The following is a 56,468-nucleotide window of genomic DNA, read 5'->3' on the forward strand; positions in this document are numbered from 1 at the left end:
CCCGCAACGACCACCAGCGCGACCGCGACCGCATCGTGCACAGCAGCGCTTTTCGCCGCCTGGTCTATAAAACCCAGGTGTTCGTAAACCATGAGGGCGACCTGTTTCGCACGCGCCTGACGCACTCGCTGGAAGTGGCGCAGATGGGCCGCAGCATTGCCCGCCCCCTGGGACTGAATGAAGACTTGGTCGAAGCCATCTGCCTGGCACACGACCTGGGCCACACCCCGTTTGGCCACGCTGGACAAGATGCTTTGAACGAATGCATGCACGACTGGGGCGGTTTTGAGCACAACCTGCAAAGCCTGCGCGTGGTCGATCGGCTGGAAGAGCGCTACCCCGACTTTGACGGCCTGAACCTCACCTTTGAAACCCGCGAAGGCGTACTCAAACACTGCTCGGCCACCAACGCGCACTTGCTGGAGCAGCAAGAGCCTGGGGGCGTGGCCCAGCGTTTTCTTCTCAAGCAACAACCCTCGCTGGAGGCCCAATTGGCCAACCTGGCCGATGCCATCGCCTACAACGCCCACGATGTGGACGATGGCGTGCGCTCGGGCCTCATCACGCTGGAGCAGCTGCAAAGCATCCCGTTGTTTGCCGGGCATTACCAGCAGGTACTGCACGACCACCCCCATTTGCAGGCTGCGGACCAAAGCCGCCGTTTGCTCTACGAAAGCATTCGCCGCATGCTCTCGGCGCAGGTTTACGATGTCATCGCCACCACCCAGGCCAACATTGCCGCCGCAGGCGTGGCCAGCGTGCAGGATGTGCGCCAATCGGGCCAGCGGCTGGTGGCCTTCAGCCCTTCCATGCACTACAACAGCCAAGCGCTGAAAACGTTTTTGCTGCACCACCTGTACCGCCACCCCCAGGTCATGCAGACCATGACAGCGGCGCAGCAAGTGGTGCGCGAGCTGTTCGCCCACTACCTGGAACATCCCCAGACCATGAAGCCACGCTTTGCCCAGCGTGCCCAACAGGCCGCAGCCGCCCAAGACACCGCCGCCCGCGCCCGGGCCGTGGCCGACTTTGTCGCCGGCATGACCGACCGCTACGCCGCCAGCGAACACCAGCGCCTAACCGGGCAACGCCTGTTGGCCTGACAATACCGCCTTTGCACCCCCCTTTGCGTTGGAGAAGCCCCACCCATGAACACCCCCACCCCTGGCCCCGAAACACTGTCCTACCCGGAAGACATCGTCATCGCCGACACCGTGCGCTGGCTGGAAAAGGCGGTGATCGGCCTGAACCTGTGCCCCTTTGCCAAAGGTGTACACACCAAGGGGCAGATTCACTACGCCGTCAGCCAAGCCCAGGATGCCGAAGGGGTGGTGCTGGACTTGCACCGCGAGCTCGAAGCCCTGGCCGAATCCAACCCCGACAAGCGCGACACCACCTTGCTGATCCTGCCGCAGGCGTTTGAAGACTTCTTAGATTTCAACGACTTCCTCGCCGTTGCCGATGCCATGGTGGACGAGCTGGAGCTGGGCGGCATCCTGCAGGTGGCCTCTTTTCACCCGCGCTTTCAGTTTGAGGGCACCGAGGTGGACGACGTGACCAACTGCACCAACCGCGCCCCCTACCCCACGCTGCACCTGCTGCGTGAAGACAGCATCGACAAAGCCGTGGAAGCCTACCCTGAGGCCGAAATGATCTACGAGCGCAACATGCAAACCCTGGAAGACATGGGCCTGGAGGCCTGGCTTGATCTTGACCTGAGCCCGCGCTGCCCCATCACCGGCCGCACCCTGAACACTCCGCATGAAGAAAAATAAACCTGCCAAACCGGCCGCTCCCGCGCAACAGGATGTGGCCGCCCAGCTTGGCCTGCGGCCCGGTCAAAGCCTGGAACTGCTCAAGGCGCTGCACATCCTCACCCGCGAGGGCAAGCTCAACCAAGACTCGCGGCGCAAGCTCAAGCAGGTCTATCACCTGTACCAGTTCATTGCGCCCCTCTTGGAAGAACTCAGCGCCAACGACCACCCCGTCACCCTGGCCGACCACGGCGCGGGCAAGTCCTACCTGGGCTTCATCCTGTACGACCTGTTCTTCAAACCCCTGGGCCGGGGCAGCATCTACGGCATCGAAACCCGCGCCCCACTGGTGCAGGCCTCACAGCAACTGGCGGCCGACCTGGGCTTTGACCGGATGCAGTTTCTGAACATGTCCGTGGCCGACTCCACGCAGGCCGACTTCATGCCCGCGCAGTTCGACATCGTCACTGCCCTGCACGCCTGCGACACCGCCACGGACGATGCCATTGCCTTCGGCCTGGAAAAACACGCCCAGGCCCTGGTGCTGGTGCCCTGTTGCCAAGCCGAGCTGGCGGCTGCCATGCGCCAAAACAAAGCCCTGCACCTGGCGCGCACCCCGCTGGCCGAACTGTGGCGCCACCCCATCCACACGCGCGAAATTGGCAGCCACCTGACCAACGTGCTGCGCTGCCTGTACCTGGAAGCTTGCGGCTACCAAGTGACGGTGACCGAGCTGGTGGGCTGGGAGCACAGCATGAAAAACGAGCTCATCATCGCCCGCTACACCGGCCAGAAAAAACGCAGCAGCGCCCAGCGCCTGCGCGAGCTGTTGGAGCAATTTGGTCTGCAAGCAGCGTTGGCGCACCGCTATCCCTTGTCCGGGGTAGCAGCTCCATAAACCATGCCCGCATGGCCCGGCCTTAGCGGCCTTGGGGGCGCAGGCCAGTCGGTGCTAACTTATTGCCAGTGCTGCCCTCGGCCCCTGCCCAGCCCCCGATAATCGGCGCATGACTTCCACACCCGCGCACAGCGCCCAAGACTTCAGCGCTCTGGCGCTCAGCCCGGCCACTTTGGCCAATTTGCAGCAACTGGGCTATCTGCACATGACCCCCATCCAAGCCGCCAGCTTGCCCCTGGCCTTGCAGGGCCACGACCTGATTGCCCAAGCCAGCACCGGCAGCGGCAAGACGGCCGCCTTTGGCCTGGCACTGCTGGCGCGCCTGAACCCGCGCTGCTTTGGCGTGCAAGCGCTGGTGCTGTGCCCCACGCGCGAGCTGGCCGACCAAGTCAGCGCAGAGATTCGCCGCCTGGCACGCGTCAGCGACAACGTCAAAGTCGTCACCCTGTGCGGCGGCGTGCCGCTGCGCGGGCAGGCGCAAAGCCTCTCACACGGCGCGCACATCGTTGTCGGCACACCGGGGCGCGTGATGGACCACTTGGAGCGCTCGACCCTGGCGCTCGACCAGCTCAACACCTTGGTGCTGGACGAGGCCGACCGGATGCTGGACATGGGCTTTTTTAACGACATCGCCACCGTGGCGCGCCAGTGCCCGCCAAACCGCCAAACGCTGCTGTTCTCGGCCACCTACCCGGACGGCATCGCCAAGCTCAGCCAGCAGTTCATGCAGCACCCGCAGCAAATCACCGTCCAGGCCCAGCACAGCGCCGACAAGATTGAGCAGCGTTGGTACGAGATTCAAAACAGCGAGCGCCTGCACACCGTCGGCCTGCTGCTGGAGCACTTTCGCCCTGAGTCGTCGATTGCCTTTTGCAACACCAAACAGCAGTGCCGCGACCTGGTGGCTGTGCTGCAAGCGCGGGGCGTAAGCGCACTGGCGTTGTTTGGCGAGCTGGAGCAGCGCGAGCGCGACCAAGTGCTGGTGCAGTTTGCCAACCGCAGTTGCTCGGTGCTGGTGGCCACCGATGTGGCGGCGCGCGGGCTGGACATTGCCGACCTGGCCGCCGTCATCAACGTCGATGTCACGCCCGACCCAGAAGTGCACATCCACCGCATTGGCCGCACCGGCCGGGGCGACGCGCAAGGGCTGGCGCTCAACTTGGTCAGCCTGGACGAGATGGGCAGCGTCGGCAAAATTGAAGTGCTGCAAGGGCGCGAATCGCAGTGGAGCCAAGTCAGCGAGCTGACCCCCACCGGCCACGGCCCCCTGGTGCCGCCGATGGCGACCATTCAAATCATTGGCGGGCGCAAAGAGAAAATCCGCGCCGGCGACGTGCTGGGCGCGCTGACCGGCGACATGGGCTATGTGCGCGAGCAGGTCGGCAAAATCAACGTGAATGACTTCTCAACCTACGTCGCCGTCGAGCGTGCCATTGCGCCGCAAGTGGTGCAGCGCCTGAACGCCGGTCGCGTCAAAGGCAAAAGCGTCAAAGCCCGCTTGGTGACCGACGACCCCATAGATTAAAAAGGTGCGCTCCCTGGCGCACCAATAACAAAGGCCGCTTGCGCGGCCTTTGTCGTTTTGGCAGAGGACAGGCCCCGGCAGTACCAGAGCCTGACTGCAGCGGCAATTACATGCCCATGCCGCCCATGCCACCCATACCGCCCATGTCGGGCATGGCAGGGGCTGCGTCAGCCTTGGGGGCTTCAGCGACCATGCACTCGGTGGTCAGCAGCAGCGAAGCAACCGAAGCGGCGTTTTGCAGCGCGGTGCGGGTCACCTTGGTGGGGTCCAAAATGCCCATTTCCAGCATGTCGCCGTAGGTGTCGTTGGCCGCGTTGAAGCCGTAGTTGCCCTGGCCTTCCAGCACCTTGTTCACAACCACCGAAGGCTCGCCACCGGCGTTGGCCACGATTTCGCGCAGGGGCGCTTCAATGGCTTTGAGCACCAGCTGGATACCAGCGTCTTGCTCGGCATGGCCGGTCACCAGGCTGCCCACGGCTTGCTTGGCACGCAGCAGGGCCACACCGCCGCCAGCGACGATGCCTTCTTCCACAGCAGCGCGGGTGGCGTGCAGAGCATCTTCCACGCGGGCTTTCTTCTCTTTCATCTCGACCTCAGTGGCAGCGCCCACCTTGATCACGGCCACGCCGCCAGCCAGCTTGGCCACGCGCTCTTGCAGCTTCTCGCGGTCGTAGTCGCTGGTGGCTTCTTCGATCTGGATGCGGATTTGCTTGACGCGCGCTTCGATTTCTTCGGCCTTGCCAGCACCGTCGATGATGGTGGTGTTTTCTTTGCCGATTTCCACGCGGGCAGCTTGGCCCAGGTCTTCCAGGGTCACTTTTTCCAGCGACAGGCCCACTTCTTCAGCGATGACCTTGCCACCGGTCAGGATGGCGATGTCTTCCAGCATGGCTTTGCGACGGTCGCCAAAGCCCGGAGCCTTGACAGCCACCACTTTCAGGATGCCGCGGATGGTGTTCACCACCAGGGTGGCCAGGGCTTCGCCTTCCACGTCTTCGGCCACGATCAGCAGGGGGCGGCCGGCCTTGGCCACGGCTTCCAGCGTGGGCAGCAGGTCGCGGATGTTGCTGATTTTCTTGTCAAACAACAGCACGAAGGGGTTGTCCAGGATGGCGGACTGCTTCTCGGGGTTGTTGATGAAGTAGGGCGACAGGTAGCCACGGTCAAACTGCATGCCTTCCACGACATCCAGTTCGTTTTGCAGCGATTTGCCTTCTTCCACGGTGATCACGCCTTCTTTGCCCACTTTGTCCATGGCTTCGGCAATGATGGTGCCCACCGACTCGTCCGAGTTGGCCGAGATGGAGCCCACTTGGGCGATCTCTTTGCTGGTGGTGGTGGCTTTGGATTGCTTTTTCAGCTCTTCCACCAGGGCAATCACGGCCTTGTCGATGCCGCGCTTCAGGTCCATGGGGTTCAGGCCAGCGGCCACGTACTTGATGCCTTCGCGCACGATGGCCTGGGCCAGCACGGTGGCGGTGGTGGTGCCGTCACCGGCGATGTCGTTGGTCTTGGAAGCAACTTCCTTGACCAGCTGCGCACCCATGTTCTGCAGCTTGTCTTTCAGCTCAATTTCTTTGGCGACCGACACACCGTCTTTGGTCACGGTGGGGGCACCGAACGAGCGCTCCAGCACCACGTTGCGGCCTTTGGGGCCCAGGGTCACTTTCACAGCGTTGGCCAGAATGTTCACGCCTTCGACCATACGGGTGCGGGCATCAGTACCGAAAACTACGTCTTTTGCTGCCATGTTTGGCTCCTAAATATCAGTGAAATACCTTGTTGGCGCTTTATACATAAGCGCTAACAGCTATTAATTTATTCGAGTAATGAAAGCTTACTTCTCGACGACGGCAAACAGGTCGTCTTCTTTCATGACCAACAGCTCTTCGCCGTTCATCTTCACGGTTTGGCCGCTGTATTTGCCGAACAGCACGCGGTCGCCCACCTTCACGTTCAGGGGCGAGACCACGCCTTGGTCGTTCTTCTTGCCAGGGCCCACCGCCAGCACTTCACCTTGATCGGGCTTTTCGGCGGCGTTGTCGGGCAGGACGATGCCAGAAGCGGTCTTGGTTTCGTTTTCCAGGCGCTTGACGATCACGCGATCGTGCAGGGGACGCAGGTTCATAAGAGAACTCCTCAAATAATGCTTAACAGAACAAAAAAGTATCGACTCCGGGGTCGATGCTGCTGTACTTGGGGATGGTTTGTTAGCACTCAACCCCAACGAGTGCTAATGATAAGGGCGAAAAATAGGGTTTCAAGAGCCCTGCAGCGGCAAGATTGCAGAGATTGCCCCTGCGGGTGATGGAAACCATCCTTTACACCGACCCAGCGCAACGCGCCCAGAGCAAAGCGCTGCTGGCCCAAAACCGCCAAGCCATTGAAGCGGCCTTGGCCGTGCTGGATGCCAAAATTCATTCCACGGAAGGCAAGGCCCTGCTGGCCGAACTCCTTCGGCTGCGCGTGCCCTATGTGCAGGCTTATAACGAAACGGCCGAGCTGGCCGATGCCGGTGACCAGGCCGCAGCCCTGGAATTGCTGACCCGCCAAACCCTGCCCGCCCTGGATGCACTGCGCGAGCCCATGGCCCAGCTCAATACCTTCCAGAAAAAAATGGCGCACGACAGCGGCCAGCAGGCCCTGCAGGACATTGCCCGCGCCCGCTGGTGGATGCTGGGCATTGGCTTGACGGCGATTGTGTTGGGCGCAGCCTTGGGCGTGGCTATGACCCGCTCCATCATCGTGCCGCTGCGCCAAGCAGTGCAGACGGCGCAAACCGTGGCCCAAGGCGATTTAAGCCAGACCATCACGGTGCAGGGCAAGGATGAAACGGCCGAGTTGCTCACCGCCTTGGCCGCCATGCACACCAGCTTGCGCAACATCGTCAGTGAGGTGCAGCGCGGCAGCCAATCGATTGCCTCGGCCACAGCGCAAATTGCCATGGGCAATGCCGATTTGTCCTCGCGCACCGAAGAGCAGGCCGCCTCGCTGGAAGAAACAGCCGCCTCCATGCACCAACTGGCCACCACCACGCGGCAAAACTTTGAGCATGGCGAGCTGGCCCACCAAGTCTCGAACGAGGCCTCGGAGGTGGCCGTGCGCGGAGGCCAAGTGGTCACGCAAATGGTGCAGACCATGGAGGCAATCAATGCCTCCTCGCGCCAAATTGCCGACATCATTGGCGTGATTGACGGCATTGCCTTTCAAACCAATATCTTGGCCCTGAATGCTGCGGTTGAAGCTGCGCGTGCCGGTGAAGCGGGGCGCGGCTTTGCCGTGGTGGCCAGCGAGGTGCGCCACCTGGCCCAGCGCTCGGCCGAGGCGGCCAAAGAGATCAAGGGCTTGATTGCCACCTCTGTGGGCAATGTCTCGGAAGGCGTAAAGCACGTGGAAACAGCGGGCTCCACCATGGATGAAATTGTGGTGAGCGTGCGCCGCGTCGCCGACATCATGGGCGAGATCACCACCGCCAGCAAAGAGCAAACCGATGGCATTGAGCAGATCAACCAAGCCGTCGAGCAAATGGACCAGGTCACGCAATCGAACGCCGCCTTGGTCGAGGAAGCGGCCGCTGCTGCGCAAGCATTAGAGCAGCAGGCGCAAGAGCTGCAACGAACTGTGGGCTTTTTTCATCTAGAACGCAGTAATAGCAACCGCCAAGCGCTCTCATTAAACGCATAAAAAGCGCATAAGCTGCCGGTGCCCCAGAACGCCGCCCTGCGGCGTTTACTTTTTCACCGCCACCACGCGCAAGGCGGTGCTCTCCTTGACCTCTTCCATCACCACATAACTGTTGGATTGGGCGGGCACCGGCATTTGCGCCAAGATGGTGCCCAGCAAGCGGCGGTATTCGTTCATGCCGCCCAAGCGGGCCTTTATCAGGTAGTCAAAACGCCCGGCAATCAAATGGCACTCTTGCACCTCGGGGATGTGCGCCAGGGCATCGCGCACTTTTTTAAAAATCTGCTCGGATTTTTCGGTCAGGGTAATTTCCACAAACACCAGCAACGACCGCCCCAGCGCCTGCGGATTGATGCGCGCGTAATAGCCTGTAATCACCCCCAGCTGCTCCAGCCGTTTCACCCGTTGGGAACAGGGAGAAGTGGAAAGGCCGACAGTTTCTCCCAGCTCGGTCATCGTCAAGCGCCCTTGCTGCTGCAGCAAGTCCAGAATGCGAAGATCTATGGTGTCCAATTCATACATTGCCGGTATTCACTCCAAAACCCATCATAAACAGAAATTATTTCTGCAATAAACCCTAAAAACAGAAAAATATAACCGACGATTTGGCTACAGTTGCAGCCGTTTTAATGTTACTGGAGACCTCCAAAATGAAAGTTGTCGTACTCGGCGCAGGCGTAGTCGGCGTAACCACCGCGTATTACCTGGCCCGTGCGGGGGCTGAAGTCACGGTCATTGACCGCAATGCCGGCCCGGCGCTGGACACCAGCTTTGCCAACGCAGGGCAAATTTCTTACGGCTATTCCACGCCTTGGGGGGCCCCGGGCATTCCGACCAAGGCCATCAAATGGATGTTTGAACAGCACGCGCCGCTGGCCATTCGCCTCGATGGCAGCGCGTTTCAATTGAGCTGGATGAGTGCCATGCTCTACAACTGCTCGCCCGAGCGCTACGCCATCAACAAAGAGCGCATGCTGCGCGTCTCCAACTACAGCCGCCAGTGCCTGGCGCAGCTGCGGGCGGACACCGGCATCCAGTTCGAAGGGCGCAGCGCCGGCACGCTGCAGCTGTTTCGCTCGCAAAAGCAGGTGGAGCAAGCCCAGCGTGACATGGAGGTGCTCAAAGAATGCGGCATCGCCTACGAGCTGCTGGACAAAGCCGGGGTCTGCCGCGCCGAACCCGCCCTGGCGCAATCGCCCGCCCCCATCGCCGGTGGCCTGCGCCTGCCCGAAGATGAAACGGGCGACTGCTTTTTGTTCACCAACGCCTTGGCCAAGCTGGCCGAAGGCCTGGGGGTGCAGTTTCGCTGGAACACCGAAATCGACCAGCTGACGCAAGGCCCCGATGGCCGCATCAGCGGCGTGCGCATCCACAACGCAGACGGCAGCGCGGCCGAAACCCTGCAGGCCGATCGCTATGTGCTGGCCCTGGGCAGCTTCTCGCGCCCGCTGCTGCAATCGACCGGGCTGGATTTGCCGATTTACCCGGTCAAGGGCTATTCGCTGACGATTCCCATCGTGAACGAAGCCCTGGCCCCGGTCTCCACCGTGCTGGACGAGACGTACAAAATCGCCGTCACCCGCTTTGACCAGCGCATCCGCGTCGGTGGCATGGCCGAGCTGGGCGGCTTTGACCGCCAGCTGCGCCCCCAGCGCCGTGCCACGCTGGAGATGGTGGTCGGCCAACTCTTCCCCGGCGGCGACCTGCCCAAGGCCGAGTTCTGGACGGGCCTGCGCCCCATGACCCCGGACAGCACCCCCATCATCGGCAAAACCCCGATTGCCAACCTCTACCTCAACACCGGCCACGGCACCCTGGGCTGGACCATGTCCTGCGGCAGCGGCAAGCTGGTGGCCGACATCGTGCTGGAGCGCGCCGCCGACATCAGCACCGAGGGGCTCTCGGTCGAACGCTATATGCGTGCAGGCAAAGTCTGCACCCGCGCTGCATGAGCCGCCCGGCCTGGGTCGAGATCGACCTTGCCGCCCTGCAAGCGAACTACGCCGCCGCCAAAAAAGCCCATGGCGGGCGGGTGTTTGCCGTGCTCAAAGCCAACGCCTACGGCCACGGTGCCCTGGCCTGTGCCCAGGCGCTGGCCACAGCCAGCCCCCCTGCCGATGCCTTTGCCGTGGCCTTTGTCGAAGAAGCCCTGCCGCTGCGCGCCGCCGGCATCACCCAGCCCATCCTGGTGCTGGAAGGGGCTTTTGCGGCCGACGATGTCCAGCTGGCCGCCCAGCACCAGCTGTGGCTGGTGGCCCACCAAGCGCAGCAACTGCAGCTGATCGAGCAGCATGCCGGGGCCCCGCTGCACATTTGGCTCAAAGTGGATAGCGGTATGCACCGCGTAGGCTTTGCACCGCACGACATTGCCGCCGCCCATGCCCGTTTGGCGGCGCTGCCCCAGGTGGAAAAGGTGAGCTTTCTCACCCACCTGGCCCGGGCCGATGAGCTGGACACCCCCGCGCCCACCGAGGCGCAATTGCACGCTTTTCACACCGCCACCGCCAATCTGGCCGGCTGGCGCAGCATCAGCAACTCGGCCGCCATCCTGGCCTGGCCCCAAGCGCACCAGGACTGGGGGCGCGCAGGCATCATGCTGTACGGTGCCGCGCCGTGCGCCAGCAGCACCGCGCTGCAACCGGTCATGGCGCTGAAAAGCCGCATTTTTGCCCAGCGCTGGCTGGAAGTGGGCGACAGCCTGGGCTATGGCGCTGCCTTCACCGCCACCCAGCGCACCCGCGTGGGCCTGGTGGCCATGGGCTACGCCGACGGCTACCCGCGCACCACGCCCAATGGCACGCCCGTGGCCATTGACGGCCACCTCAGCCGCACCATTGGCCGCGTCTCCATGGACATGATGACGGTGGACTTGACCGATCTACCGGGCGTTGGCCTGGGCGCAGAAGTGCAGCTGTGGGGCCCACAGGTGGACATCAACACCATCGCGGCTGCGAACAACACCATCGCCTACGAGCTGATGTGCCACATCCAGCGCGTCCCCAGGGTGTACCGGTAAGCCCTCTGCCCCCATAAAAAAGCCCTGCCGTTGTTGATGGCAGGGCTTTTCATTGAGACCGAAACTGGCTTTTTGCAACTTTCGGCAACTTTTAGTGGCTTTTTGCGGGTTTTAAAAACTTTTCGCCGCTTACGGCAGCACCGGCAGCGGCCCACCGCCAAACTGTGCAAAACAGGTACGCAGAATGTGAAAGTGGTCTTCAAAGAACTGCGGCTCCAGCTGCCACAGCTCTTGAAGCGGCACCCAATCGGCCGCCGCTGCATCGTCGCCGCCATTGACTTCGGGCAGGGTGTCGCCCGGCAGGTGCAGCACGTAAACGTGGGTAATGGTGCGCCCGCGCAGGCTGCGCTCGGGGTGGTCAAAAACGCGCACGCCTTGCAAGGCCGCTTGCCAGTCCTCGGCGCTCAGGGCCAGGCCGGTTTCTTCCTGCAGCTCGCGCTGGGCCGAGGCCTGCAGGGTATCGCTCTGCTCTAAAAAACCACCGGGCAGGGCCAGCAAGCCTTTGCCAGGGCTGTGACCGCGCTGCACCAGCAGCACATGCTTGGCGCACACCACCAGGGTATCCACGGTGACAAACACCGGCGCAAACGGGGCCCCCGCCCAGGCTGCGCGGTAGGCGGCCAGGGCCTGGGCTTCTTCGCGCACCGCAGCGTAGGCGGGGGTCTCGCGCCAGGTGGTCAGCGCTTGCAACACCGGCTCGGGCAGGGCGGCGGCCAAGGCGGCCTGCACCTGCTCGGCCGGCTGTTCGTCCAAATTCCACAGCAGCTCACGCAGCGGCGTGGCATCCACCGCGCCCTGGCGGGGCAGTTCAATGGCTTTCCACTTCGGGAAGTGGCGCAAATACGCACTGCTGGCATCTTTTTCGTGGCTGATCAGGCCCATGCTGACCCCCATGGGCGGCACCAAGGCTTCCACCCAGCGCTGCACTTCGGCCACCCACTGGGGCAGATCGTAGTAATCGCGGATGGGCACAAACTGCACCCGGCCCTTCATGCGGGTGGGCAGGCAGTCGTCGATCATCTTGCGCCGCTCTTCCCACACCCACGGGTTCTTGGGGCTGCGGGCCTGGTGGGCGCTGCCCAGCACCACAATGACCTGCTGGGCCACTTGCAGCGCCTGCTCCAGCAAGGCCAGGTGCCCATTGTGAAACGGTTGAAAGCGGCCAATTAGCACCGCAGTGTGCACTTGATACATCGTCAAACCCTGAAAATAAGAATAGCTTTCTCCGCTGGTTAAATAACAATTTCACCGTTTTTTAACCATGAAATCCTTTATTAACAAGCGGAAAAAGCTATGAATGAAGAGGTTTTACAACCCCGCCGCTGCACGCAGCACTGGAGCCTTGTGGTCTGCGTTCACATTGCTGCGCACTATTTACAAACCAGCCGCTGCACGCAGCGCAGCCGCTTTGTCGGTGCGCTCCCAGGTGAATTCGGGCTCTTCGCGGCCGAAGTGGCCGTAGGCGGCGGTTTTGGCGTAAATGGGGCGCAGCAGGTCAAGCATCTGGATGATGCCTTTGGGGCGCAGGTCAAAGTGCTCGTGCACCAGCTTGGCGATCTGCTCATCCGGAATCACCCCCGTGCCTTCGGTATAGACGGTGATGTTCATGGGCCGCGCCACGCCAATGGCGTAGGCCACCTGCACCTGGCACTGGCGCGCCAAGCCGGCAGCCACCACGTTTTTCGCCACATAGCGGGCGGCGTAGGCGGCGCTGCGATCGACCTTGGTCGGGTCTTTACCGCTGAACGCGCCACCGCCGTGCGGGCAAGCGCCGCCGTAGGTATCGACGATGATCTTGCGCCCGGTCAAACCGCAGTCGCCCTGCGGGCCACCGACCACAAAACGGCCAGTGGGGTTGATCAGGTATTGGGTGTTTTGCAACCACTCTTTGGGCAGCACGGGCTTGATGATTTCTTCAATGATGGCTTCGGTGAACGAGACCTTCATCTTGGTGGCCGACTCCGACTGGTCCGGGCTGTGCTGGGTGGACAGCACCACGGTGTCGATGCTGTGCGGCTTGCCATCGACGTAGCGCATGGTCACTTGCGATTTGGCATCGGGGCGCAGAAAAGGCAGGCGGCCATCTTTGCGCAGCTGGGCCTGGCGCTCGACCAGGCGGTGCGCGTAGTAGATGGGCGCAGGCATCAGCGTGTCGGTCTCGTCGCAGGCGTAGCCAAACATCAGGCCCTGGTCGCCCGCGCCGGTGTTCAGGTGGTCGTCGCTGGCGTGGTCCACACCCTGGGCAATGTCGTTGCTTTGCTTGTCGTAGGCCACCAGCACAGCGCAGCCTTTGTGGTCGATGCCGTACTCGGTGTTGTCGTAGCCAATGCGCTGGATGGTGTCGCGCGCCACTTGGATGTAATCGACATGCGCGTTGGTGGTGATTTCACCGGCCAGCACCACCAACCCGGTGTTGGTCAGCGTCTCCGCGGCCACGCGCGAGACGGGGTCTTGGGCCAGGATGGCATCGAGGATGGCATCCGAGATTTGGTCTGCTACTTTGTCGGGATGGCCTTCGGAAACGGATTCCGAGGTGAAGAGAAAGTCGTTCGCCATTGAATAAACTCCTATGCTTGGGCAATCGCGTTGCCGAGGCTGGAAAGCTTGGCGAACGCTTTAGCAGTTTTATTTAACGTCGCTCTGCAAGTTGCTCTATTAACTCAGCGACGGCGGCCATTCTAATGCACACCCTGTTTCGCTTTTTTTCTGTATTGCCTTTGGGGCTGGCGCACGGCATCGGTGCGCTACTGGGCTGGTTGGCCTGGTTGCTCTCGCCCACCTACCGGCGCCGCTTTGCCGCCAACAGCGCCCAGGCGGGCTATGCCTTTGACGAGGTCAGCCCCGCCATTGGCCATGCCGGGCGCATGGTCACCGAGCTGCCGCGCCTGTGGCTCAAAGACACCCCGGTCAATCACACCCATGGTGCCGAGGTGGTCGAGGCCGCCTGGGCCCGTGGCAAAGGCATCGTGTTTTTAACCCCGCACCTGGGCTGCTTTGAGCTGTCGGTGCAAGGCGCGGCCGCGCGCTGGTCGGCGCAGCATGGGCCAATCACCATCCTTTACCGCCCGGCCAAGCAGCCCTGGCTGGCGCAGATGATGCTCAGCGCCCGCAACCGCAGCGGCATCGAGGCCGTGCCCACCACCCTCTCGGGCGTGCGCCAAATGATCAAGGCCCTGCGCAAAGGCCAGGCCGTGGGCCTGCTGCCCGACCAGGTGCCGCCCGACGGCCAAGGCCAGTGGGTGCCCTTCTTTGGCCAACCGGCCTACACCATGACCCTGGCCGCCCGCCTGGCCCTGCAAACCGGCGCCACGGTGGTGCTGGCGCGCTGCGAGCGCCTGTCCTGGGGCCGGGGCTTTGACCTGTATTTTGAAGACCTGCCCAGCCCCCTGCCCGCCGAGATGGACGCGGCCGTACTGCACCTGAACCAAGCCATGGAACACCTCATCCGCCAATGCCCGCAGCAATACCTGTGGGGCTATGGCCGCTACAAACAACCACGCCAAGCGGCCCCCGCCACACCGGGAGAGGGCGCATGAACACCAGCCGCCTGGGCCTGGCCCTGATGCACCTGTTGGCCAAACTGCCGCTGCCCGTGCTGCGCGGCATCGGCTGGGGGGTTGGCCGCCTGCTGTTTATTCTGGCCGCCCCCCGGCGCAAGATTGCGCTGCGCAATCTGGAGCTGTGCTTTCCCGAGGTGCCCGCTGCCCAGCGCCGCGCCTGGGCCAAAGAAACATTTGTGGTGTTTTGCCAAACCTTTATCGACCGCAGCTGGCTGTGGCTTGGCAGCGAAGCCCTGGTGCGCAGCCGCGTGCAACTGACCGGTGCCCTGCACGAGCTGGAGGGCGACACCGCCACCATCGTCTTTGCGCCGCACTTTTACAGCATGGACGCAGGCGGCCTGGCGCTGCCGCTGAACACGCCGCGCGAGTTCACCTCCATCTTCGCCACCAACCCCGATCCCGTGCTCGATGCCTGGTTCATGGCCGGTCGCCAGCGCTTTGGCAAGGTGCGCATGCTCAACCGCGCCGATGGTGTCAAACCCATCATCCAATGCCTGCGCAAAGGCGGCTTGCTGTACCTGCTGCCGGACATGGACTACGGCCCCAGCGATTCGGTTTTTGTGCCCTTTTTTGCCGTGCCCGATGCGGCCACCATCCCCTCGCTGTCGCGCTTTGCCCGCCTGGGCAAAGCCAAGGTCGTCGCCCTGTACAGCCGCATGACCCCCCAGGGCTATGTGGCCGAACTGACCCCCGCATGGGACAACTTCCCCACCGACGACCATGTGGCCGACACCGCCCGCATGAACCGCGAGCTGCAAGCCGCCATTCGCACCATGCCCGCGCAGTACTACTGGGTACACAAGCGCTTTAAAACCCGCCCTGCGGGGCAGGATTCTTTGTACAAGTGAGCTGTTAGCGCTTTGATTTATTGGTTTTTAGATTAAAAACAGCTTAAAAATCACTATCTATCAGCGCAAACAGCTATTCATTCTGATCTAACGGGGCTTCATCCAGCGCCGGCGGCTCTTGCTCATCGTCCGCCGCCTGCGCGTCCACGGCAGCGCCACCTTGCGGGTGGCACCACTGCCACAGCAGTTGCGCCACCTCGTCCACACCCTGCTTTTTCAGCGCCGAAAACAGGCGCACCTCACCACCGCCGGCATTGAGCCGCATGATGGACAGTGCCTTGGCCTGCTCAGCGCGCGTGAGCTTGTCGGCCTTGGTCAGCAGCACCAAAAACTTCAGCCCCTGCTCCACCCGGGGGCGCAGGGCATCGAGCAGCGCCTCGTCCAACTCGGTCAGGCCCAGGCGCGGATCGCACAGCAGCACCACCGCCGTCAGGCTCTCGCGCTCCATCAGGTAGTTCAGCATCACGCGCTGCCAGCGCTCTTTATCGCTGCGCGAAACGGCCGCGTAGCCATAGCCGGGCAGGTCGGCCAGCACCGCATCGGTCACCCCCTGCTTGCCCAAAGAAAACAGGTTGATGTGCTGTGTGCGCCCCGGTTTCTTCGAGGCAAAAGCCAGCTGTTTTTGCTGCGTCAGCGTATTGATCGAGGTCGATTTGCCCGCATTGGAGCGACCCACAAAGGCGATTTCTGGCACAGTGACTGGGGGCAATTGTTGTAATTGCGCAGCAGTGGTTAAAAACCGTGCTGTGTGCATCCAACCCATGGCTGTCTTGGGGGTTACCGGGTCAAATTCTTGACCAGCGGCAAAGGTGGGGGTGTTTGTTGTCATAGGGTATTAGGAATATCCAGGAGCCTCATTGTAGAATCCGGCCGTTTTTGCTGACATAACCAGACTATTTACTATGAAGCTGCTTGCCTCCCTGCTGACCGCTGCCGTTGTGGCAGCACCCGCTTTCTCCGCCGCCGCTGCAGACTTGGCCAAAGGCCAAGAAACCTACGGCGGCGTGTGCATCGCCTGCCACGGCGAAGCTGGTAAATCCGTGCTGCCGGAAAACCCGGTGCTGGCCCAGCAGCATCCCGAGTACCTGGTCAAGCAATTGAGCGAATACAAAAGCGGCAAACGCAACAACGCCATCATGCTGGGCATGGCCGCCATGCTCTCTGACGAGGACATGAAAAACGTCAGCGCCTACCTGGCCCAGCAAAAAGCCGATCCCGGCGCAGCCACCGACAAAGACTTGGTTGCCTTGGGCGAGAAAATCTACCGAGGCGGCATCCAGGATCGCAACATCGCCTCCTGCGCCGGCTGCCACAGCCCCAACGGGGCCGGCATTCCTGCGCAATATCCGCGCCTCTCGGGCCAACACGCCCAATACATCGTCACGCAGCTGAACCAATTCCGTGATGGCACCCGCGACAACAACCAGCAAATGACCGATGTCGCGGCCAAGCTCAACGACAAAGAAATCAAAGCCCTGGGCGAATACATCGCTGGCTTGAAATAAGCCATTGGCAAAGCCCCGCCCACCACGGGGAACTTCGTCAGCACAATAAACTCAACACGGGCGGCGCCTTAATTTTGCAAGGCCCCGCCCGTTTTCCGTACTGCCTGTCCATGCCTGACTCCCCCCTTCGCCAACGGTTGCGCAGCTTTTTTGAGCTGATATCGTCCATGCGCTTTGCCATCGCGCTGCTCACCGTGATTTGCATCGCCTCGGTGATTGGCACAGTGCTGCAGCAGCATCAACCGATCAACAACTACGTCAATCAATTCGGCCCTTTTTGGTCGCAACTGTTTTTGGCGCTGAAACTCAACGCCGTTTACAGCGCTTGGTGGTTTTTGATCATTCTGGCTTTCTTGGTCATCAGCACCAGCTTGTGCTTGACACGGCACACGCCCAAATACTTGGCGGACCTGCGCAACTTCAAGGAAGACATCCGCGAAAAAAGCCTGCAAGCCTTCAACCTCAAGGCGCAGGCTGATTTGCCAGAATCAAGCCAAGCGGCAGCCCAGCGCATTGGCCAAGGCTTGGTACAACTGGGCTGGCGCGTCAAAGTGCAAGAGCGCACCACGGCCAACGGCACTGGCTTCATGGTCGCCGCCAAAAAAGGTGCGGCCAACAAGCTGGGCTATATCGCCGCCCACACCGCCATTGTGCTGATTTGCCTGGGCGGCCTGCTCGATGGCGATTTAATCGTTCGTGCCCAAATGTGGCTGGGCGGCAAAACGCCTTTTAATGGCTCGGGCCGTATTTCTGAAGTCATCGACCAGCACCGCCTGTCGGTGACCAATCCCACCTTTCGGGGCAATCTGCCCGTGGCCGAAGGCACCCAGGCCGACACCGCCATCTTGAGCCAGTCCGACGGCGTGCTGCTGCAGCCCCTGCCCTTCTCGGTCGAGCTGAAAAAATTCATCGTTGAGTATTACGACACCGGCATGCCCAAGTTGTTTGCCAGCGAAGTCATCCTGCACGATTACGAAACCGGTGAAGCCATCCCCAAGCGCATCGAGGTCAATCACCCCGCCAGCCACCGAGGGATCGAGATTTACCAATCCAGCTTTGACGACGGTGGCTCGAAGATCAAACTCAGCGCGGTGCCCTTCAGTGCCACCACGAAGCCGTTTGAAATCCATGGCATCGTCGGCGAAAGCACCACGTTGGCCGATTTTGATGGCAGCCCGGTCACGCTGGAATTCACCCAGCTGCGCACCATCAACGTAGAAAACTTCAGCAACCGCGAAGGCGCAGCCGTCGATGTCCGCAAGGTGGACCTGCGCAGCATGCTCGATAGCCGCACTGGGGCCGGTCACAAAACCGGCACCGAGAAAAAGCTGCGCAATATCGGCCCCAGCATTGGCTACAAACTGCGCGACAGCGCCGGCCAGGCGCGCGAATACCAAAATTACATGCTGCCCACCGATATGGAAGAAGAAGGCAACTCTGTCTTTCTGTTGGGCGTGCGTGAGACCGAAGCCGAGCCATTTCGCTATCTGCGTGTACCCGCCGATCCCGAGGGCAAGATGGACACCTTCTTGCGCCTGCGCCTGGCCCTGCTGGACCCGGCCCAGCGTGAGGCCGCTGTGCGCAGCTATGCCAACAACGCGACCCCCACCGAACGCCCCGACCTGCGCGATGCCCTGGCCGAATCAGCCTTGCGCATTGCCATTTTGTACGCCGGCACCGGTAACCGCGAAAAACCCGACGGCGGCCTGCAGGCACTGGGTAAATACCTCGAAGACAGCGTCCCCGAGTCTGAGCGCGAACGCGCCAGCGAAGTGCTGCTGCGCATTTTGAACGGCATCCTGTTTGAGCTGACCCAGCAACTGCGCAGCCAGGCGCAACTTCCCCCGCTGCAAGTCACTCCGGAAACCCAGCGCTTTATGGCCCAAGCGGTGTTTGCCTTGAGCGATGCCCAGTACTACCCGGCCCCGGCCGCCTTTATGCTGGAGGACTTTGACCAAGTGCAAGCCAGCGTCTTCCAAGTGGCCCGCGCACCGGGAAAGAAGGTGGTGTACTTGGGCTGCTTCTTCCTAATCGTTGGCATTTTTGGCATGCTCTACGTGCGCGATCGGCGCTTGTGGGTCTGGCTGGCCCCTCAAGCCGAGGCCGCCCAAAACACCCATGCCACCATGGCCATGTCGTGTAACCGTAAGCTTATCGATATTGACCGCGAATTTGCGCAATTGAACCACCAGCTGCTCGGGGCTGCGGCCCCGACAACGGCTCCTACGGCCTCAGAGGTTTGAATGAACACCATCACTGCCACCCCCGCACCCCCCTCTAGCACCGCTCCTAAAACCATGGACCTCAATCCTGGTTTTATGGCCCGACGCAATGTTTGGGATTGGCTTTTTGCCCTGATTTTGCTGGCCGGCACAGTCTTCGCCTGGGTGCAATACGACAGTGCCATGGATGTGTACGAAAAAGGCATTTTGCTGCTGACCACCCCCAGCCTGATCGCCATGGGCTGGTTTTGGCGGCCGCTGCAAAAACTCATGCTCACTGTCGGCGGCCTGTCGCTGCTGGCCATTTGGCTTTACCACGGGCCCGATGGCGTGGCGCACCTAGACCGAGCCGAAGCCGTGTTTGGCCTGAAGTACTTTCTTTCCAGCCAATCGGCCATCTTGTGGATGGGCGTTTTGTGCTTTATCGCCACCGCGTTTTACTGGGTGGCCTTGTTTGCCAAAGGCGAACAAAACGCCTTTGGCCGCATTGCCAGCACCATGGTCTGGGTTGCGGTCACCCTGGCACTGGTCGGCACCATGGTGCGCTGGTACGAAAGCCACCTCATGGGCCCGGACATCGGCCACATTCCGGTGAGCAACCTGTACGAAGTTTTCGTCATGTTCATCTGGATGACGGCCCTGTTCTACCTGTACTACGAAGACCAGTACGCCACCCGCGCACTGGGTGGCTTTGTGATGCTGGTGGTCAGCGCTGCTGTGGGCTTTTTGCTCTGGTACACCGTGGCCCGTGAAGGCCAAGAGATCCAGCCCCTCATCCCCGCTTTGCAAAGCTGGTGGATGAAGCTGCACGTACCGGCCAACTTTATCGGCTATGGCACTTTTGCCATTGCCGCCATGGTCGCCTTTGCCTACTTGATCAAACAGCAGGCCACCGAGACCAAATGGTACAAACTGGCCCCCCTGTGGCTGCTGGGCGTGGCGCTGTGCTTTGAGCCGCTGGCCTTCCGCCAGTCACAAGCGGGCGGCAGCAGCTACTGGATTGTGTATGCCGGTATCTCGGCCTTGATCGTTGGCGGCATCTTGGCGCTGCGCAAGCCCATTGCCGAGCGCTTGCCCTCGTTTGAAATCCTCGACAACGTGATGTACAAATCCATCGCTGTGGGTTTTGCCTTCTTCACCATTGCCACCGTGTTGGGCGCACTGTGGGCTGCCGATGCCTGGGGCGGCTACTGGAGCTGGGACCCCAAGGAAACGTGGGCGCTGATCGTCTGGCTGAACTACGCCGCCTGGCTGCACATGCGCCTCATGAAAGGCTTGCGCGGCACGGTGTCGGCCTGGTGGGCGCTGGTGGGTCTGGCAGTCACCACCTTTGCCTTCCTGGGGGTGAACATGTTCCTCTCGGGCCTGCACAGCTACGGCGAACTGTAAGCACCTGTCTCCTCATAAGAAACACTGCCTCCCTGCAAAGGAGGCCGTGCTTTTTTTCTTGATAATCCGGGCTTTTCCGGCCCGCAAGGAGGGGGCACCCCGATGACAAAACTGATCAAACCCACCGTCACAGCTTCCTCGTTCAAGAAAACCATCCTGCTCATCGTCGGCGCCGTGGTGGCCACCCTGCTGGCGCTGGTACTGGCGGGCGAGCGCGTGGAGATTCCGCCCGCCCACGTCGGCAAGATCATGACCAAGGACGGCTACCAGGAGGCGCTGATTCCCACCTCCAAGTTCCGCCTCTCGCCGTGCTGGGCCTACTGCGACCGGCTGGTGATGCTGGACGTGGCGGACAAGGCCTACCAGGAAAACCTGAGCATCTTCATCCCCGAAGACAAGCTGAACCTGGACGTCTCCGTGCGGGCCACCCTGAGCATCAACCCCAAGAAAACCGCCGAGCTGTTCAACACCATCTCCCCGACGGACGGGCGCGGCAGCACCTCGATCATTGCCAACGAGCAGGTCTACCGCACCTATGCCAGCCAGATCATCCAGGCCGAGGTGCGCGAGTATTTGAGCCAGTACAGCATCAGCCAGATCGCCTCCAGCAACGAGAAAATCAATGCCGACCTGGGCCTGCGCCTGGGCAAGGCGATCGAGGCCCGCACGCCGTTCTCGGTGCGCCACGTCGGCATCACCAACCTGAAATACCCCGACATCATCACCAAGGCGCAGGAAGCCGCCGCCGAGCGCCGCGAAGCCATCCAGCAGGAAGAGGCGCAGACACAGGTATCCGCCGCCCGCCTGGAGCGCGAACTGCGCGAAGCCCGCCTGCAACGCGCCATTGAAAAAGAGAAGGCCGAAACCGAAGCCCTGGCCCAGGCCACCCTGGCCGCCTCGGTCGATTCCCGCGTGCTGGAGCTGCGCAAGCTGGAAAACCAACGCGCCTGGATCGAGAAGTGGGACGGCCAGCTGCCCACCACCGTCCTGGGCGACGCCGTGCCCATGGTGACACTGAAATGATCGCCGCGCTGAACCTGATCCCGCTGGCCCTGCTGGCGCTGGCCGCCTGGGCCGTGTGGAAGAAAAGCCGGGCGGGCCTGATCGGCGTCGTGCTGCTGGCCGCCGTCTATGCGGTGGTGCAGCCGTCCTACCTGCCCAAAGGGACGGTGGAACGCAGCCCCGTGCCCGCCTTCACCCCTTCGGATGCCCCCATCGAAGACCGCAACCGCAAGCCCACGCCCATCGAGGAGCGCGACCAGCGGATGCAGGAGGCCGTGCGCAAGGGGCTGGATTTCAAGCCATCCCCCTGAAACAGTTCGGGGCAAGCTGACGCATACTTCGCTTTTTTCACAGGAGATGGACGAACATGACCGATTTTGTTTTAAGCAGCCCCGACATCCCGGCCGGCGGCACCATCCCGCAGGAGTTTGAATTCAACAGCTTTGGCTGCACGGGCCGCAACGAATCGCCCGTGCTGCGCTGGCAGGGCGCACCGGCGGGCACGCAAAGCCTGGCGCTGACGGTGTACGACCCGGATGCGCCCAGCGGCAGCGGCTGGTGGCACTGGATGGTGGTCGACCTCCCACCCACGGCCACCGAACTGCAAGCCAACGCAGGCGCCGCAGGCAGCGCCACCCTGCCCACCGGTGCCCGCCAGATCCGCAACGACTACGGCAGCTTTGCCTGGGGCGGCGTCTGCCCGCCGCCGGGGGACAAGCCGCACCGCTACGTGTTCACCGTCCACGCCCTGTCCGTGCCCAAACTGGACGTTCCGGACGATGCGACCGCCGCCCTGGCCGGCTTCATGATCAACGCCAACGCCATTGCCACGGCAAGCTTTACCGCGCACTACGGGCGCTAAACAGCGCTGGCTCAAACACCACGGGCAGTTGCAGGCTGCCCGTTCCCGCACCCTTCATTCATAGAAAGAACGTATCCAATGCAGCCTTCCGAAACCATGCGCCAGGTCAGTTTTGCGCCCTTGCTCCGCGCCAGCGAGGGGCTGACCCAATGGCGGCCAATGGCCTTGGGATTTTTAACCTGGGTGGTCGTCGCGCTCCTGCTGGCCGTTGGTGGGTTTTTAAGCAGCAGCCTCGGTGGTGCGGCTGGCGTGGGGCTGATGGGGTTGTTCGGGCTCTTGGCCATGATTTTGATTGCCGCCGGCATGTCTGGCGCAGGCATTTTGCTCATGGACAAGGCCAAGAATATTGCGCCGCGCTCGATGATGGATGCCTTTTTAGCGGGTCTGTGGTGCATCCCAAAATTTTTGGGCTTTTACGTGGTGGTGGCGCTGGTGCTGGTGGCACTGGCCGTGGTCGGTGCCATCGGCTATTTTCTGGCCAAGATTCCTGGGATTGGCCCCCTGTTTTTCTTTGTCCTGCACCCGGTTTTGGTGATCGTGGCCGCAGCGGTGCTCACTTCTTTGTTGTGGGTCGGATTTCCGCTGTTCACCCCGGCGGTCTGGGAAGGACGCGGGTTTAAAGAATCCTTGTCCCTGGTCATCGCCGTGAGCCGCCAGCGCCTGGTGCCCACCGTACTGCTGTTTTTGGCGTTGTATGTCGTGGTCTCGGTGATCGGCATGGTGGTCTTTGGAGCCTTGCTGCCGGGTTATTTCTTTATGAGCGGGCTGGCCACCTCCATCCTTGGTGTCGGAATGACCGGCAATGGCTTGGCCGCCATCACCGCCCTCATGAACGGCTATGGCGGCGGCAGTAGCGGCCTGATGTACGCTGGCATTCTGGCCACAGCCCTGATTTTCGGCTTGGCCTTTACCTTGATGATGCAAGTGGCCCTGATGGGGGTGAACCTGGTCTATCTCTCGGCCACCGACGGGCTGGATACCGCCGATACCGAAAACGCTTTGAATGCCGGCCTGGACGAAATGAAACGCCGCGCCCGCGAAGCCCAAGAAAAAGCCCGCCTGGCCGCCGAACAAGCCCAGGAAAAAGCCCGCCAAATGGCCGAAGAGGCAAAAGAACGCGCCCGCCAACGCGCGGCCGAGCAGGCCGCTGCCCAGGCTGCCGCCGCAGAGCAAACCGCAGCCCAAGCCCAAGCGGCCGCAGTGTTGGCAGCAGAGCAAGCCGAGCAACAGGCTGCTGCTGACCGGTCAGCCACCGAAGCAGCCGCAGCACAAGCTGCCCCGCCAGATGCAGCCCCCCAAGAGCCACCCCTCCTGGCCAAGCCCGCGCCCAGCACCGACCTGCCACCCGCGTCGGCCGCCACAGCCACCTGCCCGCAGTGCCAGCACACCGTGGGCCATGACGATATGTTCTGCGGGGAATGCGGACACCGCCTCAAAAGCTGAACCACCCGCACGCGCACTGTAAAAAGGGTTGCTGCAGCAGCCCTTTTTTTATTCTTTCTCCCCAAGCTGCGCCACCAGGGCCGCATCACACCCCACCCCCGCCGCAATCCAGCGCCGCGCCAGCCATTGACGCAACTGCCCCAGCCTGCCCGTGGGGGCATCGCTGATGGCCCCACACAAGTAGCGCTGCTGCGCCTCACTCCAGCGCAATGCCACACAGGCACCGATGCGCTTGCGCGATAGCACCATGCCCAGCGGACACGGCTCCAGCAGGCAGCACAGCCCGCAGCCGTTGCAGGGTGCCCCCAGCGCCGGTTGGGGCGGTGCATCGGGGTGGATATGGGCCAAGGTGGTGTGGCGCATAAGGCGGGCGCAGCGCTTTTATGCGGTGGTCACCGGCCCGTGATTGATGGCCGTGAGCGCTTCATTCACCGCAAAAATACGGCTGCGGATGTCGCGCACCCCGGCCTGCGTCAAACGCTGGCTGTGCATGTTCAGATACGCTTGGGCCTGCTCCTGCGTGTCGAACAGGTACACGCCGCCGGCCTCTTGGGCCTGGGCGTTTTCCGTCCAGATTTTCCAGCGCATGCCGGGTTCTTGGTTGATGCTGTGCGCCAGCTCGGTGAAGGCCTGGGCCATGGCTGCGCCAAAGGGGCCGGGCATGGGGAAATCGACTTGCAAGAGGTAGGGCATGGAAAAACTCCTAGGGGGTGTTGCTTGGTGGTCGGACGCGGTGTTCATCCTGCGTTTAAGGGGGCAGTCCTAGGATGCCCCCATCGACAGACAGAGGCTGTCGTGGCACAGAGGCCGCTCAGGCCCACCCCCATCACTTTGCAGGAAAAAACCATGTCGAACCACCAAGAGCTCTACAAATTCACTTTCAACCCGTCGTACACCGGCGTGCTCCAGAAATACGAAGTGGAGGGGCGAAAACTGGAACGCGAAAACATCCAGGGCAGCCACTTTACGTTAGATATTGGCGCCAATGCGCAGGGCCAGCAAGGCGTCTTGACCGTGATCGAAACACGCCAATCCAAGGGCAAGTTCGAGTCCACGCTTTTCACCGATCTGGATGGCGATGGCCTGTTCACCGAGGCGGTGGAGTTGGAGGTCTTTAGCGCCAGCGTGGCCGCCCGGCATCTGGAAAAGCACCAGTTCAGTTGGGATGCCCAAGGCCAGATCAGCGCCGATTGGGAGCTGAAAAACGGCCAGTGGAAATGGGAGCACATCGATGCCAACGAAAGCTACACCCAGTTCACGCTGAACGGCACGCAGTACGTGCTCAAGACCGAGCAAGAGCACGATGGTCTGGAGTTTGAAGTCTTTCGCAACGACAACGCCGACCAGGTCTGGACGCGCGTGGCCGAGGGCGAATCCACCATAGGTATCGATTTGGTGGGGTTGCTGCCCTATCTGGAGGCCTCGAACGGCATCATCGGCTGACCACCAGCCCGCCCAGCACCAAGCAGGCCTGCAGCCCCTTGAGTGCAGGGCTTTTGCCCAGGGTGAGCGTGCCGCCATAGCTCTGGGCAATTTGCTGGGTGATGCACAACCCCAGCCCCGAGCCTTCCACGCTCTCATCAAAGCGCAGCCCACGCGCACCGGCGCTGTGCAGCTGCTGCTGGCTCAGGCCCGGGCCATCGTCTGCTATGCAAATGTGCAGCATGGGCTGCGCCGACCCTGGGGCATCGATCGATACGGTCACGCGCGCGACGGATGCAGCCCATTTGCCCGCGTTGTCCAGCAGGTTGCCCAGAGCCTCATCCAGATCGGCGCGCTCGCCGCGCCACAGCAGCACGGTGTCGGCGGGCGCGTTCCAGACCAGCTGCCAATCCAGCTCTGCCGCGTGGTGCAGCTGGCGCATCAGGGCCAGCAGCTGGCCGATGCAGTCCTGCACATCGACCCATTGCCCCGCCTGCGTCCACTCGGTCTGCAGTGCGTCGCTGTGCGTGCGTGCCTGGTAGCGGTCGATCAAGCGCGACATGGCGTGCGTTTGCTTGAGCACCGTGCTGGCGCAGACGGTGGGCTGCGCACTGGCTGCGGCCACCAGCACCGAGAGCGGTTTTTTCAGCGCATGGTTCAGATCGGCGGCATGGCTGCGCGCGCGCGCCACGATCTGGGTGTTGCGCTGCAGCAGCGCCAGCAGCTCTTGCTTGAGCGCCTCCAGATCGGCGCCCACGGGCAAGCGCTCCAGCTGCACCTGGGCGGGTAGGGTGCCTGCTGTGGGCTGGCGCAGCTGCGCCATCGCGGCCACCAGGCGCCGCAGTGGCTCCAGCCCGATGCGCACCTGCACCACCGTCAGGCACAGCAGCAGCCCCAGCAGCGCCCCGCCGGTGGCCAGCAGCACCCGATCGATGCTGCGCAGGTTGGCGTACAACGGATCGGCGGGGCCAAAAACCTGCAGCTGCCAATGGGTGGCTGCGGTGGTGGCCAGTGGCGCATGGCGGGCAGCGGTTCCGAGTTGCCCGCGAATCTGGGGTGCGAGCCGGGTCTGAAAGGTAAAGGTTTTGGCCAGCAGTGCTTCCTGTTGTGGCCCGGTGGCTGCATACAGCTGGGCACGGGCAGAGATCGGCAGGGGGTTGGGGCGCAGGTCGGGCTGGTCCCACAGCGAGCGCGAGCGGGCCACGACCACCCGATCGGCCCGCAGCACCTGCCAGTACCAGCCGGAGAAAATCGCGCTGAACTCGTCGCCGCTGCTGGGCAGGTCTTGCAGGGTGTCACCGTCCTGTACCTCCAGGCGGGCGGCAATGCGCAGCGCTTTGTCTTCCAGCATGTGCGCCATGCCCGCATACAGGCTGGCCTGCATTTCATGGCGCAGCCACCAGCCGCCCAATGCCAGCACCACCAGGGCGGGCAGCACCGTCAGCAGCACCAGCCGTTCGGCCAGCGACCAGTGGCGCGGGTGCCGGTCAAGGCCGGTCATCGGTGGTGGGCGCGCTGTGCAGCCGAAAGCCTTGCCCGCGCTCGGTGACCAGCAGTTGCGGCTGGCCCAGTTTGCGCCGAATGCGGCCAATCAGCACATCCAGCGTGTTTGAGTCCGGGTCCAGATCGCGCGCGTACACATGCTCGCTGATCTCGGTGCGCGTCAGCACCCGATTGGGGTGGTGCATCAGATAGGCCAAGATTTTGTGTTCTTGTGCCGTCAGCGTCAGCGGCTGGCCGTGCAGGCGAAAGCGTGCGGCGGTCACGTCGTACTCCAGTGGCCCGGCTTGCAGCACCGGGTTGGCGCAGCCTGCCAGACGGCGCAGCATGGCGCGCAGCCGCAAGACGACCTCATCCAGAATGAACGGCTTGGTCAGGTAATCGTCGGCCCCGGCTTGAAAGCCTGCCAGCTTGTCGCTCCAGCGATTGCGTGCCGTCAGGATCAGCACCGGCCACTGGTGGCCCGCCTCGCGCCACTCGCGCAGCACGCTCAGGCCATCGCGCACGGGCAGGCCCAGGTCGAGCACCGCCGCGTCGTAGCGCTCGGTCGTGCCGGCAAAGGCGGCGGCGGCGCCGTCGTGCTCTACGTCCACCGCAAACCCTGCGCCTTCCAGCGCTGCGCGCAGTTGCGCGGCCAGTGTGGTGTCGTCTTCAACCACCAGGATCCGCATGATTGCCTTCTTTCTTTCCTTGTGTGCTGCAGCCCAGCGGCTTCAATCTTCGAGCTTTTGCGACAGCAGCTCCAGCGTCACGGCGTCGATTTTCAGCTCCAGCGTGCTGCCGTTGCCCTGCAGCAACTCAATCTCGTAGTACGGGCGGTGGTGCTTGCCATGCTCCAGCTCAATCTCCAGCACCTGGCCCTGAAAGCGGGGCGCCAAACCGGGCAGGATGTGCTCAATGCGCTGAATGCCATCGCTGGCAATCGCATGGTGGGGCGACTGCGCCAGCAGCTGGCCCGTGGCCGCACCCATGACCAGCCGCGTGCTGGGGGTGTAGCTGGTGTTGACATGGATTTGGTACACGCCCTGCCCGGCGCTGTCGCGGTCAAATTTGACATCGCTGATGTACTGCCCCGCAGGCAGCTTGAGCTGTGCCAGATACGCGGCCAGCGCGGTCATGGACACTGCCTGGGCATGGTCCTCGCGGCGGTGCTCGATGGTGCGGCCACTGGCGGCATCCACCAACAGGCGCTGCTTGTGGCCCTGGGCATCCAGCAGTTTGATTTCATAGCGCAGTTCGTCGAACGGGCCGCGCTTGCTCGCAATGTCCAGCACCCGGCCACCGTGGCGCGCCGTCACCTGGCTCAGGATGGCCGACAGCGGCTGGTATTGCCCGCTGGCCACCCCGGTGCGTACGGCCTCTTGCTCCTGCGCCGCGCCATGGGCCAGGTCAGCGGCCAAAGGCAGCAGCACCAGCCAAGCTAGGCGAGAAAGACAGTGGGGGAGGGACATCCGGCCTATTGTCCGAGCCTTTCTTAAATGTTCAGTGAACCGGCACTTAATATTTGGTTTAGGCAGAGGGGCGAATACTTCGCGGACCGACTGCGCCATTGGGCCAGTCACAACGTCGCACTATGGAGTACCCAATGAAAAAATCTGCAATCACTTACGTTCTGGCCGCTTGTGGCCTAGCCGCTGCACTGCCCCAGGCGGCGTATGCCTTGAATGCCCAGCAGGTCGTGGAGAACATTGCCGCCAATGGTCTGCTGGCTCCCTATGACCTGGAAAAGACCGGCCATTATTGGCAAGCGCAAGCCACGACCCCGGATGGCAAAAAAGCATACGTGGTGGTGAACGATGTCGATGGTCAGTTCACCGCCGTGAGCAAGTCCGATCTGGGCACCCGCTACCCGGGTGCGGCGCAGGTGATGGCGCATCTGCGGGCTCTGGGCTATGCCCAAATCCAAGAAGTGGAGTTTGACGATGGCTTCTGGCACGTCGAGGTGCGTCCCAACCGTCAGGCCTACAAGCAAGAGTTGCTGCTGCATCCCGTGACTTTGGAGATCGTGCAGCCAACGCAGTCCACAACGGTGACGGCTGCGCACATCGTGGACGTGCTGCAGCGCGCAGGCTACACCCGCATTACCGATGTGTCTTTTGACGATGGGGTGTGGGAGGCCGAAGCCACCAACGCACAAAAACAGCGTGTGGATCTGAAGCTGGACCCTGACACGGCCACCATCATTTCCGAAAAGCTGGACGACTGATCGGCCCACTGCTGGGCACAGCCGTCCAAAGGGGGGTGCCCCCCTTTTTTGCTTTTCAGCGCCCCAGCACGCCCTGCAGCGCCACGCCCGTATGCGTGCCCGCCTGAACCAAATCCTCGGGCGTGCCCTGGGCGACGATGCGGCCGCCGCCAGCGCCGCCTTCGGGGCCGAGGTCGAGCACCCAGTCGGCCTCGGCAATCACGTCCAGGTCGTGTTCGATGACGATGACGCTGTGCCCGGCATCGACCAAGCGGTGCAGCACGCGGATGAGTTTGTCCACGTCAGCCATGTGCAGGCCCACGGTGGGCTCGTCCAGCACGTACAGGGTGTGCGGGGCTTTCTGGCCGCGCCGGCCAATGTCGTCGCGCACCTTGGTCAGTTCGGTGACCAACTTGATGCGCTGCGCTTCGCCGCCCGAGAGCGTGGGGCTGGGCTGGCCCAGCGTGAGGTAGCCCAGCCCAACGTCTTGCAACAGTTGCAGCGGGTGGGCGATGGCGGGCATGGCGGCAAAAAACTCCACGGCCTCGGCCACTTCCATTTGCAGCACCTGGCCAATGTTTTTACCGCGCCACGTCACCGCCAAGGTTTCGGGGTTGAAGCGGGCACCGTGGCAGGCATCGCAGGGCAGTTTCACATCGGGCAGAAAGCTCATGGCGATGGTGCGCAGGCCCTGGCCTTCGCACGCCGGGCAGCGGCCCGCGCCGGTGTTGAAGGAAAAGCGCCCGGCGGCGTAGCCGCGCGCCTGCGCTTCGAGGGTGCCGGCAAACAGTTTGCGGATGGTGTCCCAAAAGCCGATGTAGGTGGCCGGGCAGCTGCGCGGGGTTTTGCCGATGGGGGTTTGATCCACCTCCAGCACGCGGTCGATGCTTTCAAAGCCGCTCAAGCCCGTGCAGCCCACCAGCGCCGGGGCCTGGCCCGCATCCATGGCATCGCGCCCGGCCTTGGTTTGGCGCTGGCCAACCCAGGCGGCCACGTTGGTCAAGAGCACATCCCGCGCCAGGGTGGATTTGCCCGAGCCACTCACGCCGGTGATTGCCACCAGCCGCTGCAGCGGCACGCGGGCGGTGACGGTTTGCAGGTTGTGCAGCTGCGCATCATGCACGGTAAGCCAGCGCAGTACTGCGGGGGCTGCTTCTGTTTCAGGAGCTGTTTGCGCTGATTTTTTATTGTTTTCAGATTGTTTTGATGCTGAAACCTTTTTATTTCCAGCGGTAGAAGCTTTGTTTTCAGGATCACCCACACTGCGCCGGGCCTGCAGCGGGTGGCGCATGGCGTGCAGCAGGTAGCGGCCGGTTTGCGAATCGGCGGCGCTTTCAATATCGGCCACGCTGCCCTGGGCAATAAGCTGGCCGCCGCGCCGCCCGGCGCTGGGGCCAATGTCGATGATGTGCTCGGCACGGCGGATGGTGTCCTCGTCGTGCTCCACCACCACCAGGGTGTTGCCTTTGGTGCTGAGCTTGTGCAAAGCGCCCAGCAGGATGCGGTTGTCGCGCGCGTGCAGGCCGATGGTCGGTTCATCCAGCACATAGCACACGCCCTGCAAATTGCTGCCCAGCTGCGCGGCCAGGCGAATGCGCTGGGCTTCGCCGCCAGAGAGCGTCGGAGCGCCCCGGTCGAGGGTGAGGTAGCCCAAGCCCACCTCCTGCAAAAACTCCAGACGGCTGGCGATTTCGGGCAGCAGGTCGCGGGCGATGTCGCTTTCGCGTTGCGTCAAGCGCCCGGCCTGCGCCAAGTGCGCGGCCCACTGGCGCAGGTCGTCCACACTCAAATGGGCCAGATCGGTGATGCGCTGCCCGGCAAAACGCACGGCGCGGGCGGTGGCGTTCAGGCGCGTGCCGTGGCAGCTGGGGCAGGCCACTTCGGCCAGGTCTTCCACCTCTTGGCTGGCAAAGCCGATTTCGCGGCCCCGGTTGTCTTCGGCCAGTTGGCTGTCGTCGTACACCTTGCGCTGGTCTTTGTTGAGCTGCACGCCCGTGCCCACGCAGTCCGGGCACCAGCCGTGCTTGCTGTTGTAGCTGAACAGGCGCGGGTCCAGCTCGGCATAGCTGGTGGCGCACACCGGGCAGGCGCGTTGGGTGGAGAAGGCTTGCACGCTGCCCATGCCACTGCCGTCGCCACCCGCCCCCAGCGCGGCGGCCAGATCGTCGATGCCGTGCAGCACCTGCACCACGCCCTTGCCCAGCTCCAGCGCCTGGGCCAGGTGCTGGCGCAGCGTGGCCTCGTCAGCGGCACTGACCAAGACGCTGGCCACGGGCAGCTCAATGCTGTGCTCTTTAAACCGATCCAGCCGGGGGAATCCGGTGGTGGGCAGAAACGCCCCATCCACGCGCAAATGCGTGTAGCCGCGCGGGCGGGCCCAGTCGGCCAGTTCGGTGTAAACGCCCTTGCGGTGGCTGACCAGCGGGGCCAGCAGGCCAATCACCTGGCCGCTGAACTGGGTGATGAGCTGCGCGGCAATGCTGTCCAGGCTTTGCGGTTGCACCGGCGCATCGTCATGCACGCAATGCTGGGTGCCCAGCTTGACGTAGAGCAGGCGCAGAAAGTGCCAGACCTCGGTGGTGGTGCCCACGGTGGATTTGCGCCCTCCGCGCGACAGGCGCTGCTCAATGGCCACGGTGGGCGGGATGCCATACACGGCATCCACCTCGGGCCGCCCGGCGGGCTGGACGATGCTGCGGGCGTAGGCGTTGAGCGACTCTAGGTAACGGCGCTGGCCTTCGTTGAACACAATGTCAAACGCCAGGGTGGATTTGCCCGAGCCGCTCACGCCGGTAATCACGTTGAACTTGCCGTGCGGAATCTGCACGCTGAGGTTTTTCAGGTTGTGCTCTTTGGCGTTAATCACTTCGATAGCACGGGGCGCAACAGGGGCGTGCTTTTTTGCCGATTTGGTTTGAAATTTTGCCCCCGCCTCGGCCACGCTGTGCCCGTCCAGGCCCAGGGCCTGCTCATAGTCGCGCAGCGCCTGCGCGGTGTGCGAGCCGGTCATTTGCCGCAGCTCTTCGGGCGTGCCCTGGGCGACGATGTGGCCGCCGCCATCGCCGCCTTCCGGCCCCAGGTCAATCAGCCAATCGCTGGCGCGGATCACATCCAGGTTGTGCTCAATGACGATCAGGCTGTGCCCGGCCTCCAGCAGCTTCCTCAGCGCCCGCATCAGCTTGGCGATGTCTTCAAAGTGCAGGCCGGTGGTCGGCTCGTCAAACAAAAACAGCGTGCCTTTGCGCGCCAGGCTTTGGCGCGATTTGGCCTGGGTTTTGGCCGCTTCGGCCAGAAAACCGGCCAGTTTGAGGCGCTGCGCCTCGCCGCCGGACAGGGTGGGCACGCTTTGGCCCAGTTGCACATAGTCCAGCCCCACATCCACGATGGGCTGCAGGGCGCGAATCACTTCGGCATCTTGGGCGAACAGCTGCGCGGCCTCGGCTACGGTCAGCGCCAGCACGTCGGCCACATTCAGCAGCCGCCCGCCGCGCTCCAGGCGCACCTCCAGCACCTCGGGGCGGTAGCGCTGGCCGTTGCAATCGGGGCAGCGCAGGTACACGTCCGACAAGAACTGCATCTCCACATGCTCAAAGCCCGAGCCGCCGCAGGTCGGGCAGCGCCCATCGCCGGTGTTAAAGCTGAACTTGCCCGCCGTGTAGCCGCGCTGCTGCGACAGCGGGGCGCAGGCGAACAGCTCGCGCAGGCTGTCCCAGGCGCCGACGTAGCTCACGGGGTTGGAGCGCGCGGTTTTGCCAATGGGCGATTGATCCACCCACAGCACATCGGCCAGTTGCTCGGCGCCCAGCAGGCGGGTAAAGGCCCCGGCGCTTTCCGTGGGCTTGCCAAAGTGGCGCAGCAGCGCGGGCACCAGCACATCTTGAATCAGGCTGGATTTGCCGGAGCCAGAAACGCCCGTCACCGTCACCAGCCGCTGCAGGGGAAAGGCCACGTCAATGCCCTGCAGGTTGTGGGCGCTGGCCCCTTCCAAAATCAATTTGGGCGTGTTGGCCTGCACCGGGCGCTTAAAGCCAAAGCCCACCTGCTTGCGCCCGCCCAGGTAGGCCCCGGTCAAAGTATCGGCCTGGCGCAGTTGCGCGGGTGGGCCATCAAACACAATCTGCCCGCCGCGCACGCCGGGGCCGGGGCCCATGTCGATGATGCGGTCAGCCGCCAGCATCACGGCCGGGTCGTGCTCCACCACCACCAGGGTGTTGCCGGCGTTTTTTAGGCGCTGCATGGCCAAGTTGATACGCTGCATATCGCGCGGGTGCAGGCCAATGCTGGGCTCGTCCAGCACAAACAAGGTGTTCACCAAGCTGGTGCCCAGCGCGGTGGTCAGGTTGATGCGCTGCACCTCGCCGCCCGAAAGCGTGCGGCTTTGCCGATCGAGTGTTAGGTAGCCAATGCCCACATCGCACAGGTAGCGCAAGCGGGTTTCGATCTCTTCCAAAATCAAAGCTTGTGCCGCTTGTTCTGCTTGGTTTTCAGCAGGTTTAGTTGCTGGAATGTTTTCTGGTTCAGCGGGAACAGCTTCTTTTTTAAGAGCTTGAAAAAATGTTTGCAGCCGCACCAAGGGCAGCTGCATCACATCGTGCAGGCACAGGCCAGGCAGGGCTTCCAGCTGTGCGCGGCTCCAGGCCACACCGTGGGGCATGAAGCGCTGCGCGGGCGGTAGCACCGCATCGGCCTGCGCCTTGCTGCCCACGCGCCACAGCAGGCTTTCCAGCCCCAGGCGCGCGCCGCCGCAGCATGGGCAGGGCGTGTAGCTGCGGTATTTGGAGAGCAGCACGCGAATGTGCATCTTGTAGAACTTGCTCTCCAAATACGCAAAAAAGCGGCGGATGCCGTACCACGTCTGCTCCCACTTGCCGTTCCAGCGCGGCGAGCCGTCCAGCACCCAATCGCGCTGCGCGGGCGTGAGCTTGCCCCAGGCAATGTCGCGCGGAATGCCCTCGGCCTCGGCGTGGCGCAGCAAGTCGTCTTGGATTTCTTTCCACGCTGGGGTTTGGATGGCCTTGATGGCGCCGGTGCGCAGCGTGAGTTTGTCGTTGGGCACGACCAAATTCCAATCCACCCCAATCACCCGGCCAAAGCCCCGGCATTCCGGGCAGGCACCGGCAGCGGAGTTGAAGGAGAACAACGCCGGCAGCGGCGCTTGGTAGCTGATGGCGCTCTCGGGGCAATGCAGGCCCAGGGCAAATTTCCAGATTTCGGGTTCCGGGGCATCAGTCAGCGCATACACCTGCATCAGCCCCTGGCCGCGCAGCAGCGCCAGCTCAATCGCTTCCATGGCGCGGGCGCGTTCGACGTTGCCCATGCGAAAGCGGTCGGCCACCACGTCCAGCACTTTCACGCTGGTGGGTTTGGCGGCTTTTTTGCCTTTTTCGGGCGCAGGGGCGGGTTTTTCCAGCGTGCGATCGGCCTGAATCTTGGTAAAGCCGCTGGCCAGCAGCCACTGCTGCACCTCGTCGGCGCTGGTGCTGGCGGGCAGCTCCACGGCAAAGGTGACGACCAAGCGCGGGTCGCCCGCCGCCTGGGCGCGTGCTTGCAGTTGCTGGTAGATGCTCTCGGCCGTGTCGTGCTGCACCGGCTGCGCGGTCTGGCGGTCGAACAAGGCCCCCGCACGGGCGAACAACAGCTTCAGGTGATCGTTCAGCTCCGTCATCGTGCCCACGGTGGAGCGGGAATTGCGCACCGGGTTGGTCTGGTCGATGGCAATCGCTGGCGGCACGCCTTCGACCTTATCGACGGCGGGTTTGTCCATGCGATCAAGAAACTGGCGCGCGTAGGCGCTGAAGGTTTCGACATAGCGGCGCTGCCCCTCGGCATACAGCGTATCGAACACCAGGCTGGATTTGCCCGAGCCACTGGGGCCAGTGACCACGGTCAGCTCCCCGGTGCGGATGTCCACATCCAGATTCTTCAAATTGTGCTGGCGCGCGCCGTGGATGCGGATAAGACCGTGGGGGGAATCAGAGGACGAAGATGACGACATGGCAGGGGGCAAAAATCAGGGGGCTTTATTGTAGGAAGCCGCCCCTGGCCTTGCGCTGCACCCGCTTACCCGAACAGGTCGCTGTGTGTCCCCAGGCGTTTGAAGATGATGATCTCCAGCGCTTTGTCTTCGGGGTGGGGATCAATGCGGTAGATCAGCAGAAAGTCGCCACCCAGATGAATGTCGCGGTCGCCCGCGTCCCATTCATCGTCTGCGGTCAGGCCGTGGTCGCTCCACTGCTCGGCCAGCACCTGCTGAGCCGTGTGGGCAATCAACAGACCACCTACTTCGTTCACCAGCGTCATGTCATACCGTCCGGCAGCGGCCATGCGCTGGTAGTCTTTTTTAAAAGTCTTCGTGTAGGCAATGGTGCGCAGCTTGCGCCCTTTTTTGCCAGCCATCAGGCTTCGTCCTGGTGCGTTTCGTGCTCCATCGCTGCCAGCATGGCCTGTACGCTGGCATGGCTGGGGCCGCCCGTGCGGGCAATGTCGCGGGCTTCCAGGGTGGCTTGGCGATTGGTTTGCTTGCGCTGGCGCAGGGCCTGGGCTTGCGCCTCTGTCAGGCGCAGGTCAAACGGAATGCCGTTGTGCAGCACCACGCCTTGCAAAAACATGCGAACGGCGCTGTTCATATCCAGCCCCAGCGTAGCCAGAATATCGCTGGCAGCAAGAAATAGATTTTCATCTACCGTTGTACGAATAACGCTCATTTCTCACCTCAAAATGCCAATAATTGACCGATAAACAGCATTTTATGACATTCAATGCCGCAGCAGCCCCGGCAGCTCTGCCATATCGCGCAACACCCGCTGGGCACCGGCGGCCAGCAGCGCTTCGGGGGTGGTGTGGCCCCCCTCCCAAGGGCAATAGCCCCAGACGGTGGCCCCGGCGGCCAGGCCCGCTTGCAAGCCGGGCAAGGCATCTTCAATCACCAGGCAGTGGTGCGGGTCGCGTTGCAGGGATGCTGCGGCGGCCAAGTACACATCCGGAAAGGGTTTGGTGCGCGGCAGGTCGTGGCCGCTGAAGATGTGCGGATCGAACAGCGGCAGCAGGCCCACTTTGTCCAGCTGCATCAGCACCTTGGCCTTGTCCGCGCCGCTGGCCACGGCGATTTTGCCGCCCAGCAGGGCATGGCATTGCTGCACGGCGGCGACTGCGCCAGGGATGGCCTGCAGGTGGGCGTGCAGCCCTTGGTCGCGCAGGGCGTAGAAGGCGGCCATCCAGGCATCGGTGAGCGGCTGGCCGGTTTCGCGTTCGATGCGCTCGGTTTCGCTGCGCACGGTTTTGCCAATGAAGATTTGCAGGCACTCGGCCTCAGAAATAGCCCAGCCCGAGGCGTTGAGCATGGTGTGCAGGGCCCGATTGGTGATGTGTTCGCTATCGACGAGCACGCCGTCGCAATCGAACAAAATGGCTTCAAACAACATGTTGCTTTACCCGATCTGCTTTATCTGATGTGCTTTATCCATTCCATTCAGCCGCCAAACTCCGCCGCCAGGGCTTGCGCACGGGCCTGGGCTTGGCGCATGGCGGCCACAAAGTGCGCGGGCACCTGTTGCGCCTGCAGGTGGGTAATGGCCGCGTGGGTGGTGCCGCCCTGGCTGGTCACGCGCTGGCGCATGACCTCGGGCGCTTCCCCAGAGCGGGCCGCCAATTCGGCAGCGCCCTGAAAGGTGGCCACCGCCAGCTGGTGCGCTTGTGCGGGGGTGAGGCCCATGTCGGTGCCGGCCTGAATCATGGCCTCTAGGAATAAAAACACATACGCGGGGCCAGAGCCCGAAAGCGCCGTCACCGCATCCAGCTTGTCCTCGGTGTCCACCCAAAGCCATTGGCCCGTGGTGGCCACAATGCGCTCTGCCAGGGCGCGGCCCTCGGCAGCCACCGCTTCGCCGGCAAACAGGCCCGTCATGCCCCGCCCCACCAGCGCGGGCGTGTTGGGCATGGCGCGAATGATGCGCTCACTGCCCAGCCACGCGGCAATGCTGGCGGTGGTGATGCCGGCGGCCACACTCAGGTGCAACGCTGCCCCCGTGTGGGGCGCGGCCGCCAAGGCAGCCTCTTTAAACGTTTGCGGTTTAACGGCCCAGACGATGAGCGCCGCACGCGCCAGTTGGGGGCCGGGGGTGGCCGCTGCTTCGATGCCAAAGCGTTCGCGCAACGCCGCGCGGGCCTGGTCCCAGGGTTCGACCACTTCAATCCGGCTGGCTGGATGGCCCTGGCTGGTCAGCCCGCCAATGATGGCGCTGGCCATGTTGCCGCCACCGATAAAGGCGATAACGGGGTGCAATGGGGTAGGTGTTGGTGCAGGCATAAGGGAATGATGGTGGGGTTGTGTACAGAGGGGCAGAGGCACCGCGATTGTGCTGGTGCCCGGTGGCGGAGAAGCAATCAAGCAAGGCGCTGCGGGCGGGCGGCCGGCCTCAGGAAAGCGTCCCATCCACATAGCGCCAGCGCAGCAGGCCATCGACCATTTCGCGCACAAAACGGCTGCGCTCGTGCAGGCGCACAGCGCGGCCTTGTTGGCGGTAGCGGGCAACGAACTCTACGCTGGCGTGGTGCGCATCCATGGCAGTGAAAGATTTCACTTCCAGGCCCAGCCATTGGGTGGCCGGGCCAAATTCCAACGCCGCCGGACGGGTATCGGGGTGCCACGTGGCGAGCAGGTAGGCGGCATCTTCCCGCACAAAGGCGCTGTAGCGCGAGCGCATTAAATGCTCGGCATCTGGCGCTGCGGTGTCGGCGTAGTGGTCAATAAAACGGCCACAGCAGGCGGCGTAAGCGATGGGCTGGGTTTGGCGGCCTTGGGTGTGGGTGCGGCCACAAGGGCAAAAATCAGAAACAAGTGCAGAGCGAGACATCAGCCGATTGTCACGGACAGGCGGCGCAGCACGAAAAACTAGGACAAGTCCTAGGGATGAAAGCGCATGGGAAGTTTACGTAAACGTCAATAATGGCGAGATGCACAAAAATCACAAAGACTCTGCACCCCAACCGACCTATTCGATTGGCGATTTGGCCAAGGAATTTGACCTGACCACCCGCGCTATTCGGTTTTATGAAGACATGGGCCTGCTCGAACCCCAGCGCGAGGGCACCGGGGGCCGCACGCGCACCTACAGCGCCCGTGATCGCGCGCGGCTCAAGCTCACGCTGCGGGCCAAGCGCCTGGGCCTGTCGCTGACCGAGGCCAAAGAAATCATTGACTTGTACGAAAGCCCGCGCGACTCAGGGGCGCAGCTGCAAAAATTTTTGCAAGTCTTGGCCGAACACCGCCAGCAGCTGGAAGAGCGCATGCAAGACATTCAACTGACCCTGGATGAAGTACGCGCCCAAGAAAAAGAAGCGCAACAACTGCTGCGCAAGCTTGGCACACGGGAATCTACGTAATTGACGTTTACGTAAAGGTAAATAAAACTTAGCAAATCGAGGAGACACCATGGACCACTTCCCCCCTTTGGAGGCCGCTGCCACCGAGCGCATTCACGCCAGCTTTGCCAAGCAGGGTGCCATGACCACTTTAGGGGCACGGCTGACGCATCTGGCCCGAGGGCAGGTGCATCTGTGCTTCGACTGGGCCCCGGCGCTGACGCAGCAGCATGGTTTCATCCACGCCGGGATGATGGCCACGGTGCTGGACTCGGCCTGCGGCTATGCGGGCCTGTCGGTGATGCCGCTGGAGGCCGGCGTGCTGTCCATTGAATTCAAGATCAACCTGCTGGCTCCGGCCAAGGGGCAAAGCTTTCGCTGCGAAGGGGTGGTGCTCAAACCTGGGCGCACCATCGTCGTCACCGAAGGCCGCGCCTACGCCATCGATGGCGACCAAGAAAAACTGGTCGCCACCATGAACTGCACCCTGATGGCGCTCGAAAACCGCCCCGGCATTGCTGCGGTGTAAGCCAAAGCGCTGAAATTTTTAAAATTCTCAATATTTTTCAAGGAGATAATCATGACCAACCTGCCCGGCCTGAACTTCCAGCTTGGTGAAGACATTGATGCCCTGCGCGATGCCGTGCGCGACTTTGCCCAGGCCGAGATCGCCCCCCGCGCCGCCGAGGCCGACCACACCGACCAATTCCCCATGGACCTGTGGCAAAAGTTTGGTGACCTGGGCGTGCTGGGCATCACCGTGGGCGAGGAATACGGCGGTGCCAACATGGGCTACCTGGCGCACATGGTGGCGATGGAGGAAATCTCGCGTGCCAGCGCCTCGATCGGCCTGTCCTACGGGGCGCACTCCAACCTGTGCGTGAACCAAATCAACCGCAACGGCAACGCCGCGCAAAAAGCCAAATACCTGCCCAAGCTGATTTCCGGCGAGCACATCGGCGCGCTGGCCATGAGCGAGCCCGGCGCAGGCTCGGATGTCATCAGCATGAAGCTCAAAGCCGAGGACAAGGGCGGCTACTACCTGCTCAACGGCAACAAAATGTGGATCACCAACGGCCCCGATGCCGACACCCTGGTGGTCTATGCCAAAACCGAGCCCGAACTGGGCGCGCGCGGCGTGACCGCCTTTTTGATCGAAAAAGGCATGAAGGGCTTTTCCGTCGCGCAAAAGCTGGACAAGCTGGGCATGCGCGGCAGCCACACCGGCGAGCTGGTGTTCCAAAACGTAGAAGTGCCCGCTGAGAACGTTCTGGGCACCGTCAATGGCGGGGCCAAGGTGCTGATGAGCGGGCTGGACTACGAACGCGCCGTGCTCACCGGCGGCCCGCTGGGCATCATGCAGGCGGTGATGGACAACGTGGTGCCCTACATCCACGACCGCAAGCAGTTTGGCCAAAGCATTGGCGAGTTCCAGCTCATCCAGGGCAAGGTGGCCGACATGTACACCGTGCTGCAGGCGGGCCGCAGCTTTGCCTACACGGTGGCCAAAAACCTGGACATGCTGGGCCAGGAGCACGTGCGCCAGGTGCGCAAAGACTGCGCTAGCGTGATTTTGTGGACCGCCGAAAAAGCCACCTGGATGGCCGGCGAGGGCATCCAAATCCATGGCGGCAACGGTTATATCAACGAGTACCCCCTGGGCCGCCTGTGGCGCGATGCGAAACTCTACGAAATCGGCGCAGGCACCAGCGAGATCCGCCGCATGCTGATCGGCCGCGAGCTCTTCGCCGAAACTTGTTGATTTAAACCCCGAAACCCTCTTAAAGGAGCCCTATGCCCACGACGACCATCGACGACCTCTTAGCCAATAACCGCGAATGGGCCCAGCGCGTCGAATGCGAGCGTCCCGGCTTTTTCACCAAACTGACCGAGCAACAAAACCCCAAATACATGTGGATTGGTTGCTCGGACAGCCGGGTGCCCGCCAACCAGATCAGTGGACTGGAGCCGGGCGAGGTGTTTGTGCACCGCAACGTGGCCAACGTCGTCGTGCCCAGCGACTTGAACTGCCTCTCGACCATTCAATACGCCATTGACCAGCTCAAGGTCGAGCACTTGATGGTCGTGGGCCACTACGGCTGCGGCGGCGTGCTGGCGGCCCTGGAAGAATTGCGCGTGGGCCTGGCCGACAACTGGATTCGCCACGTCAAAGACGTGCGCGTCAAGCACTACCACCTGATCAAAAACACCGCCGTGCAGCACCGCCACGATGTGCTGTGCGAGCTGAACGTGATTGAGCAGGTGATGAACGTCGCGCAAAGCACCGTCATGCAAGATGCTTGGGCCCGTGGCCAAAAAGTCACCCTGCACGGCTGGTGCTACAGCCTGAAAAACGGCTTGATCACCAACCTGGAAATCACCCTGCCCGGCGTGGGCGGCCTGTACGACGTGCATGAACGGGCCGTGGAACTGGTCGCTACCCGCGAGCGCAGCTAACCCCCTGAATTTCCCCCCTCAACCAGCGCCCCGGCGCTGGTTTTTCTACACCCAGGAGAACACAACATGTCCCACCAGCAAGACCCCGTCGTCATCGTCAGCGCCGTGCGCACCCCCATGGGTGCCTTCCAGGGCGGTTTTTCCGACCTGGCCGCGCACGACCTGGGCGGCGCTGCGATCAAGGCCGCCGTCGAGCGCGCCGGCATCGCCCCGGAAAAAGTCGAAGAAGTGCTGTTTGGCAACTGCCTGATGGCCGGCCAGGGCCAAGCCCCCGCCCGCCAAGCCGGTTTCAAAGGCGGCCTGCCGCAAAGCACCGGTGCCGTCACCCTGTCGAAAATGTGCGGTGCGGGCATGGAGGCGACCATCCTGGCGCACGACCAGATCGTGGCCGGCAGCCGCGAGGTCATGGTTGCAGGCGGCATGGAGAGCATGACCAACGCCCCCTATTTGCTGAAAAAAGGCCGGGGCGGCTACCGCATGGGCCACGACAAGGTGTTTGACCACATGATGCTTGACGGTCTGGAAGACGCTTACGAAGCGGGCCGCAGCATGGGCACCTTTGGCGAAGACTGCGCCGCCAAATACCAATTCACCCGCGAGCAACAAGATGCCTTTGCCATCGCCAGCGTGACGCGGGCCCAGCAGGCGATTGAATCGGGCGCGTTCAAGGCCGAAATCACCCCTGTGACCTTCCAGACGCGCAAGGGCGAAGTGACCATCGACCAAGACGAAGGCCCTTTGAAAATCCGCACCGACAAAATCCCCACCCTGCGCCCCGCGTTCAAAAAGGACGGCACCATCACCGCCGCCGCCAGTTCCAGCATCAACGACGGTGCCGCCGCCCTGGTGCTGATGCGCCAGTCCACCGCGCAGCAACTGGGCTGCAAGCCGCTGGCCAAGATCGTCGCCCACGCCACCCACGCACAAGCGCCGGAATGGTTCAGCACCGCCCCCGTCGGTGCGACGGAAAAAGTGCTGAAAAAAGCCGGCTGGAAGGTCGAGGACGTCGACCTGTGGGAAATCAACGAAGCCTTCGCCGTCGTCCCCATGGCGCTGATGGCCGACCTGAACGTGCCGCACGAAAAGGTAAACGTCAATGGCGGTGCCTGCGCCCTGGGCCACCCGATTGGGGCCAGCGGTGCCCGCATCATCGTCACCCTGCTGCACGCCTTGCAGGCCCGGGGCCTGAAAAAAGGCCTGGCCACGCTGTGCATCGGCGGCGGCGAGGCCACGGCCATGGCAGTCGAGTTAATCTAAAAAAATAGCTGTTTCCGCTTTTAAATAAACAGTTTTACTGTGTTTTCACTTTGAAATGCTTTGTTTTCAAGCGGAAACAGCTCACCAAAATATTTGCCTAGCGGGCAGCCCATTTACCTTCAGGAGAGCCAGATGCTACTGACCCCAGACCAACACATGGTGCGCGATGCCATGCGCGAGTTTGTGCAGTCCGAAATCACCCCCCACGCCGCCCGCTGGGACAAAGAGCACCACTTCCCCAAAGATGTCCACCAGGGCCTGGCCGCGCTGGGCGCTTACGGCATCTGCGTGCCCGAGGAATACGGCGGCGCGGGGCTGGACTACCTCAGCTTGGCGCTGGTGCTGGAAGAAATCGCGGCCGGTGACGGCGGCACCAGCACCGCCATCAGCGTGACCAACTGCCCGGTGAACGCCATCCTCATGCGCTACGGCAATGCGGCGCAAAAGCAGCAATGGCTCACCCCCCTGGCGCGCGGCGAAATGCTGGGCGCGTTCTGCCTGACCGAGCCGCACGTGGGCTCGGACGCTTCGGCCCTGCGCACCACGGCGGTGAAAGAGGGCAAGGAGTATGTGCTCAACGGGGTGAAGCAATTCATCACCAGCGGCAAGAACGGCCAGGTGGCCATCGTCATTGCCGTCACGGATAAAACCGCAGGCAAAAAGGGCATGAGCGCCTTTATCGTGCCTACCAACAACCCCGGCTACCAGGTGGCGCGGCTGGAAGAAAAGCTGGGCCAGCACAGCAGCGATACCGCGCAAATCAATTTGGACGACTGCCGCATCCCGGCCGAGAACCTGATCGGTGCCGAGGGCGATGGCTACAAAATTGCCCTCTCGGCCCTGGAGGGTGGGCGCATCGGCATCGCCGCGCAAAGCGTGGGCATGGCCCGCGCGGCCTTTGAATGCGCCCTGCACTACAGCAAAGAGCGCGAGAGCTTTGGCCAGCCCATCTTCAACCACCAGGCCGTGGGCTTTCGCCTGGCCGACTGCGCCACGCAGCTTGAGGCGGCGCGCCAGCTGATTTGGCACGCGGCCAGCCTGCGCGATGCCGGCCTGCCCTGCCTGCAAGAAGCGGCCATGGCCAAGCTGTTTGCCAGCGAAATGGCCGAGCGCGTGTGCAGCGCCGCCATCCAAACGCTGGGCGGCTACGGCGTGGTGAATGACTTCCCAGTCGAGCGCATCTACCGCGATGTGCGCGTGTGCCAAATCTACGAAGGCACCAGCGACGTGCAAAAAATCATCATCCAGCGCGGCCTGGCGTAACGACACGCCCCGCGCAGCCGCAGGCGCTGCGTCCCCAGCAAAACGCCCCGCAACTTGCGGGGCGTTTTCCGTGGCATGTGCGCCAAGCGATGCTTAATTTTTAAATTCCGGCGTTTGCTTGCTCATGCCCGCCACCATGGCGGCCATCAGGTCGTCGCTTTGCAGCATGGCGGCGTTCCAGGTGGCCACATGGTTCAGGCCATCGGCCACGCTGTGGTCGCGGGCGTAGTTGAGCATTTCCTTGCTGCCGCGAATCGACAAGGGCGACTTGGCGGCAATCTGCCGGGCAATCTCCTGCACGCCCGCGTACAGCGCCGCGCGGCTGTCAAACACGCGATTGACCAGGCCGATCTGCTGCGCCTCGGCCGCGCCCAGGGTGCGGCCGGTGTAGGCCAGCTCGCGGGTGATGCCCTGGCCCACCAGCTTGGGCAGGCGCTGCAAGGTGCCCACATCGGCCACCATGCCCAGGTCAATTTCTTTGATGCAAAAGCTGGCCTCGCTGCTGGCGTAGCGCATGTCGGCGCACACCACCAGATCAACCCCGCCGCCAATGCAGGGGCCGTGGATGGCGGCCAGCACGGGTTTACGGCAGCGCTCCAGGCTGGTCAGGGTGTCTTGCAAGTCCAAAATCACGCGGCGCAGCTTTTCGCGCTGGCGGCCTTCGCAGTCGTCGGCAATCTGCGCGGGCATGGACATCATCATTTGCAGGTCAATGCCGGAGCAAAACAGCTTGCCCTCGGCCTGCAGCACGGCCACGCGCACCTCGGGCGTGCGGTCCACCCACTCAAAGGCCTGGCGAATTTCCTGCCACATGGCGGCGTTCATGGCGTTGGCCTTGTCGGCACGGTTCAGGGTGACGGTGGCAATGTGCTGCTCCAGCGTGACGCGCAGGGTGCTCAGCTCCAAGGCCGCATCTGCGGTATTGTTTTTGGCATCATTTTGGCCATTAGCGCTTTGTGCATCTGCGTTAGCAGCTACGGTTTTAGATTGATCGCAGGGGTCCAGGCGCAGCGCCAGCTCCGTGCCCTGCTGGATGGCGCGTTTGGCATCGAGCTCGGCGGCCTTGTCGGCCCCGCCAATCAGGTGCACGGTCACGCCCTGGGCCTGCAGCGCGACCTGCAGTTCACGGTTGGGGTCTTGGCCAGCGCAGACGATGACGTTGTCCACCGCCAGCAACCGGTCTTGGCCCTCCACCGTGATGTGCAGGCCCGCATCGTCAATCTTGCGGTACGTCACGCCGGCCAGCATCTGCACGCCCCGGTTTTTCAGCCCCGTGCGGTGAATCCAGCCCGTGGTTTTGCCCAGGCCCGCGCCCACCTTGCTGCTCTTGCGCTGCAGCAGGTAAATCTGGCGTGGCGCAGCGGGAATCTGCCCAGGCTGAACCCCGCCGCGCTTCGCGCCCGTGGTGTCCACGCCCCATTCGGCAAAAAATTGGGCTGGGTTGAGGCTGGTGCTCTCACCCTCGTGCAGCAGGTATTCGCTCACGTCAAAGCCAATGCCGCCTGCACCAATCACGGCCACGGTCTGGCCCACGGGCTTTTTGTCGCGCAGCACGTCCAGATAGCCCAGTACCTTGGGGTGGTCCATGCCCTCAATCTGCGGCAGGCGCGGGCGAATGCCGGTGGCCAGCACCACGTGCTTGAAGCCCGCCTGCACCAAATCGTCTGCCGCCACGTGCTGCCCCAATTTGACGGTCACGCCGCTGTGCTTAAGGCGCTCGCCAAAGTAGCGCAGGGTTTCGTAAAACTCTTCCTTGCCCGGAATTTGCTTGGCAATGTTGAATTGGCCGCCAATCTCGTGACCAGCGTCCAACAGCGTCACCTCCAGCCCACGCTGGGCCGCTTCGGTGGCAAAGGCCAGACCCGCTGGGCCAGCGCCAACCACGGCAATGCGCTCTTTTTGCGCGGCCGCTGGCAGGGGCTGCGGCACCAGAATGGTTTCATGGCAAGCGCGGGGGTTCACCAGACAGGAGGTGATCTTGCCCGCAAAGGTGTGGTCCAGGCAGGCCTGGTTGCAGCCAATGCAGGTGTTGATGTCCTGCGCGCGCCCGGCAGCCGCCTTGTTCACAAATTCCGGGTCGGCCAAGAAGGGCCGCGCCATGCTCACCATGTCGGCCTGGCCGCTGGCGAGGATGTTTTCTGCCACGTCAGGGGTGTTGATGCGGTTGGTGGCCACCAGTGGAATGCCGACCTTGCCCTTGAGCTGCTCGGTCACCCAGGCAAAGGCGGCGCGCGGCACCTTGGTGGCGATGGTGGGAATGCGGGCCTCGTGCCAGCCAATGCCGGTGTTCAAAATCGTCACGCCCGCCGCTTCCAGCGCCTGCGCCAGTTGCACCACTTCGTCCTGCGTGGAGCCGCCTTCGACCAGGTCAAGCATCGACAGGCGGAAGATGATGATGAAGTGCTGGCCCACCCGCGCGCGCGTGCGGCGCACGATCTCCAACGCAAAGCGGATGCGGTTCTCGTAGCTGCCGCCGTACTCGTCGTCGCGCTGGTTGGTCTGTGCGGCGATGAATTCGTTGATCAGGTAGCCCTCGGAGCCCATGATTTCCACACCGTCGTAGCCCGCGCTTTGCGCCAGGGCGGCGGCGTTGGCGTAGTCCTCCACCGTTTGTTGCACTTCTTGGGTGGTCAATGCCTTGGGGGCAAACGGGCTGATGGGGGCTTTGAGGGCGCTGGGTGCCACCAGCTGCGGGTGGTAGGCGTAGCGGCCAAAGTGCAGGATTTGCATGCAAATCTTGCCGCCTGCGTCATGCACGGCCTGCGTTACCACCCGGTGCTTGTCGGCCTCGGCTTGCGAAGTCATGGCCGCGCCGCCGGGCATGGGCCGGCCCGCTTCGTTGGGGGCAATGCCGCCGGTCACGATCAGGCCCACGCCGCCCTTGACCCGCTCGGCGTAAAACGCCGCCATGCGCTCAAAGCCATTGGGTGCTTCTTCCAGCCCCACGTGCATGGAGCCCATGAGTACGCGGTTTTTCAACGTGGTAAAGCCCAGGTTCAGCGGGGCCAGCAAGTGAGGGTAAGGGGATGCAGTGGATGCAATGGCAGCAGTAGCGGTCATGGAATGTCCTTGGCAAATGAAAATGCGCAGCAAATACCGGCAAAAATGCACGGCCGTTCTATTATTGTGGCATTTAAAGATATCGTTTTGGCGTTACCTAGGGGACTCTTTAGAATGAAAAGGCTGTGCTCCTTTTTTATGCTGCCTACGCTTTAGCCTGTCATGGTCGAAAAATCCCCCTCTACTCTTGCCCGCGAAGCGCTTAGGCTGTTGTTTTCACGGGAGCAACCACCTACTCCCGAAAACTACCAAGCGGCTTACTACGAAGCCGCTGGGACGATTGATGCCATCGTGGTCCCGCCCGGCCTGGCCCACCAATTGGCACGCTTGTGTGAGTTTGCACAGCCTGCCTTTGCACACAGCGATGCGCGCTTGCGCGAAATGTCCGAGCAGCTGGTGCATTTTTTGCGCCAACCCCAGCCCGAGCTGAGCACCGCACTCTTGCTGCTGCAAAACTTTAGCCACCGCCTGTCGTTTGCGGTGCCCGACCAGGTGCAGCTGCACGAGGGTTTGCTGCGCTTGCTGGGGCTGATCCTGCAAAACATGGCCGTGCTGTGTTTGGACGACCAGTGGCTGGAGGGGCAGTTGAGCGCGCTGCAAACAGCCACCGAGCCACCGCTGACGCTGCCACGCCTGCAAGAGATGGAGCAGCGCCTGCAAGAGGTGATCTTCAAGCAAACCGAGGCCAAAGAGCGCCTGGTGCAAGCGCAAAACCAAGTGCGTGATTTGCTCGCTACGTTTATTGACCGTTTGGCCGACATAGGGGACACCAACAGCAGCTATCACGACCATCTGGAGCAGTGCGCCGCCAAGCTCTCCAAAGTCTCGCAGCTGCACGAAATCACCCCGCTGCTCGAAGATGTCATCGGTGCCACCCGCGCCATGGCCGATCGCTGCGATCTGGCCCGCCATGAGCTGCACACCTTGCGCATGCAAAGCGAACAAGGGATGCAGGAAATCAACCGCCTGCGCGATGCCCTGGTGGAGACCTCGGCCCAAGCCCGCACCGATGCCCAAACCGGGGCACTCAACCGCCGGGGCATGGACGAGGCACTGGAGCAAGAAGTCCAAGCCGCGCAAAAGACCGGTGCCCCCTTGTGCGTTGCCTTGTTGGATTTGGATGACTTTAAAAACCTCAACGACCGCTTGGGCCACGATGCCGGCGACAAAGCCCTGGAGCATCTGGTCCATGTGGCCAAAAAAGTCATGCGCACCCAAGACCAGCTGGCCCGCTATGGCGGAGAAGAATTCGTTTTCCTCCTGCCCGGCACGACCGCCACCCAGGCCGTTGAAATCATGAAGCGCCTACAGCGCACGCTCACTGCGCAGTACTTTTTGCAAGACAACGAACGGGTGCTGATCACCTTCAGCGCTGGCGTGGCGCAGCTGCAAGCCAACGAGGACTACCAACACGCATTAATCAGAGCTGACAAGGCTGTTTATATGGCGAAAAAAGCAGGAAAGAACCGCGTTTTCTTTGCTGAATAAGCGCAAACCGCTATTTATTTTGACAATTCTTTAGTCATCCCAGGTGGTCTCTGGGCGCAATTGTTGTGCCAGGGTGCGCGGCCAGGGCAAATTCAAGTCGGCCATGCGCTGCTTGATCAAAATCGGTGCCACTTGAAACACCTGGGCCAAGGCTGCTACCGGGGTCAAGGGCTGTACCTGCGCACGCAGCGCCGCCTCGGGCAGCAGCAGGCGCAGGGCAAAGTCATTGGCCTCGTTGTCGATGCGCTCCTGCACGTTGCAGTGGTAGCTGTCTGACACCTCAATCGCGCGCGTCTGACCTGGGCGCAAATGGTGCAAGGCAATGTGCCCCAGCGCATGGGCCACACCATAGCGCTGGCGCTCTAAAGGGTGCTGGCGATCAATCACAATGCGCGGCTTGCGCTTGGCGGCCAGCTCCACCAGGGCACACACCCGGCCCAACGGGGCAAAGGCCACCACCACCTCCATGCCCTTGGCGATGCGGGCTAAATTCACCGGAAGCTTGTGATCCCAGTGCGCATTCAGCACGCCTTCGGCCAGCAGGGTCATGGCTATGCAGCGGGCGCTGCCTGGGGGGCTGAAGCCTGCGCCCCAGGAAGGTAAAGCGGGCCGCTTTGGCCGCAGCCGCCCAAAGCAGCCACGGCCATCACAAGCGCCAAAGTACGAAGCAAATAGGTAAAACGCATAGCCGTAGATGATTTAATTGTTGCGGAACAAATCCAGAATGTTTTTGCGCTCTTCAGCATTGGGCGTAGGAATGGCATCCTCCCCTCCCTCCAGGGGGACATCACTCATGCCCAAACCGCGCACGCTCGATTCCACGTTCTCGGTATAAAACCATTCGCCATTGGCATTGGTGACACCCGGCGGCACGGTGTAGCTGGCCACAGGCTCATCCTTTAATGCGTACTGCATGTATTGAATCCAGATCGGCAGGCTCAAGCCCCCGCCAGTCTCGCGCGAGCCAAGGTTGCGCGGCGTGTCGTAACCAATCCAGGTGACGGCCACCAGATTGGGCTGAAAGCCAGCAAACCAGGCATCCATGGCATCGTTGGTGGTGCCGGTTTTGCCGTACAAATCGGGCCGCTTCAAGGTGGCTTGCGCGCGCGCGGCGGTGCCCGAGCTGGCCACCGTCTGCAACATGCTGTCCATGATGAAGGCATTGCGCGGCTCAATCACCCGCTGCTGCTGGGCCAGGGGCTTGGGCTGGTACTCGGCCAAGGCCACACCACGCTGGTCGGTGATTTTGGTAATCAGCCACGGCGTAATGCGGTAGCCGGTATTGGCAAAAGTGGCAAAGCCCACCGCCATTTGCATCGGCGTGACCGAGCCCGCGCCCAAAGCCATGGTGAGGTATGCCGGGTGTTTGCTGGCCTCAAAACCAAAGCGCGTGATCCACTGCTGGGTAAAGGCCGGCGTGGCTGCCTCCAGAATGCGAATGGCGGGAATATTTCTTGACTTTGCCATGGCCACGCGCGCCGTCATGGGGCCTTCAAAGCGGCCATCGTAGTTTTTCGGTGTCCAAGGTTGCCCCCCCGTCACCCCCGCGCCATACACCAAAGGAGCGTCATTGACGATGGTGGAAGGAACAATGCCTTTCTCCAGCGCAGCAGAGTAGATAAACGGCTTGAACGCCGAGCCGGGCTGGCGCCAAGCTTGGGTGACGTGGTTGAATTTGTTTTTCGCAAAGTCAAAGCCCCCCACCAAGGCCCGAATGGCCCCGGTATTGGGGTCCAAAGCAACAAAGGCCCCTTCCACTTCCGGCAACTGCGTGGCCGCCCAGGTAGTGCCCGTCTGGATGATGCGGATGATCGCACCCGGAACAATCTTGATCTGCGGCGGCGCTTTGGCGGCCAAACCCGACTCAACGGGTTTGAGTCCTTGGCCGGTGATTTCAATCTTGTCCCCATTGGCCCGCACCACGACCAGTTTTTTCGGTGAAGCTTCCAACACCACAGCGGCCAGCACATCGCCGTTGTCCGGGTGTTGGGCCAGGGCATCATCTACGACATCCTCCAACGCCTGCGCATCCGTTGGCAAGGCAACAAAGCGCTCCGGCCCGCGAAAGCGCTGGCGACGCTCATAGGCCATGATGCCTTCGCGCAGGGCCTTATAGGCCACGTTTTGCTCATCGAGCTTGAGCGTGGTGTACACATTCAGCCCTTTGGTGTAAGCCGCTTCCCCATACTGGTCAAAAATCAGCTGCCGGGCCATTTCTGCAACGTAGTCCGCATGGGCCGCATTCTCGCGCGGCCTATCGCGGCGCAACCGCAGGGGCTCGTTACGGGCTTCTTCGGCTTGTTCGGCGGTAATAAAGCCGTTTTCCTCCATCCGGTCAATGATGTGCAGCTGGCGCACACGGGCCCGCTTGAGGTTGCTGATCGGGTTGTACGCCGATGGCGCTTTGGGCAGGCCGGCCAGCATGGCAGCCTCCGCAATGGTGATGTTCTTCAATGGCTTGCCAAAGTACACCTCACTGGCAGCGGCAAAACCGTAAGCCCGGTGACCCAAGAAAATCTGGTTCATATAAACCTCCAGAATTTTCTCTTTGGTCAGCAAATGCTCTAACTTGAACGTCAGCAGCACTTCGTAAATTTTGCGGGTGTACGTTTTCTCTGACGACAAGTACACATTGCGTGCCACCTGCATGGTGATGGTGGAAGCCCCCTGGCTTTTGACCTTGCCCAAATTGGCCAAGGCCGCCCGCAAAATACCCTTGTAGTCCACCCCGTTGTGCTCAAAAAAGCGCGTATCTTCAATCGCCAGCACCGCATCCACCATTACTTTGGGAATCTCGCGGATCGGTGTCAGCGTGCGCCGCTCTTCACCAAACTCCCCAATCAACACCCCTTCTGAGGAGTAGACCCGCAGCGGCAGCTTAGGCTGGTAATCAACCAAATCTGAAATATCCGGCAAATTCGGGTAGGCCTGCGACAAAGCAATCGCCACCACAAAGGCCCCGGCCACCATGCCAGCCACCGCCAGACCAAGCACCCAAAAAATAGCCCGAACGGGCCACGGCAAACGCTTTTTTTTCGGGGGTGTTTGTTTGGGATTGGGCGACGCTGCGCCATGAGAAGAAGGTGTCGAAGTGGGCATAAAGGGCTACCAGGCAAGAGGCGCATTATAGAAAGCCACCGCCAAACTACACGTGTCACAGAGTGCGACCAGATGTCACCAAAAACCCTTGAAACGTGCGGTTTTGGCAACACTCCTTTGAAATTGTGAACTGCGCGGGAAAGCGACATCACTTCTTGCTGCTAGCATCATTCGGCCCGGCTTACATTCCGCCACATACCGCAAACACCAGTAGATGCCAGCAAATAGGAGTTGTCTTGCTTTCCCTGAAGTCACTTTTCCAACGCCAGCCAGAGCCGCTCATTGGCCTGGACATTAGCGCCACGGCTGTGAAGTTGGTGGAGTTGGCGCGTCACGGCCAAGATGGCTGGACGCTGGAGCGCTGCACCATGGTTCCGCTGCCCCCCGGCTGTATTGTGGATGGCAGCATCACAAACATGGATGAAGTCAGCACGACCATCCACCGTCTATTGGCCAAAAGTGGCACGCGCACGAAAAACGTTGCCCTGGCCCTGCCGGCATCGGCCGTCATCACCAAAAAAGTTATTCTGCCCGGGGCCCTTTCTGATCAGGAAATGGAGATTCAGGTTGAATCTGAAGCCAGTCAATACCTGCCCTTTGCATTGGAAGAAGTGCGCCTGGATTTTTGCGTCATTGGGCCCAATGCCAAAAACCCAGGCGATGTGGATGTTCTCTTGGCCGCAACCCGCAAAGAAAAAGCACACGAACGCCAAGAGGCCGCCGAAATCGCTGGTTTAAAACCAACCGTCTTGGATATTGAATCCTACGCTGCACTCTTGGCCGTACAACGCGTGCTGGACCATCCCCAAGCCCCCACCCATGTTGGCGAAGCCGACTTGGCCGTCCTGATCAACGTGGGCGATCGCGGGTACACCATGCAAGTTTTGCGCGGTGAGGAAATTTTGTTCGATCACGAGCAAGGCATGGGAGGCGCGCAGCTGACCCAAGCGATTGCCCGCTACTACAGCATCCCCCCCGAAGAAGCCGAACAAAAAAAGCGCAACGACAATCTGCCGGACGATTACGCCACCGCCGTATTGGCACCCTTTGTCAAAAACCTGGCCTTGGACATCGGCCGCTCGCTGCAATTTTTCTTTACCAGTACCCCCTACCACAACGTGCAGCACATCTTGCTGTTTGGTGGCTCCGCGATTTTGGAAGGGCTGACCTCAGCCATTCAAAATGAAACCAAGGTTTCAACCTTGGTACTCGACCCCTTCCTTGGCATGGAGCTGGGTTCGTCGATTAATAAATCAAAAATACGCAAAGCGGCCCCCGCCTACTTAACCGCATGCGGCTTAGCACTGCGGAGGTTCTACCAGTGATTCTCATCAATCTCTTACCGCACCGAGAAATCGCGAACAAACGCCGCAAAGAAGTTTTTCAAATGGCAATGTTCGGCGCCTTGCTTGCCGGTTTGCTGGCAGCGGCGGTTGTATTTTCTATCTACCAAGCCTTGATTGATAGCCAACAAGAGCGCAACAGCTATTTAAAATCAGAAATATCTCAGCTAGACAATCAAATTAAAGACATTAAAGGTCTTGAAGAAGAAATCAACTCATTAAAAGCACGGCAAAAATCAGTAGAGGATTTACAGGCTGATCGTAATTTACCAGTCTATCTGTTGAGCGACATTACCCAGCTCCTGCCTGAGGGGGTTTACATCACTTCTATGAAGCAAACAGGAATGAATGTTGAGGTAAAAGGCTCGGCGCAATCCAATGAACGCGTCTCTGAAGTGCTGCGCAACATCTCGAATGGGTCGCCATGGTTTACCAAGCCTATTCTGAAGGAAATTGTTTCTGGCACCGTCGAAGTTGCTCCAAAAGACTTGCGTAAAGTAGTCACTTTTACCATGTCTTTTACCTTGGTCCGCTCCACCGAGGTGAAGCAGCAAAACCAAGAGAGAAAGCCCTGATATGCGCAATAAAAGCAAAAACAATACGGCTTCTGATCTTTCTGAGAAATTTGAAGTCTTTAAAAATCAGTTTCGAAATCTGGACCCAAAAGACCCTTCTCTGTGGCCTCTGATCCCTAGAGTCTTTTTGTTTATCGCCATTGCCGTAGGCGTTTTGATTGGTGCTTGGTTTGCGTATCTCAACACCTTAGAAGAAGACCTGAAGGCAGAACAGCAAAAAGAAACCACACTGCAACAAGAGTTTTCCACCAAAATGCGCAAAGCTGCTGGATTGGAAGCCCTCAAAGCCCAGCGCGAATTAGTACAACAATACGTCACCCAGTTAGAAAAACAACTTCCCAACAAAGCGGAGATGGCAGCGCTGCTGTCAGATGTGAACCATGCTGGCATGGGGCGGGGCTTGCAATTTGACTTATTCCGTCCAGGCTCCGAATCCATTCGCGATTACTATGCAGAGTTGCCGATTACTTTGCGCATTTCTGGTCGTTTTCACGACATGGGTTCTTTTGTTTCGGATGTGGCACACCTTTCGCGCATTGTCACGATCAACGACATCGCCCTGACTTCAACCCCTAAAGGCACAAGCTTGGTCATGGACGCGCAGGCCCGCACCTATCGCTACCTGGATCCTGAAGAGATACAAGCACAGCAGGCTGAAGCCAGCAAAAAGAAAAAAGGAGGTAAAAAATGATGCGCAACCATCAACTCCTTCCATGGCTCGCCAGCGTGCTGGCCGTGCTGACCCTTTCTGGCTGTATGAGCGACACCACCGGCGATTTGCGTGAATGGGTACGCCAAGAACGCAAAAATGCCAAGCCCAATATTCAACCCTTGAGCGAGCCCAAGGCCTTCACCCCTCAGCCCTATACCACCGCGGACTTGATGGATCCCTTCAACGTTCTCAAGCTCACTTCGGCTTTGCGCCTGGATAGCGAAAAAAACACAGCCAATACCAACTTGCTGGAACAAGAGCTCAATCGTCGCAAACAAGAACTGGAAAGCTTCCCCCTGGATGCCATCTCGATGGTTGGAAGCATGCACCAAAATGGCAGCGAAACTGCTTTAGTACGGGTGAACAAGCAGGTTTATCAAGTCAAGGCTGGAGGATATATGGGGCAAAACTATGGCCGCATAGAAAAAATTTCAGAAAGCGCCATTCGTTTACGTGAAATTGTTCAAGACCCAGCGGGAGATTGGGTAGAGAAAACCACCATCCTGGAACTGCAAGAGGAAACCAAATAATGCTGCTGCGTCAAAAAAAACCAATGAAAAATACCCTGGCCTATAGTGTTGGGATGGCTTTTCTACTCCCCGTTTTTTCCTGGGCAGGGAGCATTCAATCGGTCACTGGCTCGGTGCAAGGCGGTGGCGAAGTGGTGCGCATTGTGCTGGATGAGCCCCTCAGCCAAGCCCCCACCGGCTTTGCCGTGCAATCACCGGCACGCATTGCATTGGATTTTTTGAGTACGACCAATGGCCTGCCCCAATCCCTGGTCGAACTCAACCAAGGCAATCTCAATACCGCCAACGTGGTCGAGGCCTCGGGCCGCACCCGCGTGGTGCTGAACTTGAAATCGGCCACCAACTACCGCACCGAATTGGATGGCAATGCCGTTTTGGTTTACCTCGACCCGGTAAAAACCGCCTCGGCCGTGGCCCCCATCTCCACCCCCGTGCAAGTAACGCCAGCACCGGCCCCGGTGGCATCGCCCAAAAGCATTCGCGATGTAGATTTTCGCCGCACTAGCGACGGCGCAGGCCGCCTGGTGGTAGCCCTGGGCTCGGCCGGTGCCAGCGCCGATGTGCGCAACGAAGGCAAGGGTCTGGTGGTAGAACTCTCGCGCTCCAGCCTGCCTGACGCACTGATGCGTCGCCTGGATGTGGTGGATTTTGGCACCCCAGTACAGCTGATTTCCAGCTCCCAAAAAGGCGACAAGGTGCGCTTGAAAGTCGATCTGAAAGGCGAGTGGGAGCACAGCGCCTACCAAAGCGACGACCAGTTTGTGCTGGAAGTGCGTGAAAAGAAAATCGATCCCACCAAGCTAACGCAGGGCCCAGGTTTCTCTGGCGAGCGCCTGTCGCTGAATTTCCAGAACATTGAAGTGCGAGCCCTGCTGCAGGTGATTGCCGACTTCACCAATTTCAATATCGTCACCTCCGACACCGTTGGTGGCGCTTTAACCCTGCGCCTCAAAGACGTGCCCTGGGACCAAGCCTTGAACATCATCATGGAGGCCAAGGGCCTGGGCATGAAGAAAAATGGCAACGTGCTGTGGATTGCACCTCGAGAAGAAATCGATGAGCGCACGAAAAAGGATTTAGAAGCGGCCCGCTCCATTGAGCAGCTGGAAACCCTGCGCACCCAAGGTTTTCAAATCAATTACGCCAAAGCGGAAGAATTGGTGAAGAAATTCACTGAATCCCAAAATACTGGAGGCACTGCCGGCACCAATACCAATAACACACGATTTTTATCAGAACGTGGCTCGGCGATTGCTGAAGAACGCACCAACCAGTTATTTATTACCGACACGCCGACCAAGCTGGAAGAAATTACTGAACTGCTGAAAAAACTCGACGTACCCGTTCGACAAGTGCTCATTGAAGCACGGATTGTCGAGGCCCGCGATACCTTTGGTCGCGCACTGGGGGTAAAGTTTGGTGGAGGTTATAACCGTCCTGGACGCGGCAGTATTGGCCCCAGTTTCAACGGCGGGAGCTCAGCACAAAAACAATCGGGGCAATGGATAAAAAATGATGATACCGGTGCATATGAATACAGGCCTGGATGGGCTAATAACAACAATGTCAATAGCGGAAGCATTAATTCAAACCAAGGGAATAACAGCTTAGATAGAGGCTGGGAAACCAATCAATCCAGTACCATTTCTAACAATCCCTTCATTAACCTTCCAGCTGCCGCACTTTCCAGCGGTGCCGCTGCCGCAAGCATAGGATTGAGTGTATTCAACTCCAGCATGACACGGTTTTTGAGCTTGGAGTTGTCAGCCATGGAATCAGAAGGGGTAGGCAAGATTGTTTCCAGCCCCCGGTTGATGACCGCCGACAAGTCAGAGGCAGAAATTAAACAAGGGACCCAAATTCCTTATAAATCTTCCTCAGGGGCCGGTGCCAGTGCTATTCCAAAAGTTGAATTCAAAGATGCCGTTCTTCGGTTAAAAGTGATTCCTCAAATCACCCCAGATGGCGACATTATTATGGATTTGGAGGTGCATAAGGATTCGGTGGGTGCCCGCACGGATGACGGCCCCGCGATTGATACCAAAAGTATTAGGACCCAGGTATTGGTTGAAAATGGTGGCACGGTGGTGATTGGTGGTATTTTTGAAATGGAAGAAATCAATCAAACGAATAAAGTCCCCGTGCTGGGAGATATTCCTGTGATGGGCAATCTATTTAAAAACAAAACCCGTGAAACCGAAAAACGGGAAATGTTGGTGTTCATTACCCCACGCATGGTCACCGATGCCATCGCCAACCGTTAATCAAAAATTTCATTAACCCCTCAAGGCCGCAATTGCGGCCTTGCGGTTTTTTTATCAAGGCAAGCGTTATGGCAAAGCATTTGGCACTGGTGGGACTGCCCGGCTCGGGCAAATCGACCATTGGGCGGCAGGTGGCGCGCCAAGGCGGCTGGGTGTTTGTCGATGCCGACCACGCCATTGAAGAGCGCCTGGGCTGCAGCATCAAAGATTATTTTGCCCAGCACGGCGAGGCCGCTTTTCGGGAG

The 56,468-nt window shown here is 61.3% G+C and carries 52 protein-coding genes and 1 pseudogene (1 of these 53 running past the window's edge); 31 read left to right on the forward strand and 22 right to left on the reverse strand.

Features of this window, described 5'->3' with window-relative positions:
• From J1777_RS08120 to dbpA, 4 genes are all read left to right on the forward strand, one after another.
• On the forward strand, positions 1 to 1,103 hold a 1,103-nt coding region (locus tag J1777_RS08120), incomplete at its 5' end, for a deoxyguanosinetriphosphate triphosphohydrolase (RefSeq protein ID WP_207575252.1).
• Between the two features lie 45 nt (positions 1,104 to 1,148).
• Positions 1,149 to 1,775: a DUF1415 domain-containing protein gene (locus J1777_RS08125; protein WP_207575253.1), complete on the forward strand. Its 627-nt coding sequence runs from the start codon at positions 1,149 to 1,151 to the stop codon at positions 1,773 to 1,775.
• A complete protein-coding gene (locus J1777_RS08130) occupies positions 1,762 to 2,652 on the forward strand; it encodes a class I SAM-dependent methyltransferase (protein ID WP_207575254.1) in 891 nt (296 codons plus the stop codon). Before J1777_RS08125 ends, J1777_RS08130 begins: the two co-directional genes overlap by 14 nt.
• Before the next feature lie 109 nt (positions 2,653 to 2,761).
• Positions 2,762 to 4,177: an ATP-dependent RNA helicase DbpA gene (dbpA, locus tag J1777_RS08135; RefSeq protein WP_207575255.1), complete on the forward strand. Its 1,416-nt coding sequence runs from the start codon at positions 2,762 to 2,764 to the stop codon at positions 4,175 to 4,177.
• Between the two features lie 106 nt (positions 4,178 to 4,283).
• Here dbpA and groL read toward each other — a convergent pair whose 3' ends face one another.
• Positions 4,284 to 5,927 (reverse strand): chaperonin GroEL, encoded by a 1,644-nt coding sequence (gene groL, locus J1777_RS08140; protein ID WP_207575256.1) that lies wholly within the window; start codon positions 5,925 to 5,927, stop codon positions 4,284 to 4,286.
• An 87-nt stretch (positions 5,928 to 6,014) separates the two neighbouring features.
• Positions 6,015 to 6,305: a co-chaperone GroES gene (gene groES / locus J1777_RS08145; RefSeq protein WP_207575257.1), complete on the reverse strand. Its 291-nt coding sequence runs from the start codon at positions 6,303 to 6,305 to the stop codon at positions 6,015 to 6,017.
• Positions 6,306 to 6,469: 164 nt separating this feature from the next.
• Between groES and J1777_RS08150 the strand changes: the two genes are divergently transcribed.
• Entirely contained in the window at positions 6,470 to 7,861 is a 1,392-nt protein-coding gene (locus J1777_RS08150; protein WP_278253516.1) for a methyl-accepting chemotaxis protein, read from the forward strand.
• 45 nt (positions 7,862 to 7,906) lie between these two features.
• Here the strand turns inward: J1777_RS08150 and J1777_RS08155 are convergent, their stop codons facing one another.
• A complete protein-coding gene (locus J1777_RS08155; protein ID WP_207575258.1) occupies positions 7,907 to 8,383 on the reverse strand; it encodes a winged helix-turn-helix transcriptional regulator in 477 nt (158 codons plus the stop codon).
• 128 nt (positions 8,384 to 8,511) lie between these two features.
• On the opposite strand from J1777_RS08155, the gene J1777_RS08160 reads away from it, so the two are divergent.
• Both J1777_RS08160 and alr read left to right on the forward strand, forming a co-directional pair.
• The gene (locus J1777_RS08160; RefSeq protein WP_207575259.1) at positions 8,512 to 9,813 is read left to right on the forward strand and encodes a D-amino acid dehydrogenase; all 1,302 of its coding nucleotides are present in this window, start codon (positions 8,512 to 8,514) and stop codon (positions 9,811 to 9,813) included.
• Positions 9,810 to 10,877 (forward strand): alanine racemase, encoded by a 1,068-nt coding sequence (gene alr / locus J1777_RS08165; RefSeq protein ID WP_207575260.1) that lies wholly within the window; start codon positions 9,810 to 9,812, stop codon positions 10,875 to 10,877. The genes J1777_RS08160 and alr overlap by 4 nt, the downstream gene beginning before the upstream one ends.
• Positions 10,878 to 11,006: 129 nt before the next feature.
• Here the strand turns inward: alr and J1777_RS08170 are convergent, their stop codons facing one another.
• Both J1777_RS08170 and metK read right to left on the reverse strand, forming a co-directional pair.
• Positions 11,007 to 12,071 (reverse strand): NUDIX domain-containing protein, encoded by a 1,065-nt coding sequence (locus J1777_RS08170; RefSeq protein WP_207575261.1) that lies wholly within the window; start codon positions 12,069 to 12,071, stop codon positions 11,007 to 11,009.
• A gap of 180 nt (positions 12,072 to 12,251) precedes the next feature.
• A complete protein-coding gene (gene metK / locus J1777_RS08175) occupies positions 12,252 to 13,433 on the reverse strand; it encodes a methionine adenosyltransferase (protein ID WP_207575262.1) in 1,182 nt (393 codons plus the stop codon).
• A gap of 125 nt (positions 13,434 to 13,558) precedes the next feature.
• On the opposite strand from metK, the gene J1777_RS08180 reads away from it, so the two are divergent.
• Positions 13,559 to 14,413, forward strand: a complete 855-nt coding sequence (locus J1777_RS08180; RefSeq protein WP_207575263.1) for a lysophospholipid acyltransferase family protein — start codon at positions 13,559 to 13,561, stop codon at positions 14,411 to 14,413.
• Entirely contained in the window at positions 14,410 to 15,285 is an 876-nt protein-coding gene (locus J1777_RS08185) for a lysophospholipid acyltransferase family protein (protein WP_207575264.1), read from the forward strand. The genes J1777_RS08180 and J1777_RS08185 overlap by 4 nt, the downstream gene beginning before the upstream one ends.
• A 73-nt stretch (positions 15,286 to 15,358) precedes the next feature.
• Here J1777_RS08185 and yihA read toward each other — a convergent pair whose 3' ends face one another.
• On the reverse strand, positions 15,359 to 16,114 hold the full coding sequence (gene yihA, locus J1777_RS08190) for a ribosome biogenesis GTP-binding protein YihA/YsxC (protein WP_377737021.1): 756 nt from the start codon (positions 16,112 to 16,114) through the stop codon (positions 15,359 to 15,361).
• Positions 16,115 to 16,187: 73 nt separating this feature from the next.
• Here yihA and J1777_RS08195 point away from each other — a divergent pair, with 73 nt between their 5' ends.
• The 7 genes from J1777_RS08195 to J1777_RS08225 all read left to right on the forward strand — a co-directional run bounded on the left by J1777_RS08195 (position 16,188) and on the right by J1777_RS08225 (position 23,708).
• Positions 16,188 to 16,790, forward strand: a complete 603-nt coding sequence (locus tag J1777_RS08195; protein WP_207575265.1) for a c-type cytochrome — start codon at positions 16,188 to 16,190, stop codon at positions 16,788 to 16,790.
• Between the two features lie 110 nt (positions 16,791 to 16,900).
• Positions 16,901 to 19,033 (forward strand): cytochrome c biogenesis protein ResB, encoded by a 2,133-nt coding sequence (locus tag J1777_RS08200; RefSeq protein WP_242700450.1) that lies wholly within the window; start codon positions 16,901 to 16,903, stop codon positions 19,031 to 19,033.
• On the forward strand, positions 19,034 to 20,401 hold the full coding sequence (ccsB, locus tag J1777_RS08205) for a c-type cytochrome biogenesis protein CcsB (RefSeq protein WP_207575266.1): 1,368 nt from the start codon (positions 19,034 to 19,036) through the stop codon (positions 20,399 to 20,401).
• A gap of 102 nt (positions 20,402 to 20,503) precedes the next feature.
• The gene (locus tag J1777_RS08210) at positions 20,504 to 21,424 is read left to right on the forward strand and encodes an SPFH domain-containing protein (protein WP_242700451.1); all 921 of its coding nucleotides are present in this window, start codon (positions 20,504 to 20,506) and stop codon (positions 21,422 to 21,424) included.
• Positions 21,421 to 21,714, forward strand: coding sequence for a hypothetical protein (locus J1777_RS08215; protein WP_207575267.1), 294 nt, complete (start codon positions 21,421 to 21,423; stop codon positions 21,712 to 21,714). The genes J1777_RS08210 and J1777_RS08215 overlap by 4 nt, the downstream gene beginning before the upstream one ends.
• 56 nt (positions 21,715 to 21,770) lie before the next feature.
• Positions 21,771 to 22,265, forward strand: a complete 495-nt coding sequence (locus J1777_RS08220) for a YbhB/YbcL family Raf kinase inhibitor-like protein (protein WP_207575268.1) — start codon at positions 21,771 to 21,773, stop codon at positions 22,263 to 22,265.
• A gap of 78 nt (positions 22,266 to 22,343) precedes the next feature.
• Complete coding sequence (locus tag J1777_RS08225; RefSeq protein WP_207575269.1) at positions 22,344 to 23,708, forward strand: hypothetical protein; 1,365 nt, start codon at positions 22,344 to 22,346, stop codon at positions 23,706 to 23,708.
• 48 nt (positions 23,709 to 23,756) lie between these two features.
• Here the strand turns inward: J1777_RS08225 and J1777_RS08230 are convergent, their stop codons facing one another.
• Together J1777_RS08230 and J1777_RS08235 are read right to left on the reverse strand one after the other, a co-directional pair.
• Positions 23,757 to 24,071 (reverse strand): hypothetical protein, encoded by a 315-nt coding sequence (locus J1777_RS08230; protein ID WP_207575270.1) that lies wholly within the window; start codon positions 24,069 to 24,071, stop codon positions 23,757 to 23,759.
• Between the two features lie 18 nt (positions 24,072 to 24,089).
• Positions 24,090 to 24,401: a monooxygenase gene (locus tag J1777_RS08235; protein ID WP_207575271.1), complete on the reverse strand. Its 312-nt coding sequence runs from the start codon at positions 24,399 to 24,401 to the stop codon at positions 24,090 to 24,092.
• A 153-nt stretch (positions 24,402 to 24,554) separates the two neighbouring features.
• On the opposite strand from J1777_RS08235, the gene J1777_RS08240 reads away from it, so the two are divergent.
• Positions 24,555 to 25,151 carry a hypothetical protein gene (locus J1777_RS08240; RefSeq protein WP_207575272.1) on the forward strand — a complete coding sequence of 199 codons (597 nt, stop codon included), beginning with the start codon at positions 24,555 to 24,557 and terminating at the stop codon, positions 25,149 to 25,151.
• Here J1777_RS08240 and J1777_RS08245 read toward each other — a convergent pair.
• From J1777_RS08245 to J1777_RS08255, 3 genes are read right to left on the reverse strand one after another with little or no spacing between them, the layout of a single operon-like run.
• Entirely contained in the window at positions 25,141 to 26,631 is a 1,491-nt protein-coding gene (locus J1777_RS08245) for a sensor histidine kinase (protein WP_207575273.1), read from the reverse strand. The genes J1777_RS08240 and J1777_RS08245 overlap by 11 nt on opposite strands.
• The gene (locus J1777_RS08250) at positions 26,618 to 27,301 is read right to left on the reverse strand and encodes a response regulator transcription factor (protein WP_207575274.1); all 684 of its coding nucleotides are present in this window, start codon (positions 27,299 to 27,301) and stop codon (positions 26,618 to 26,620) included. Before J1777_RS08250 ends, J1777_RS08245 begins: the two co-directional genes overlap by 14 nt.
• 42 nt (positions 27,302 to 27,343) lie before the next feature.
• The gene (locus J1777_RS08255) at positions 27,344 to 28,081 is read right to left on the reverse strand and encodes a PepSY domain-containing protein (protein WP_207575275.1); all 738 of its coding nucleotides are present in this window, start codon (positions 28,079 to 28,081) and stop codon (positions 27,344 to 27,346) included.
• Between the two features lie 134 nt (positions 28,082 to 28,215).
• On the opposite strand from J1777_RS08255, the gene J1777_RS08260 reads away from it, so the two are divergent.
• Positions 28,216 to 28,836: a PepSY domain-containing protein gene (locus J1777_RS08260; protein ID WP_207575276.1), complete on the forward strand. Its 621-nt coding sequence runs from the start codon at positions 28,216 to 28,218 to the stop codon at positions 28,834 to 28,836.
• Between the two features lie 55 nt (positions 28,837 to 28,891).
• On the opposite strand, the gene uvrA is transcribed toward J1777_RS08260, so the two are convergent.
• The 6 genes from uvrA to J1777_RS08290 form a co-directional block, all read right to left on the reverse strand.
• On the reverse strand, positions 28,892 to 34,810 hold the full coding sequence (gene uvrA / locus J1777_RS08265; RefSeq protein WP_207575277.1) for an excinuclease ABC subunit UvrA: 5,919 nt from the start codon (positions 34,808 to 34,810) through the stop codon (positions 28,892 to 28,894).
• Between the two features lie 65 nt (positions 34,811 to 34,875).
• The gene (locus J1777_RS08270; protein WP_207575278.1) at positions 34,876 to 35,211 is read right to left on the reverse strand and encodes a type II toxin-antitoxin system YafQ family toxin; all 336 of its coding nucleotides are present in this window, start codon (positions 35,209 to 35,211) and stop codon (positions 34,876 to 34,878) included.
• Entirely contained in the window at positions 35,211 to 35,519 is a 309-nt protein-coding gene (locus J1777_RS08275) for a type II toxin-antitoxin system RelB/DinJ family antitoxin (RefSeq protein WP_207575279.1), read from the reverse strand. The genes J1777_RS08270 and J1777_RS08275 overlap by 1 nt, the downstream gene beginning before the upstream one ends.
• Before the next feature lie 51 nt (positions 35,520 to 35,570).
• Positions 35,571 to 36,236 carry an HAD family hydrolase gene (locus tag J1777_RS08280; protein ID WP_207575280.1) on the reverse strand — a complete coding sequence of 222 codons (666 nt, stop codon included), beginning with the start codon at positions 36,234 to 36,236 and terminating at the stop codon, positions 35,571 to 35,573.
• A 47-nt stretch (positions 36,237 to 36,283) separates the two neighbouring features.
• Positions 36,284 to 37,120: a pyrroline-5-carboxylate reductase gene (gene proC / locus J1777_RS08285; protein WP_207575281.1), complete on the reverse strand. Its 837-nt coding sequence runs from the start codon at positions 37,118 to 37,120 to the stop codon at positions 36,284 to 36,286.
• 109 nt (positions 37,121 to 37,229) lie between these two features.
• Positions 37,230 to 37,667: a YchJ family protein gene (locus J1777_RS08290; RefSeq protein ID WP_207575282.1), complete on the reverse strand. Its 438-nt coding sequence runs from the start codon at positions 37,665 to 37,667 to the stop codon at positions 37,230 to 37,232.
• A 100-nt stretch (positions 37,668 to 37,767) separates the two neighbouring features.
• Here J1777_RS08290 and J1777_RS08295 point away from each other — a divergent pair, with 100 nt between their 5' ends.
• From J1777_RS08295 to J1777_RS08320, 6 genes are all read left to right on the forward strand, one after another.
• Entirely contained in the window at positions 37,768 to 38,196 is a 429-nt protein-coding gene (locus J1777_RS08295; RefSeq protein WP_207575283.1) for a MerR family transcriptional regulator, read from the forward strand.
• 49 nt (positions 38,197 to 38,245) lie between these two features.
• Positions 38,246 to 38,704, forward strand: coding sequence for a PaaI family thioesterase (locus tag J1777_RS08300; RefSeq protein ID WP_242700452.1), 459 nt, complete (start codon positions 38,246 to 38,248; stop codon positions 38,702 to 38,704).
• Between the two features lie 51 nt (positions 38,705 to 38,755).
• Positions 38,756 to 39,937 carry an isovaleryl-CoA dehydrogenase gene (locus J1777_RS08305; RefSeq protein WP_207575284.1) on the forward strand — a complete coding sequence of 394 codons (1,182 nt, stop codon included), beginning with the start codon at positions 38,756 to 38,758 and terminating at the stop codon, positions 39,935 to 39,937.
• Positions 39,938 to 39,969: 32 nt separating this feature from the next.
• Positions 39,970 to 40,632: a carbonate dehydratase gene (gene can / locus J1777_RS08310; protein WP_207575285.1), complete on the forward strand. Its 663-nt coding sequence runs from the start codon at positions 39,970 to 39,972 to the stop codon at positions 40,630 to 40,632.
• 66 nt (positions 40,633 to 40,698) lie between these two features.
• Positions 40,699 to 41,889, forward strand: coding sequence for an acetyl-CoA C-acyltransferase (locus J1777_RS08315; RefSeq protein WP_207575286.1), 1,191 nt, complete (start codon positions 40,699 to 40,701; stop codon positions 41,887 to 41,889).
• 132 nt (positions 41,890 to 42,021) lie between these two features.
• A complete protein-coding gene (locus J1777_RS08320; RefSeq protein ID WP_207575287.1) occupies positions 42,022 to 43,152 on the forward strand; it encodes an acyl-CoA dehydrogenase family protein in 1,131 nt (376 codons plus the stop codon).
• A 93-nt stretch (positions 43,153 to 43,245) separates the two neighbouring features.
• Here J1777_RS08320 and J1777_RS14350 read toward each other — a convergent pair whose 3' ends face one another.
• Positions 43,246 to 44,058, reverse strand: coding sequence for a crotonase/enoyl-CoA hydratase family protein (locus tag J1777_RS14350; protein WP_242700457.1), 813 nt, complete (start codon positions 44,056 to 44,058; stop codon positions 43,246 to 43,248).
• 105 nt (positions 44,059 to 44,163) lie between these two features.
• Positions 44,164 to 46,212, reverse strand: a pseudogene (locus J1777_RS08325) (oxidoreductase); the annotation flags it as partial.
• Positions 46,213 to 46,374: 162 nt separating this feature from the next.
• Between J1777_RS08325 and J1777_RS08330 the strand changes: the two are divergent.
• Positions 46,375 to 47,700 (forward strand): GGDEF domain-containing protein, encoded by a 1,326-nt coding sequence (locus tag J1777_RS08330; RefSeq protein WP_207575289.1) that lies wholly within the window; start codon positions 46,375 to 46,377, stop codon positions 47,698 to 47,700.
• Between the two features lie 30 nt (positions 47,701 to 47,730).
• Here J1777_RS08330 and J1777_RS08335 read toward each other — a convergent pair whose 3' ends face one another.
• From J1777_RS08335 to J1777_RS08345, 3 genes are read right to left on the reverse strand one after another with little or no spacing between them, the layout of a single operon-like run.
• Complete coding sequence (locus tag J1777_RS08335) at positions 47,731 to 48,249, reverse strand: ImmA/IrrE family metallo-endopeptidase (RefSeq protein WP_207575290.1); 519 nt, start codon at positions 48,247 to 48,249, stop codon at positions 47,731 to 47,733.
• Between the two features lie 2 nt (positions 48,250 to 48,251).
• Complete coding sequence (lptM, locus tag J1777_RS14580; protein ID WP_423220537.1) at positions 48,252 to 48,488, reverse strand: LPS translocon maturation chaperone LptM; 237 nt, start codon at positions 48,486 to 48,488, stop codon at positions 48,252 to 48,254.
• Positions 48,400 to 50,724, reverse strand: coding sequence for a penicillin-binding protein 1A (locus J1777_RS08345; protein WP_242700453.1), 2,325 nt, complete (start codon positions 50,722 to 50,724; stop codon positions 48,400 to 48,402). The genes lptM and J1777_RS08345 overlap by 89 nt, the downstream gene beginning before the upstream one ends.
• A 311-nt stretch (positions 50,725 to 51,035) precedes the next feature.
• Here J1777_RS08345 and J1777_RS08350 point away from each other — a divergent pair, with 311 nt between their 5' ends.
• The 6 genes from J1777_RS08350 to J1777_RS08375 all read left to right on the forward strand — a co-directional run.
• A complete protein-coding gene (locus J1777_RS08350; RefSeq protein ID WP_207575293.1) occupies positions 51,036 to 52,124 on the forward strand; it encodes a pilus assembly protein PilM in 1,089 nt (362 codons plus the stop codon).
• Positions 52,121 to 52,717, forward strand: a complete 597-nt coding sequence (locus J1777_RS08355; protein WP_207575294.1) for a PilN domain-containing protein — start codon at positions 52,121 to 52,123, stop codon at positions 52,715 to 52,717. Before J1777_RS08350 ends, J1777_RS08355 begins: the two co-directional genes overlap by 4 nt.
• Before the next feature lies 1 nt (position 52,718).
• Positions 52,719 to 53,408, forward strand: coding sequence for a type IV pilus inner membrane component PilO (locus J1777_RS08360; protein WP_207575295.1), 690 nt, complete (start codon positions 52,719 to 52,721; stop codon positions 53,406 to 53,408).
• A complete protein-coding gene (locus J1777_RS08365) occupies positions 53,408 to 53,959 on the forward strand; it encodes a pilus assembly protein PilP (protein WP_207575317.1) in 552 nt (183 codons plus the stop codon). The genes J1777_RS08360 and J1777_RS08365 overlap by 1 nt, the downstream gene beginning before the upstream one ends.
• 23 nt (positions 53,960 to 53,982) lie before the next feature.
• Positions 53,983 to 56,223, forward strand: a complete 2,241-nt coding sequence (locus J1777_RS08370) for a type IV pilus secretin PilQ (protein WP_423220538.1) — start codon at positions 53,983 to 53,985, stop codon at positions 56,221 to 56,223.
• Between the two features lie 68 nt (positions 56,224 to 56,291).
• A protein-coding gene (locus tag J1777_RS08375) for a shikimate kinase (RefSeq protein WP_207575297.1) crosses the window boundary here: on the forward strand, positions 56,292 to 56,468 show its 5' end (the start). The gene runs 363 nt beyond the window's last position; 177 of the gene's 540 nt are visible here — the first part of the coding sequence; it begins with the start codon at positions 56,292 to 56,294; its stop codon lies off the right edge, out of view.

Origin of the sequence: Comamonas denitrificans, assembly GCF_017368815.1 — a bacterium.
Classification (GTDB): domain Bacteria; phylum Pseudomonadota; class Gammaproteobacteria; order Burkholderiales; family Burkholderiaceae_C; genus Comamonas; species Comamonas denitrificans.

What these genes read in the sequence shown, in the direction of transcription:
- J1777_RS08300 (WP_242700452.1), top strand. Translation starts at nt 38,246, where the DNA reads ATGGACCACTTCCCCCCTTTGGAGGCCGCTGCCACCGAGCGCATTCAC.
- groL (WP_207575256.1), bottom strand. Translation starts at nt 5,927, where the DNA reads ATGGCAGCAAAAGACGTAGTTTTCGGTACTGATGCCCGCACCCGTATG.
- J1777_RS08370 (WP_423220538.1), top strand. Translation starts at nt 53,983, where the DNA reads ATGAAAAATACCCTGGCCTATAGTGTTGGGATGGCTTTTCTACTCCCC.
- J1777_RS08185 (WP_207575264.1), top strand. Translation starts at nt 14,410, where the DNA reads ATGAACACCAGCCGCCTGGGCCTGGCCCTGATGCACCTGTTGGCCAAA.
- J1777_RS08270 (WP_207575278.1), bottom strand. Translation starts at nt 35,211, where the DNA reads ATGGCTGGCAAAAAAGGGCGCAAGCTGCGCACCATTGCCTACACGAAG.
- J1777_RS08330 (WP_207575289.1), top strand. Translation starts at nt 46,375, where the DNA reads ATGGTCGAAAAATCCCCCTCTACTCTTGCCCGCGAAGCGCTTAGGCTG.
- J1777_RS08195 (WP_207575265.1), top strand. Translation starts at nt 16,188, where the DNA reads ATGAAGCTGCTTGCCTCCCTGCTGACCGCTGCCGTTGTGGCAGCACCC.
- J1777_RS08295 (WP_207575283.1), top strand. Translation starts at nt 37,768, where the DNA reads ATGCACAAAAATCACAAAGACTCTGCACCCCAACCGACCTATTCGATT.
- J1777_RS08180 (WP_207575263.1), top strand. Translation starts at nt 13,559, where the DNA reads ATGCACACCCTGTTTCGCTTTTTTTCTGTATTGCCTTTGGGGCTGGCG.
- J1777_RS08130 (WP_207575254.1), top strand. Translation starts at nt 1,762, where the DNA reads ATGAAGAAAAATAAACCTGCCAAACCGGCCGCTCCCGCGCAACAGGAT.
- J1777_RS08215 (WP_207575267.1), top strand. Translation starts at nt 21,421, where the DNA reads ATGATCGCCGCGCTGAACCTGATCCCGCTGGCCCTGCTGGCGCTGGCC.
- J1777_RS08365 (WP_207575317.1), top strand. Translation starts at nt 53,408, where the DNA reads ATGCGCAACCATCAACTCCTTCCATGGCTCGCCAGCGTGCTGGCCGTG.
- J1777_RS08315 (WP_207575286.1), top strand. Translation starts at nt 40,699, where the DNA reads ATGTCCCACCAGCAAGACCCCGTCGTCATCGTCAGCGCCGTGCGCACC.
- J1777_RS08225 (WP_207575269.1), top strand. Translation starts at nt 22,344, where the DNA reads ATGCAGCCTTCCGAAACCATGCGCCAGGTCAGTTTTGCGCCCTTGCTC.
- J1777_RS08360 (WP_207575295.1), top strand. Translation starts at nt 52,719, where the DNA reads ATGCGCAATAAAAGCAAAAACAATACGGCTTCTGATCTTTCTGAGAAA.
- dbpA (WP_207575255.1), top strand. Translation starts at nt 2,762, where the DNA reads ATGACTTCCACACCCGCGCACAGCGCCCAAGACTTCAGCGCTCTGGCG.
- J1777_RS08335 (WP_207575290.1), bottom strand. Translation starts at nt 48,249, where the DNA reads ATGACCCTGCTGGCCGAAGGCGTGCTGAATGCGCACTGGGATCACAAG.
- J1777_RS08155 (WP_207575258.1), bottom strand. Translation starts at nt 8,383, where the DNA reads ATGTATGAATTGGACACCATAGATCTTCGCATTCTGGACTTGCTGCAG.
- J1777_RS08160 (WP_207575259.1), top strand. Translation starts at nt 8,512, where the DNA reads ATGAAAGTTGTCGTACTCGGCGCAGGCGTAGTCGGCGTAACCACCGCG.
- J1777_RS08245 (WP_207575273.1), bottom strand. Translation starts at nt 26,631, where the DNA reads ATGACCGGCCTTGACCGGCACCCGCGCCACTGGTCGCTGGCCGAACGG.
- J1777_RS08290 (WP_207575282.1), bottom strand. Translation starts at nt 37,667, where the DNA reads ATGTCTCGCTCTGCACTTGTTTCTGATTTTTGCCCTTGTGGCCGCACC.
- J1777_RS08200 (WP_242700450.1), top strand. Translation starts at nt 16,901, where the DNA reads ATGCCTGACTCCCCCCTTCGCCAACGGTTGCGCAGCTTTTTTGAGCTG.
- J1777_RS08305 (WP_207575284.1), top strand. Translation starts at nt 38,756, where the DNA reads ATGACCAACCTGCCCGGCCTGAACTTCCAGCTTGGTGAAGACATTGAT.
- J1777_RS08280 (WP_207575280.1), bottom strand. Translation starts at nt 36,236, where the DNA reads ATGTTGTTTGAAGCCATTTTGTTCGATTGCGACGGCGTGCTCGTCGAT.
- J1777_RS08230 (WP_207575270.1), bottom strand. Translation starts at nt 24,071, where the DNA reads ATGCGCCACACCACCTTGGCCCATATCCACCCCGATGCACCGCCCCAA.
- J1777_RS08320 (WP_207575287.1), top strand. Translation starts at nt 42,022, where the DNA reads ATGCTACTGACCCCAGACCAACACATGGTGCGCGATGCCATGCGCGAG.
- J1777_RS08250 (WP_207575274.1), bottom strand. Translation starts at nt 27,301, where the DNA reads ATGCGGATCCTGGTGGTTGAAGACGACACCACACTGGCCGCGCAACTG.
- metK (WP_207575262.1), bottom strand. Translation starts at nt 13,433, where the DNA reads ATGGCGAACGACTTTCTCTTCACCTCGGAATCCGTTTCCGAAGGCCAT.
- J1777_RS08125 (WP_207575253.1), top strand. Translation starts at nt 1,149, where the DNA reads ATGAACACCCCCACCCCTGGCCCCGAAACACTGTCCTACCCGGAAGAC.
- ccsB (WP_207575266.1), top strand. Translation starts at nt 19,034, where the DNA reads ATGAACACCATCACTGCCACCCCCGCACCCCCCTCTAGCACCGCTCCT.
- proC (WP_207575281.1), bottom strand. Translation starts at nt 37,120, where the DNA reads ATGCCTGCACCAACACCTACCCCATTGCACCCCGTTATCGCCTTTATC.
- lptM (WP_423220537.1), bottom strand. Translation starts at nt 48,488, where the DNA reads ATGTCCCCCTGGAGGGAGGGGAGGATGCCATTCCTACGCCCAATGCTG.
- J1777_RS08240 (WP_207575272.1), top strand. Translation starts at nt 24,555, where the DNA reads ATGTCGAACCACCAAGAGCTCTACAAATTCACTTTCAACCCGTCGTAC.
- yihA (WP_377737021.1), bottom strand. Translation starts at nt 16,114, where the DNA reads ATGACAACAAACACCCCCACCTTTGCCGCTGGTCAAGAATTTGACCCG.
- J1777_RS08210 (WP_242700451.1), top strand. Translation starts at nt 20,504, where the DNA reads ATGACAAAACTGATCAAACCCACCGTCACAGCTTCCTCGTTCAAGAAA.
- J1777_RS08235 (WP_207575271.1), bottom strand. Translation starts at nt 24,401, where the DNA reads ATGCCCTACCTCTTGCAAGTCGATTTCCCCATGCCCGGCCCCTTTGGC.
- uvrA (WP_207575277.1), bottom strand. Translation starts at nt 34,810, where the DNA reads ATGTCGTCATCTTCGTCCTCTGATTCCCCCCACGGTCTTATCCGCATC.
- J1777_RS08220 (WP_207575268.1), top strand. Translation starts at nt 21,771, where the DNA reads ATGACCGATTTTGTTTTAAGCAGCCCCGACATCCCGGCCGGCGGCACC.
- alr (WP_207575260.1), top strand. Translation starts at nt 9,810, where the DNA reads ATGAGCCGCCCGGCCTGGGTCGAGATCGACCTTGCCGCCCTGCAAGCG.
- J1777_RS08255 (WP_207575275.1), bottom strand. Translation starts at nt 28,081, where the DNA reads ATGTCCCTCCCCCACTGTCTTTCTCGCCTAGCTTGGCTGGTGCTGCTG.
- can (WP_207575285.1), top strand. Translation starts at nt 39,970, where the DNA reads ATGCCCACGACGACCATCGACGACCTCTTAGCCAATAACCGCGAATGG.
- groES (WP_207575257.1), bottom strand. Translation starts at nt 6,305, where the DNA reads ATGAACCTGCGTCCCCTGCACGATCGCGTGATCGTCAAGCGCCTGGAA.
- J1777_RS08275 (WP_207575279.1), bottom strand. Translation starts at nt 35,519, where the DNA reads ATGAGCGTTATTCGTACAACGGTAGATGAAAATCTATTTCTTGCTGCC.
- J1777_RS08170 (WP_207575261.1), bottom strand. Translation starts at nt 12,071, where the DNA reads ATGTATCAAGTGCACACTGCGGTGCTAATTGGCCGCTTTCAACCGTTT.
- J1777_RS08260 (WP_207575276.1), top strand. Translation starts at nt 28,216, where the DNA reads ATGAAAAAATCTGCAATCACTTACGTTCTGGCCGCTTGTGGCCTAGCC.